Here is a 57,671-nt window from a genome sequence, read left to right on the forward strand (position 1 = left end):
AAATTTCAAAGGTAAAAAGAATAAATAATCAACCAATATAAAAATCAAAATTATGAAATTAATCAATTTAACAGTTAGCGAATTAACAATCGAGGAGAAAATGGAAATAGATGGGGGGAAATACAACATGGTTATGGGCATAATATTCTTTCCTGTTTATCAAATCGGTTATCTTTTGGGTAGTTGTTAGTCAAAAAATTAAAATAATTATAGATAAACTTTAAAACAAACATTATGGAAACCTATAACGAAAACAAACTAAGAACAATAGATCAGCAAGATGCACGAAATATCAACGGTGGCGATTTCGGAATCAGCATTTTAATTGTTGTGTGCGGATTTGCACTTATGGCAGGATATCGCGACGCCAGATAAAAGGCTATTGTCAAATTTAAAGAGAGATAATAAATTTCAAAGGTAAAAGAATAAATAATCAACCAATATAAAAATCAAAATTATGAAATTAATCAATTTAACAGTTAGCGAATTAACAATCGAGGAGAAAATGGAAATAGATGGGGGGAAATACAATCATGTTATGGGCATAATATTCTTTCCTGTTTATCAAATCGGTTATCTTTTGGGTAGTTGTTAGTCAAAAAATTAAAATAATTATAGATAAACTTTAAAACAAATATTATGGAAACCTATAACGAAAACAAACTAAGAACAATAGACCAGCAAGATGCACGAAATATCAACGGTGGCGATTTCGGAATCAGCATTTTAATTGCTTTGTGCGGATTTGCTCTCATGGCAGGATATACCGATGCTCGAAGTTAATTGAAATTTTATATTATGAGTAAAAAAAATAAAAGAAACTTCGTTATGATGATTATGGCCGTAATTATTTTCTTAGGTCTATATCTAGGATACGTTGATGCTAGATGAAGTATTTGATTACAATTGCTCTAAGTTTAATAACTTTTAGAAGATGAGCATTGTATATGATATACACTTTGAAGTAATTAAAAACAGGGAATGGCGATAGTTATCTATTCCCAGTTTTACTGTGGTAGTGTCCAATAAACTGTGTAAATATAAAATAGGCGGGTTTTAAAACCCGCCTATTTTATATTTACACAGTTTTCTTATGGAAGATTTAAAGAAACAATTTTTGAACAGTTGACCTCCTCCCATATTTAGGTACTGGTCATAACTAGAAAATCCGGGCTATTTTCATTCTTTTCGATATACTCGTTGGGGGACATGTTCCCCAACGAGCTGTGCGGTCTAAATCCATTATAATCTTCCCTCCAAATATCGAACTTTTTCTGTGCATCTTCCAAAGAAAAGAACCAATTGGCATTCAAGCATTCGTCCCTGAACGAACCATTGAAGCTTTCGATAAATGGGTTATCGGTAGGTTTTCCAGGTCTTGAGAAGTCAAGTCCTACATTGTTTATAGTTTCATAATAAATTCTATTAATTGAATCATTAGTAGCTTTATTTTTTTTGTGAATGCGAAAGTACTTCAGATCACCCCATTTTTATAAATACGGGGTGATTTCATTTGTTCGATACTGAATGAATGTCTTTAATTTACCATAATAAAAAATGAATGAAAGGAAGTACCCACTAATTAATCACTAAAAAACTATTCTTATGATTTTAATTAAAAAGAGCATTAATTTAAATAATCAACAAATCGAGTTGAATGCATATTTGGAAAAAGACTTTTCTGTAACTGTTGTTAATCAGAAACGGAAAATACTTTTTTTGAAAGAAATAGCAAAGTCTTACGTAGTAGATGAGCAAGAAAGAAAACTGATTGCTATTCCTGATGCAATGGCAAAATTAAAGCCCTTAAAAGATGAACTGGGTGAGGTCTGGCTTGATAAAATATGTAAAGATTCTTCATTATTTAGAGAACAATCATATTATATAGCCAATAATTGTATTAATTCTTCTTTGGAATTAACAGGCGAAGTAGCAATTTGTGTTGATGATCGATTAAGGAGCACAGTAAATTATACGCAAAATTTGTCCGAGAGTAATGAACGACTTTTTGAATTAGAGTTGGCTGAAAATGAAACACTTTCCTATTGTAAAACTATTCTTAGAATTAATGGTCAAAAAGTGATTTCTGAAATGGAGGTTACTTCAATGGAAGATGCAATTATGCCCCAGCAATTCAGAGATTTCTTAAATTATACAGTTAGCGCCAAAGCGGCCTAAGACCAAGCTTAATTAAAACAAATAAACTATGCGTATTACATATGTAAGTACCCTGGCATTTTTAGTGCTGGTTTTTATCGCTAGCTTTTTTATCAAAGTTAACGTGACCACCCAGAGCCGTTCTGTAGTACGAAGTTCCGGTGAAAATACCCAATTGGTTTCAGTAGTTAGTGGTAGAATTACTTTTATAGATCTTGAGAATAATCAAGTGGTAAAAAGAGGTGATACCTTACTATTGGTAGAAAGCGATAACCTTAATCTTCAAAATCGTTTAAAAGAAGAGCTACTCGAAAATTATTTGTCTCAGCTATCCGATTTACAAAAATTGGCTACGGGTCAGGTAACAAAATTTAGCCAATTAGAAACTGGGATTTACCAAAAACAGTTTATTAGCTTTCAAGAACAATTACGAGAACTACGATTAAAGGTGGGCCAAGCTGAAACGGTATATCTACGGTATAAAGAACTTTTTGAAACTGGGGTGATTGCGGCAGTTGAGTTCGATAATTATAATAGTAGTTGGGTTAATGCCAAAGCTTCACTAAACAGTTTTAGAAATCAACAAATTAGCTCTTGGCAAGCAGAGAACCGAAGTCTGGAAGACCTAATAACCAATACGACTTCTGAAAAACAGCAAATCCTTGAAGAAAAAGAAAAGTATGCCATCATTGCACCTATAAATGGTACGGTGATGAATTATAGCGGTTTACGAGAACAGAGTTTCTTGTCGGCAGGGCAACAAATAACAGAAATATCTCCTGATGATAATCTTGTAATAGAATCTTATGTCTTGCCAAAAGATATTGGTTTTATAAAAGAAGACCAAGATGTGAAGCTACAGATGGATGCCTACAACTATAACCAATGGGGTTTAGCTACAGGAAAGGTCATTCAGATTGACCGGAACATTACCATTAGCGATCAAATGTCCTATTTCAGGGTTTTAAGTAGTATAAATCAAAGCTATCTTGAGCTAAAGAACGGTTATAAAGGAGAAATCAAAAAAGGAATGACCCTTACCGCAAGGTTTAAGCTTACTGAAAGAACCATATTTCAATTATTGTACGATGGCGTAGACGATTGGATGAACCCGAAACGAAATTAATAACCCTCTAAGATCAAAAGAATGAGCATAAAAGTAAAACAGCACGATATTAGAGATTGTGGGGCGGCTTGTCTGGCATCTATATCTTCATACTATAATTTAAAAATACCTATTGCCCGCATACGGCAAATGGCACATACCGATAAGAGAGGAACAAATGTCTTGGGTCTTATTAAAGGGGCAGAAACCTTAGGTTTTGATGCAAAGGGGGTAAGAGGAGCCTTAGATGCTCTGCCTAATATACCATTACCAGCAATAGCCCATATTATCGTAAACGAAAATCTACATCATTTTGTAGTTATTTATAAAGTGACCGATAAATATGTAGAGGTAATGGATCCTGGCCGAGGTAAAATGGAGAAATATACCCTTGATGACTGGGAAAAAACATGGACAGGTGTTTTGGTACTTATGCAACCGAACAATAATTTTGAGGCTAGAGATGAGAAAGTGAGTATGTTGTCCCGTTTTTGGACATTGGTTAATCCTCATAAATCTATTCTTTTTGAGGCGTTGTTCGGAGCTGTTATTTATACTTTATTAGGGTTATCTACGTCTATTTACATTGAAAAAATTACGGATTATGTGTTGGTGGATGGTAATACCAATCTATTAAACCTTATGAGTATTATAATGATACTTTTATTGGTTTTCCAAATATTCATAGGGAGTGTACAGAAGATTTTTGTTCTTCGTACGGGTCAGAAAATAGATTCTCAGCTTATTCTGGGCTATTACAAGCATCTACTGAAGTTGCCGCAACGCTTTTTTGATACGATGAAGGTTGGTGAAATAACCTCAAGAATTGGCGATGCCGTTAAGATTAGGGCTTTTGTAAACGATGCTTCCATTACCCTATTTGTAAACATTTTTATTGTAATATTTTCTTTCGCATTAATGTATTCCTATTACTGGAAATTGGCGTTGATTATCACCATGATTATTCCACTTTATTTGGGAATATACTTTTTGATGGATCACCTCAACAAGAAGATTGAGCGTAAATTAATGGAAAATGCAGCCGATTTAGAGTCCCAGTTGGTAGAATCGCTTAATGCCGTAAAAACCATCAAGCAATTTGGAGTAGAAGATTTTGCAAACTTTAAGACGGAGACTAGGTTTACCAAGTTGTTGAAGTCTATATATTCATCTGGATTGAATTCTATTTTTAGTGGAAATTCTACTGAGTTTTTATCAAGGTTATTTACTATAGTCTTATTATGGTCTGGGTCTTATTTTGTTATAGAACAAGAAATTACGCCAGGAGAACTTCTCTCCTTTTATGCCTTGATAGGTTATTTTACGGGGCCTTTCACTTCTATTGTAGATATGAACAAGACCATACAGAATGCTATGATTGCTTCTGATCGTCTCTTTGAAATCATGGACCTAGAAAGGGAAGCGGTGGAGAATAAAATGGATATTACCGCAGAAGATATTGGGGATATAGCATTACGTAATATTGATTTTAGTTACGGTACACGTGTAGATGTATTTGAAGACTTTAGTATGACGTTTAAAAAAGGAAAGGTATCAGCAATTGTAGGTGAGAGTGGTTCAGGTAAAACAACCTTAATTTCTTTGCTTCAAAATCTATACCCTATTAAAGGAGGAAAGATTACCATGGGTGACTATGATATTGCTCAAATCACCCCTAAAAGTTTACGTGACTTAGTTGCAGTGGTTCCCCAAAAAGTTGACCTTTTCTCTGGTAACGTAATCGATAATATTGCACTAGGTGACTATGAGCCGGACATCAAAAAAGTAATTAGTATAAGCCAGAAATTGGGCATAACAGAATTCATTCAAACCTTACCTAATGGTTTTGAAACGCATTTAGGTGAAAACGGGGCAATGTTATCAGGTGGCCAGAGACAACGTATTGCAATTGCCAGAGCACTTTATAAGGAGCCCGAGGTTTTGGTATTAGATGAAGCAACAGCTTCTTTGGATACTATTTCAGAACAAATGGTACAAGGAACTCTGAGAGCACTAAAAAACCAAGGAAAAACATTAATCATTATTGCGCATAGGTTAAGCACAGTAGCTTTTGCCGATGAGATTTTTGTACTTGAGAAAGGAAAATTAATAGAGCAAGGCTCACATAATGAGTTGCTTAAAAATAAAGATGGGAAATATGCCGATCTATGGAACAAGCAAACTTTAGTAATTGAATAATATAAAATGAGTTAAATAACCTTAAAAACCCAGAATCATGAAAAATGAAACCGAATTTGACAACGCGTACTTATTGCCAGGAGAGGAAGGCAACCCAATATGGGACGATCTTCATGAATTTTTTCAAGACCACGATGATGAATTCTTAGAGCTGTAGTTTAAAACCTTCTAATTGTTAATTCTAAAAAATAGAATCATGAAAAAATTTGATTGTCCTAGTTCTCCTCCAATGCCAAATAGTAAATTGTTAGGGGTGTTCAACGAAGAAACCAACCGAATGGAAATTTTACCGGAACCTGTTCCAATAGACGAAGATATACGTAAGGAATTAGAGAGGTTTGGAGATAAAAAAATGAAGACCGTTAGGTTAACCAATACCTGTGCTACTAAAGCATGCGGTCAATGGAATGGTCATAAGTGCACATTAATTGGTGGTATCCTTGAAAAAATAGAGGAAAAGAAAAGAGAAAAAGGGCTGCAGGATTGCAGTATTAGGCCTACTTGCAGATGGTATGCACAAGAGAAGGAAGAAGCTTGTAAGGTATGTACTTTGGTGCAATACGATCAGGCTAGTTAATTGGGCTAACGCATAGATGAAAACAACTATGCGTTAACTTAAAACTTATCTATAACTCTTCCTTTTATAGTATTGGTAAAGAAAGTCATAGACAATTGCTTCTTGTTCACGTTGCTTGGTTATAAACAAACGATTACATAACATGTGAATGTGGCTTCCCACAATTTGATGATTTATCCCTTTATTCGTTTTAATATATTCAATAATGCGCGGAAGCACTTTTTCATTTTGTGCCGACCGTTCTTTGACCAACTCAACTAATGGGTAGAACCGGTGGTTTTTGTTAGAAAGCTCTAGTATTTCGCAAATATCTTTTTCATTTTCTTTATAAACGGCGTTGACTTTTTTGTTTACAAATTTGTCTTTCTTGAATTCACTACCAAAGCCATCTTTTAGGCTTTTCATAATAGCTAATTTTTGAGCGTCATTAAGTTGAAAATCATCAAGATAATTGTCTATTGATAAAAGAGAGAAAACCCAACGTATTTTTTCTCCTTCATCACCTTCTATCATATTCAAAAAGGCTAAAGTACAATCGCTGTCATTCTGAAATACAGTTTCCGTCTCTGACATTATTTCAAGACCGTAGCGCTCGAATTCTGGATGATAAGATTCTGTTTGAACTTTCCACACTGTCTTTGAATCTGTGAAAACCTTTATTTGTTTCTGTACTAGACTAAAAACTTTATGAATTTCTTTGTTTTTTGGAATTTTGAACCGAAGTCTTAAATGGTGGCCTTCTGTATCATTATAGCGTATAAAGAACCATTTTTCGCAAACCTTATCTTTTTTTAATTTTTCTACTAACGGAATTATAGCATCTTTTAAAACCTGCTCTGCCACAGATGGACCACAGTAGAATTTAAAGTAAAGCCAATCAGATTTTGGAGGAAATTCTTTTGCCGGGGTAAAGTCTGTAGCAGCAACGGGAGAGCTTGATATTTCATCTTTACTGCCAAATGCAATGAATTCATTTGCATAGCCTTTTGTAGCAGATGTATCGGCCATTAAATATTCTTGTAGAATTACCCTCCTTTTATTTTTAATTAAAGAGAGAAATACAGAACAACTTAGTTTTATTTTAAAATTAATAACAACCTCGTTGTCTCCTTCAACAAAAACAACTAGGTTGGGTAGTTTTTTATTTCTGACAAAATTTCTCACATCATCTTCTGAAGGTCGTTTGTTGGATAGTAGAGCATCTATATCTTCCTTGCTTATATTCCACTGTGCTTTTGATAGAATACAGTTTTTATACTCTAACCTTGGCAAAAAAGGAAATGACGCCGCCATTTCTCCCCAATCGAAAGCAAAACCGGAGCTGTACTGATTTTGTATATCGCAAAGGAAATTATATATGGGTAACGCCATAAAAGAATAATTATGGGCATTTCCTAATCTTGGAATCACCTCTTTCTTATGCTTTTTAGAGTATAGTATAACCTTGTCATGTTTTATTGTTATATACAAATCAGTTAAATAGATTTGGTTTTCTTCAGGTAATGAAGATTTTGCCAGATATGGAATTTCATACTCACGTTGAAACTTTCGATGAAGAATATTTCCTGTTCTGGCCTCAGGTAAGTGAATGATTTCTGCAATTAATTTATTGGGATGATTTCTTTGTTCAAGTTCACAAATTTCTTTTGAGATACTTAAAATGTCATCATGTAAATAACCAAAACGGCCAATTAGATTGTTAGCAGACGGACCTGAAACTGATTTTAGCTCAATTTTTTCTTGTTCAGCTTCTCTAAAAAGACTAAAAAGAACTGAAAAACTATCAGGATATATCTGACTATCCTCTTCAAAAGAATTAAGTTCTTTTGGTTTTATTTCAATTGAGGTGGAGTTAGTTTGGTAAGAGTCGAAAATTTTTTTTAGTAAAAAATCTTCGCGTTCACCATAGTTTATGACTTTGTTCTTTGCAGTATTTTTTGTTAAATGAATTGTGTTTAATAGGGGAGTTTTTGCTCCTGAAATATTCATGTAATTTATACCTGCATCTGGGTCTAATGTGCCAGAAAGAGGCATCATTTCGTGGCCGTAACGGCGTATATATTCGGATTTAAAGTTTTTTAATTTTGCATTTTCATGATGGCTACTTAGCTTATTTAGAGCATGTATGCCATTTTGAAGTGTTTTTAATGTATTGTTATTTAAAGTGTTGCCTGATAAAGGTTTGTAAGTATCAATTTGAAATAATCTGTTCAGCTCAAGAGTATCTACACTTACTAGTGTTTTTATTTTTTGGAATAACTCTAAGTAATTGGGGATAGTTGTTGATGACTTCTGAAGATTTTTTAACCCTTGCTTTAAAAATGTAAGATTACTTCTAACAGATTTACCTTTTGGAAAATTAAAACGAGGTTCTCCAAAAATTTCAATTAAAGAATCTAGATAGTCGTTACCGGTAAGAGTTACATCTAGCTCACTAACCAAAAATTGCGCATCTATGATACTTAAAACAAAATCTTCGGCTTCTTCAAATGAGATAGAGTCATCGGTTAATTGTTTGCACAATTCATTAACTGTTATTCCATTTTTGGCAGCTATTAATATTTTATCTAAATACTCGTTAAATGCTACTTCTGCTAATCTGTGAAACCTTTTATTGTTGGCATAATAGAATTCAACATATCTAAAATTATCTAATATTTGGTACAAGGAGTTGTTAGGGTAGTAGCGTAACTTATTCCTTATGTCTGCTTCAGAATTGATTTGGTCATTTATCAATCCCAAAAAAAGCATATCATATCTAATATTTTTCTCAAGAGTAGTTTTGTTTAATTCCAAATTGGTATTATCAGAAATGTCAACAAGGCCAACTGAGGCAAATAATCCAAAAGGGGTACATCTATTGCTGAATCTTGAGTAATATTTGTAAAGAGTTATCAATTGTTTCTCTGTAAGCTCGTCATTAAGTAAGCTTTGGAAATTTGGGGAAGCAATAAAAAGTGCTTCCTGTATTTTTGGGTCTACTAATTTCTTCCGAATTTTAACTTCAGTGATTTGATTTTCAGTAGATTCTAGTGGTGTTCTGAGTAAAACTTTTTTAAGAAAAGAAATATTTTGCATATGTGTGTTCGATATGAGGGCTGTTAAAGTAATTTATATGTGTTTAAAACGCAACAGAATTTTTAACACTTCTGTATTATTAGAAAGAGTTTGAAAGGGTAAAAGTGAAATTGGAATACAACATGAAGTCGATGAAGTATTAAGAAGTTTCAAATTTAACTACCTTTGCCAAAATTCATAGCAATTTATGATTCAGTCCATGACCGGTTTCGGCAAGTACGTTATACAGCTTCCGACAAAAAAGATTACCGTAGAGCTCAAATCCCTAAACAGTAAAAGTCTAGATTTAAACGCACGTATGCCTTCCGCATATCGTGAAAAAGAATTGGAACTTCGTAAGACTATCGCTAGTTCTTTAATGCGTGGTAAGGTTGATTTTGGTTTATATTTAGAATTGACCAGCGGTGAAACTTCTACAGAGGTAAACGAGTCAGCGGTGAAGAACTACATGAAGCAATTAAAGAATATTGCTGATGGCGATGATATTAAGTTGCTAGATATGGCTCTTAGAATGCCGGATTCTTTAAAAACGGCACGAGAAGACATTGATGAGACCGAGTATGAGTCTATAAAGCTTGCACTTACAGAGGCTTTGAAAGAGATTAATACGTTTCGTTCAGAAGAAGGTGAAGTACTTGAAAGAGACTTTATTGACCGCATTCAGAATTTACAGAGCTTGTTGGAGCAAGTGAAAACAATGGATCCCGACCGTCAGTCAGACGTTCGCGAACGATTGAACAAAGCCGTTAGCGACCTTAAGGCAGATGTTGATGCCAATCGTTTTGAACAAGAACTTATCTACTACCTAGAGAAGTATGATATTACTGAAGAAAAAGTTCGTTTGGCTAACCACCTCGGTTATTTTACTAGTACGTTAGAATCCGATGATTCCAATGGTAAAAAACTTGCTTTTATTGCCCAGGAAATTGGCCGTGAGATCAATACAATAGGATCTAAAGCCAATTATGCGCCAATGCAGCAATTGGTTGTACAGATGAAAGACGAACTTGAAAAAATAAAAGAGCAAATGCTTAATGTGCTCTAACGTATTCAACCAAACTAAACGAACTCATGAAAGGCGGCAAACTAATTATATTTTCGGCACCCTCTGGAAGTGGTAAGACAACTATAGTACGTCATCTCCTAAAGCAAGAGGAGCTAAACCTTGCATTCTCTGTGTCTGCTACTTCAAGACCTAGAAGAGCTAAAGAAAAACAGGGAGAGCATTATTATTTCATGTCTATTTCCGCGTTCAAAAATCACATTAAACAAGATGATTTTCTAGAATGGGAAGAGGTATACCGCGATAATTTTTACGGTACTTTAAAAACTGAAATAGAACGACTTTGGTCTGAAGGTAAAAACGTGATTTTTGATATTGATGTAGCGGGTGGTCTGCGTATTAAACGAAAGTTCCCGGATAAGACCTTGGCTGTTTTTGTAAAGCCTCCAAGTGTTGATGAGTTGAAAATACGACTTAAGAAACGTAGTACCGAAAGCGAAGATAAAATCAATATGCGTATTGCAAAAGCATCCGTAGAGTTAGCAACAGCGCCTCAATTTGATAAGGTGATAAAAAACTATGATCTTGATACTGCTTTGGATGAAGCCCATACTTTAGTAGCGGAATTCGTTGGTGCTAAAAGGAAAGAATAGTCCGCAGGGATAATCACATTTGTTTTAACGCATGAAAAAGGTAGGTCTCTATTTTGGTACGTTCAACCCTATACATATAGGGCATTTGGTCATCGCGAACCATATGGTAGAATTCTCCAATCTAGATGAGGTTTGGTTTGTAGTCACGCCTCAAAGTCCATTTAAAACTAAAAAGACCTTACTGGCCGACAATCATAGATATCAGATGGTGTATGAGGCTACTAAATACTATCCTAAACTTAAACCCAGCAAAATAGAATTTGGCTTACCGCAGCCAAACTATACGGTAAATACATTAATTCACTTGCGTGAAAAATATGGTAACGCACATGATTTTGCGCTAATCATGGGTGAGGATAATCTTAAGGGTTTCCATAAGTGGAAGAACTACGAGGTCATTTTAAGCGATTACAATCTTTATGTATACCCAAGAATTTCAGTAGGTGAAATTGAGCACCAGTTTAAGGGGCATGCTAAGATTCATAAGGTAGATGCTCCCATAATGGAAATCTCTTCCACCTTCATCCGTAAAAATCACAAGGAAGGTAAAAATATTAGACCGTTGCTTCCTGATTCGGTTTGGCAGTATATGGATGAAATGAATTTTTATAGATAGACTATCGTTCTAATAATCTTCTGCCATTCTCGTGGTATATCTTTTTCAAAGTCTCATCGCCTAAATCCAGTCCATTAAGAGGCCAATGGTATGAGAAATAATTCCAAGCATAGAAATGTTCGTCTGCACTTTCAAGGATTCTGAAAGTAGTTTGGTACATATCGGCTTCCATACCCATATCGGTTCCATATACCAACCGGTCTTTATATTTGTTAAAGAAAGCCTTGGTGCGTCTAGGGACCGGTGCAACCTCTGCGTAACGAGCAGATATATCAGCATATAAATTAGGGTGTTCATCCAGTAGTTTGCCTAAAATAGCTAGGTCGTGACTGGTATTCGCTAAGTGGCATGCTATAAAGGTGGTCTCCTTATTATTTCTGACTGCGTTTGATAAGGTGGTAAGCAATTCTTCATGGGTAAGAACACCTTCTTTTGATGTGTCTAATTTCCAAGTATAGGCATTCATAAGTCCATCGTTCTTTTCATCCATGGGCAAGTACATCCAATAAGGGTCAGCAAGGTGGACGCTTATAGGCATGCCTAATTCGCCACACTTTTCTAAAAGTGGTTGTAAACGAGGGTCGTCCAAATGAAGACCAGGCGCTATAGATGGTTTTGAGTAGAAAAGTCCTAAACCTTTATCTCCTAATTCACCTACACCTCTTGCGCCTTTGGCAAAACATCTTTCAAGTTCTTTTACTGCTTTTTTTGACCAACCTTTTTCATTGTATTCTGTGTAATCAAAACCACACCAAACCTCAATTTGGTCACCGTATTTGGAATACATATCATAAATACTATCAAATTGTTGGCCTGTTGAGTACGTGAGGATTATCGATTTCTCAATATTGTTCTCTTTCATAGTGGCAACCCATTCTTCCAATTCTTGTTCGGACTTGGCATCTGGGTGTGAGTGAAAGTCTATTACTGGATATTTAGCTCTTTTAACCAGGGTTTTTGGGGTGTTGTAAATGCTTTGAGGTCTATAATCTTTTAGAAGTAGGTTCTCTTGCGCAAATAAACAAGTGGTAAGCAATAGGAGGAGTAGAAGAGGTGGTAATTGTTTTCTCATGTCCGGAAGTTTTAAAAGATATATTTGTGCATATTTCACGTGCAGAAAGGGCATAAAAAGCTACGGTCTTTCAGAAGCGAAATTAACCAATTAGTTTAATTGGGGGAAGATTCAATGTTTAAGTAGGAGTTATTTGAGGCGCTAGATTTGGAGGCAAGCACTGTAGGGTATAAAAAATAAGGAACGAAAAGGCTATTTATCTAACTGTTGTATGTTTTGTGTGGCCCATTCAAAAGCTTCATCTAGCTCATGAAATACACCGATTGGTTTTTTTATAAACATTTTTTCTAGTGTTGCTATCATACGCCTATATTTATTTTCAGAAACAATGGCCATGCCCATAAGGTTAGGGAACATATCTACTATTTCCTTATAACCCATTGGGTCCATTGAGTAAGAATTTTTTCTATTTGAAATATATATAAAAGGTATGGTTGCCCCATATACGCGCTTGATAGACGTAATAGGTCCAATAGAATCCTCTTTGCTTACATCAGCACCGTCGGCAAATTCACCAACTAAGAAGTTAGGATAAAACCAAAATTTAGCAAATCCAAAATCTTCCTCTGTCAGTAATTTAGACGTTGTGGGTAACGGTGTTTCCATAGCATATCTTAGTGGTTAAGATACAATTTAAACTTATGAAAACCAGCAGATTGTTATAAAAGCAACAAAAAGAATTATTTATATATAGACTGATGAATAGCTATCCTTATCCTATTTGGTTGGGTCAAAAAGAGTTACGTTGTATTGAAATTGCTGAGGTTCTGAATTAACAAGAACATTATCTATGGAGATAGTATATGAGGTATCCTCGGTTAAGCTATTTGAATTTATTTCAGGTTGCCACACAATAGTGTTGTCTCCGTAGATAGCTGTAAGTTCCTCTATTTGTAAAGAAACGGAATTTCCATTCTCAGTTTTCATTGAAATTTTAGTTTCGGAGAAATCTGCGTTAGCGATGGAGAAAGACCATCTTGGGTAGGCTAGTCTTGCAGGTAGATATCCTGCTGGCGGCCATGCAACAAATTCCGGTGCATCTGCCGGTGCACTCCCAGGATTTCCTAGTACCCAAAGGGCATTATACTGACTGGTATTGCCTATACCAATTTCTTGAAGTCTAGGCCATAATAACCACCTTCTATGACCTACGGGATAGTTTTCACTACCCTGGTCACGCATATACGAATCTATAGAGGCCGAATTTTTTGTTGATGTTAATAATGAATTAGCTGCGGCTTCTTTTCCTTCATTTGTAAAGCATTTCCATGTGTCGGGAGGAAAATGGTTCAAGGTTCCATTTGCATGCATCATAAGTGCTGCCTGCTGTGATTTGGCGCTTTTTGTAGCTTCTTCTTCAATAGTATTGTTTAAGCCTACCGCTTTACGGAAATACTGCAATCGCATCAAAATTTTATTTCTAATGAGTTCGGGAACAGTACCAGGTTCACAGGTCTGTTCATTACCGGACCAAGCTACATCAGAGTTTGTGTTACTAGATGCTAAATAATAATCTTCATATAGCTGTTTGGCTGCATCTCTTGCACCAAGATCTAGATTGGTAGTTAGCTCTTCCTCTTCTTCCTGAAGGGATGAGCTACTCTCTTTACTGCATGATAAGAATAAGGCAAAACAGCACACTGCGGGTGCTACGTAGTTTATAAAGCGCATTAGATAAAGATTTGGGTATCTTTTACTAACGCCTAAATCTTTAGAAAGGTATTTTTTTTCGATGAAGTGCCAGTAGCACTAAAGCGACATGTTATTATGAAATACAGTAAATGCCAAATCTATATGTTGGAATTTGTGAGCTAGTCGTAAATATCACGAAGAAAAAAAATGTCATGCATAAAAAAAGTACCTCATCATAGTTGACTTTACTATGATGAGGTACTTATAATTATTACTTAAAAGAAATTGATTATTCTGCGTCAGGCGAATCTATTGTCGCTGGAGCAACAGAATCATCATGCTCATTATAATACTGCTCTAATAAGTTCATTATTGCTGTTGTCAAATCTTTGGTTTCTAACAATAATGAGAAGTACAAGGTGGTATTTTTAGGGCTTGATTCTTCAGTACGGGTTCTAGCTACTTGCGTCTGTATTTTTTCTTGAACCATATCAAATAACTCCTGTTTTTTACTTAAAACAAGACCAATTTGCTCAAATGATCTTTCGTCAAAAGCTGTTTGCGTAAGATTCAAAACTTCATCTAGTTTTTGGTCTATTTGCTTAAGCTCTTTTATTTGATTGTACTTTAATTTCTTATGATTGTTGTTTACGTGCTTATGGCTAACCTTGCCAATATATTCTAAAGACTGCGCAATGTCTGTCAAATGTCCTAGAATTGTAATGTAGAAATTACTTGCACCTACACTGTTTTCATCAAGATTCTTTATGAAATAGAAAATATTATCTCGTAAATCATCAATTTCGTCAGAAAGCTTCGCGCCTTGTTTTTTGTTCTTTTTCAATAGACTTGAATCTTGAACTGCAAGACCATTAATTGAATTGGTATATATCTTGTTAGTTCTTTTAAGAACATTGGCAATGTTACTTGCACTTTCTTCAATAACACCTTGAATTGAACTGCTTTCGGCTTTATTTAAAGTGTCTTCGGCTTTGGTCTCTTTAGCTTTCTTTTTGTGCGAGATATAGTTTCTTGACAAAAGTAAAACTGCAACAAATAATAGAATTGCAATTGCAGCACCTTGACCAAAACTAATTATCGCTAAAATAGTACCTGCCGCTATAAAGGCAATAATTGCAGTACCAAACCAGCCACCAATAACATTTAGTACACCAGCTACTCTGTATACAGCACTTTCTGCTCCCCACGCTCTATCTGCCAATGAAGTACCCATTGCCACCATAAAAGTTACATATGTTGTAGATAAGGGAAGTTTGTATGAAGTAGCAATCGATATTAAAATACCGGCAACCATTAAGTTTACTGCAGCTCGAACCATATCAAAAGCAGGAAGCTCATGTACTTTGTTTTTTGTTAAAGCGATGGTCGGTTTTTCAAATTGCTTCTCAATACTGCTTTGCATTGATTTAGGAATCAAAGCCATAGTTACTTCTGAAATAGCAATTGCAGACCTTACCAAACCACGAGATAGAAAGTTAGGTTGAAAACGCTCTTTAGTAGCTTCTTGACTTGATAGATCTAGTGATGTTTTTACTACTGCTTTTGCCTTGCTAGAAAACCATAAGGTCACAATCATAACAATACCGGCAAAAAATAAAAGTAGTGTAGGCGTAGGTACTTTTGCGGCCAAAATGCCCATACTGAATTCTGTTGCAGGAATACCTGATGCTACCCAAGCTTCATAAGATTGCCATGCGGCAATCGGAACCCCAACGAAATTCACTAAATCGTTACCTGCAAAGGCTAGAGCCAAGGCAAACGTTCCCATACCAATAATTAACTTATAAATGTTAACTTTTGCAAAAGTCATTAAGATATAAGAAAGAAAGGACCAAATCACAAAATTTGCTGCTGCAATACCAACCCACTGGGTTTCAAGAAAGTCTTTAATAGTACCATTGCCAATAAGCTCAAAATCTTCACCAGCGAATGCCGTTCCTTTAATACCTTTCATCAAAATGAAATAAGTGATAGCAGAAAGTGCTACACCTCCAAAAAGGGCTCCTACCCAATTCGCTTTTCTTTCAAAATGATATGATAATAACAATCGGGAGACCCATTGGACTAATGCTCCTATGGAAAATGCCACGACGACCGACAGGAGAATACCGAATATTATTTCAGTAGCTTTTGATGTATTGATATAATTAACAACATCGCTAAAATTTCCATTATCAGCACCAATTTTTATTAAGGCCATTGCTACTGCAGCACCCAAAAGTTCGAAAACTATGGAAACTGTGGTTGAGGTGGGCATACCTAGGGTATTAAAGAAATCAAGTAGAAGTATATCGGTAATCATTACCGCCATAAAAATGAACATGATTTCATTAAAGTAAAATTCACTTGGGTTAAAAATACCCTTTCGAGCAACCTCCATCATACCACTAGAAAAAATGGCACCAAAACCAATACCTAAACTTGCCACAATCATAATGGTTCGAAAAGAAATTGCTTTTGAACCTATGGCTGAGTTCAGGAAGTTTACTGCATCATTACTGACCCCAACAACCAAATCCGCAATTGCTAAAACAGCAAGAGCGATTATCATTATAAAGTAAATGTTATCCATAATTTATGATATAAATAAGTTTGCAAATATCTATTGTAATTAGAGCTATAATGTTATCTAAAGGTTATGTTTTACTTAGAAATGAATGTCCACTTGTAGACGGCCCATTAATCGGTTTGTTCCTCCATCTAGGTTAAGGTAACTCAAATCTGATTGAACCTTTAACTTATGACCGGCTAAATATTTTGAAACGCCCAAGGTATATTGAGTCTCAAGGCTCTTTCCTGTTATATCTTTATCTAAATCAATGGTGGTGAACCGTCCTGAAACCTCCCAGTTGGTAGAAAACAAATACCCTGTTTGAAGGTTTAATCCATTCCCTACCTGTACTTCGTCACCAGTTAATGATCCATCAGAGTTTTTGGCAAGTGGATCTCCTGCGGTTCTGTTGGCGTATTCGGCCATAAAGGAGAATCCATTATATTTAAACATGGCATCAACATAAATAGTTTTAATGTCTGTTTCGTGAAAGCCAATGTCATTAACCATATATGAGCCTTGGTTACTTCTATTCTTAACCGCGTTGTTATTAAAGTCAAATGTAGCTGCTAACATTAATTTTGGTATTTCTACTCTTTTTAGGTCAGCTCCGCTGTACGCAGAAAAATCTCCAAATGGGAAAAGTTCCAAGCGAGCAGTGTGTTGTAGACCACCAAGATTTCCTGTTGTAATGTTTCTGCCTTCTCCTTGAGAAATGGCTAGTTTTTCTTTAATTAAAAATTTGTCTGTTAAGTTGAATTTATGTCTTAGTTGAACACCTTGGTCCCTATCTATAGTGAATCTGCTATTTAGGAGAGAACGATCTACTTGTTGCAGATTTCCAGAAGAAATTACTCGTTCAATATTTCCGGGTAATTTGGTTTGTCCCATCCAAAACTCAAAGTTTTTATAGAAATTCCACATTATAACGCCATCCAGAATATATCTGGGGGCGTTACTTGTGAATTCAGAAGCTCCTGAAAGATCACGGTTTGAAAGACCAAATTCAAATTTGTATTTCAATTTTGGAGAAAACGCAAAACCGTTAAATTTTAAACGGGCACGTCTAATAGAAAAATTTTGCCGAGGGTCTACAAGTCCTCCGTCTTCGCCTTCACCCCATGATGCAATTGTTAGAAATTGCATACGAGTGCCAATTTTCATGCTCCAAGTACTATCTTTCCCTACTAGGTTAAAAAGTCCTTTCCCAAAGGCTGGTGCGTTTGTTTCTTGAGCATAGGAGATACACGAAAAACTCAAAAGTAGCCCGAGGGCTAAACATTTTAATTTCATTTAGGTATTAGTTTTTGTCGGTAGTAAATAACCAACACCAATGTTAAGTTAATGTTTTGTTAACGTTATTTCTAAAAGAAGAAATTGCTATTTATCAATAAGATGAGTCGCGTGTAAAAATCTGATTTACAGATATTCACTTGGATTAGTTAGCCAAAAATAATGCTCCTAAAAACTTTAATTAAAACATAAAAAAAGCTACCTTGAAGAAGGTAGCTTTTGGGATTTCAAAAAAACTAGTCGACAAAAACTAATAAGTATAATGAAATCAAATTTGTCTTTTAGACAACCGCTAAGGTCGATCACGGATGTCATCTTATGGTAATGTAAATATTAATTTATCTTTAATTTTTTGAATAATGGTTATTTGTAACATGTTGATAATTAGAGTTTAATATTTTCAATGTAAATTTAATGTTAAGTACAGATGTTTTTAACGTAAATTAATGTATCTTTGATAACAGTAAATAGGTACAGAGTTATTTTAAAATCAACAACATGAAGAATTCAATCATACTTTTCGCCCTTGCATTAACAATGACAGTAGGGTATGCTCAAAAAGAAAAGGAAGTAAAATTAAATAAAGAAACAAATTTAGTAGAAGCTACTTATTTTCATGATAATGGAGAGGTAAGTCAAACAGGAACTTTTGATTTAGCAGGGAAATTACATGGCGAGTGGATTAGCTTTGATGAAGTCGGGGAAAAAGTATCAAAAGGAAATTACAATAAAGGTGTTAGAACTGGAAAATGGTTTTTCTACAATGATGGTACTGTAAAGGAAGTAGAGTTTGATAACAATGTTATTGCAAATGTTATTGAGAAGCAGAAGAAATCAGCAGTCGTTTCTAAGAACTAACAATTTTATTGAATAGAAAAAGGGAGTTTTCACATTGTGGAAACTCCCTTTTTGTTTTATGAATATTTAGGAAACGATTATCGTTCAATGCTGGTAATTGCACTTTCAGAATTTTGTAATGTGTTTTCATCTGCAAAAGACATATCTGACAGGCTTAGTGTCTTAGCCTTTAACCCCTGCGTAATTTCTAAAGTATTAGAAGCTACAATCTCTACAGGAACCTCAAAGGATTCATAACCTAAAAAAGTAACCTTAAGTATGTAGTCTCCTGGTTCAACATTTGAGATTTCAAAATTTCCACGAAAGTTGGTCTGTGTCTTAAATTTTGTATCCTTGATCTGCACCTCTGCAAAAAGCAAAGGCTCATTGTTCATCTCCATGTCAAAAATAGTACCTCTAATAGCTCCTTGTTCTTGAGCAAAAAGATTTAATGTACATATAAAAGCAAGAAAGAATAATGTCTTTTTCATTGTTTATTATTTAATGCAAAGAAAAAGCTAGTGTGTTAAATTATAGTTATCTGAAGTTTAAGTGTGGATTTTCTTAAGGTTAAATAACGGTGCGTTCTTTTAGTTTGAAAAGTAGATTGAAATTGAAAAAATGTACCTTGCAGGTCTTAAAAAACTCTTATGAACTGGGAAAATTTATTGTCTCTTAAGCGCCAAGGCGATACGCACAAAAGACTACGAAAGGAACAAGATGAAACAAGGCTAGGTTTTGAAGTAGATTATGATCGTATCATTTTTTCTAGTGCTTTTAGAAGTTTACAAGATAAGACCCAGGTTATACCGCTGTCAAAAACAGATTTTGTTCATACTCGTTTAACACATAGTTTGGAAGTTTCCGTAGTAGGAAGGAGTCTTGGGCGTATTGCAGGAAAGAAAATTCTTGAGAAACACCCTTTTTTAAGTGAAATATACGGTTACAAATTTAATGATTTTGGTGCTATTGTTGCCGCAGCTGCTTTAGCACATGACATAGGTAACCCGCCTTTTGGTCATAGTGGAGAAAAGGCTATTGGCGAATACTTCATTACCGGTAATGGTAAGAAATACCAGTCCGTTTTGACTGGAAAGGAATTTCAGGATATTGTAGATTTTGAAGGGAACGCTAATGGGTTTCGATTGTTATCTCAATCGCGAGAAGGAGTTACGGGTGGCTTGCGCTTAAGCTACGCTACACTGGGTGCCTTTATGAAATATCCAAAAGAGTCCTTACCTAAAAAAGCAACAAAGCATATAGCTGATAAGAAATTTGGTTTTTTTCAACCAGATAAAGAAGCTTTTAAAAATGTGGCAGCAGATTTGGGTCTTTTGCAAACCAGAGATGGAGAAGACATTTCTTTTGCAAGACATCCTCTAACATTTCTAGTAGAGGCTGCAGATGATATTTGTTATACTATAATAGATTTTGAAGATGGTATTAACCTTGGTCTTATCTCTGAAGATTACGCTCTGGAATACCTTATAAAATTAGTTAAGGACAGCATAAATACCAAAAAGTATAATTCCTTAAAATATAAGGAAGATAGGCTTAGTTATTTACGAGCTCTTGCCATTAATACTTTGATAAGCGATGCAATTTCTGTCTTTATTGAAAATGAAGATAAAATACTGAATGGTACTTTTCAAACCAGTTTGCTGGACCAAAGTGCATTTAAAGCTCAGATTGAAGATATCATTTCTTTAAGTGTTGAAAAGATATACCGCTCTCAAGAAGTTATCGAAAAAGAGATTGCGGGCTATAAAATAATTTCGGATATATTAGACGTATATACGAATGCCCTTATCCGTAAAAAAGAAAATAGAGCCTCTAATTATGATGCTTTAATGCTAAAAACACTTCCTGAGTTCTATAGAGATACGGATGATTCTGTATATCATATTTTATTGAATACCTGTTGCTATGTTGCAAGCCTTTCAGATAGTGCTGCAGTGCATATTCATAATAAAATCATGGGTAAGCAGCTTTAAAATACATAGGATACGCCAACACCTAGTAGCTGTTTAAATTGTATACGTGGCCTACCAGCATCTAGCACAATGCCATTAGCATCTGTTTGTTCGTCAAATAGAATGTCATCATCATAAATAATATGAGTGCCAATGGTTGTTACCACGTATTTGTTGACTTTTAAATCAAAATTAAGTTCCCAGTCAACATCAATGTTTCCAAACTTTTGAAGGTAATCTGTGTAAAGGCTTAAACGATGCTTTAGGAGCATATTTTTGTAAACCTCTTTCTCATACTGATTCGTTACTAAAAACCCAAATTCTAGAAAAATTTGTTCACCTTTTTCGAGCACATTTCCATCTGCATCCAAAACGGCTTTTTTAACACCAAAAGAACCTTTATTGGCTAACTCTTCATCTAGAACAAAGGTTGCTTTTTGAGTAATGGGTGAAATATATAGATTGAATTTTTGGTCTTTGGTAATATAAGATGTTCCAGCTCCCAAAAATGAATACCCTGGAGCCATAAAACGTGAAATGGGCGATGACCTATCAGGATATTTATAACCATTGGAAAACTGAGTATTGAAGTTGGCTTTCGCCGAATAATACCAGTTGCTAATAGTGTCTCGTTGAAGGCCAAAAGTGGAACTAAAACGGATAGCATCATCTGTTTTTCTTAATTTCTGCTCGTCCTGTACGTTAAGGCCGTAACGCATCTCCATATAGTTATCCCATTGTATGTATCGGAATTTATAATTTCTTTCAAATCGAGCGTTCCCAAGAGCTGATATGGAGTTGTTACCACCCGCGTTCCAGTTTACGAAAGCTACTTCACTAAAGTTTGCGCCAAGTTTATTTACCGTTGTCCAAAAGGAAGGAATCTTGAATCGGTTAGGTTTCTCGTCTAAAGCATTGGTACGATTAAATGAAATAACAGGATTCATTAAATCTACACTACGGGGAACAAATTTTATTTTCTCCTGTGTTTTTCTAATTACTACAGTTTCTACTATGGTAGTATCTACCACCATGGTATCAATTTCCATTTCTCTTCCAGGTGGTAATGAATCTTGGTTTTGGCCAAAAACAGAAGATAGGCAGAAGCTAAAAAATAGAATAAATAGACATGATGTTATTGGGGAGTTATTCATTTAATAGCATTTTTATATGTTCTTTTATACTTAAGTGGTCAATTTTGGCTTGTTCGTGTAATTGTTCTACGGTACCATGTTCTAAAAAAATATCGTCAATACCTAAAACATGTATTTTTTGAGTACGCCCTAGTTCATTGGCTAATTCTAGGATTGTAGACCCAAAACCACCCATTTTGCTACCATCTTCAACAGTAATTATGTGTTTATAGCATTTAAATATATCTATAAGTAGATTTTTATCCAACGGTTTTACAAACTGCATATCATAATGGCCAATTTTCTCTTTTTCTGTAATTTCTTCTATAACATTTGAAACGGTATTCCCAATATGGCCAATAGTCAATATAGCAATTTCAGAACCTTTTTTCAATTCTCTGCCTTTTCCAATTTCGATTTTTTCAAAAGGAGTCTGCCATTTTTCTTGAACGCCCCTACCTCGCGGATATCTTATGGCTATGGGATGATTTAAGCCCAACTGCGCAGTATACATCATGTTACGAAGTCCCGTTTCATTCATAGGTGCAAAAATATATAGGTTGGGTACGCACCTCAAAAAGGCAATATCATAAACACCATGATGGGTTGCCCCATCTTGACCAACAATACCAGCTCTATCTAAACAAAAAATGACGGGTAAGTTCTGGATAGCCACATCATGTATAACCTGGTCATAGGCACGCTGCAGAAAAGTGGAGTAAATAGTACAAAATGGTACCAGACCTTCGGTTGCCATACCTGCAGCTAAAGTTACGGCATGCTGCTCCGCAATGCCAACATCAAAAGCCCTATCGGGTATTTGCTCCATCATGTACTTTAAAGAGCTTCCAGTGGGCATAGCCGGGGTTATGCCAACAATATTTTTGTTTTTTTCAGCCAGTTCTACCAACGTATGCCCAAATACATCTTGGTACTTTTGAGGTTCGTTAGCTACAACCGGTTTCTTTTGAAGTTCACCCGTGAGTTTATCAAATTTACCTGGCGCGTGGTATGTCACTTGGTTTTCTTCGGCTTTTTTCAAGCCTTTCCCCTTGGTAGTAATAACATGCAGTAATTTTGGTCCGGCTACCAGCTTTAAATGGTCTAGTTCATTTACAAGTGCATTAAGATCATGCCCCTCTATAGGACCGGTATAATGAAAGTTAAGGCACTCAAATATGTTCTCATCTTTTGCGATACCTTTTTTTACATTGGTCAAGTATTTTTTCAAAGCTCCTACACTTGGGTCTATGCCAATGGCATTGTCGTTTAGGATGACTAACACATTAGAATTGGTAGAACCAAGGTGATTAAGGGCTTCAAAAGCCATACCGCTGGCTATAGAGGCATCACCAATTACGGCAATGTGTTGCCGGTTGTTTTTACCGTTTAATTGAGCGGCCATAGCCATACCTAAAATTGCAGAAATAGAAGTAGAACTATGTCCCGTTCCAAAAGCATCGTAACTGCTCTCACTTCGTTTTGGAAATCCACTAATACCTCCTAATTGGCGATTAGTATCAAAAATTTCTTTTCTCCCCGTTAATATTTTATGCCCGTAGGCTTGATGGCCAACATCCCATATAAGTTTATCATCGGGCGTATTAAATACATAATGTAAGGCAATGGTGAGTTCAACAACTCCAAGGCTAGCGCCTAAATGCCCCTCTTTGGTCGCAACAATATCAATTATAAATTCCCTTAATTCTTTCGCAAGTTGCGGAAGTTGGTCCACTGACAGCTTGCGTAAATCTTCTGGGTAAGTGATATAATTTAAAAGTGATTCCAAATTAGAGGTGTAAGTTGCAAAAATACGTGTTTAGCAGTGCTGAGACAATTTTTTTTAGCTCAGCCTTGGGTTTGAGGGAAGCTAATTATAGTGGGTTTTTAAGTTGCTGATTCTTAATGATCACAAGTTATGCGGATCTTTCGAAAAGTATGGCATAAATTTGTGTTAAACCCTTGTTATGATACAACCTTTTGATGATACCTATTACATGAAAAAAGCACTTCAAGAAGCAGAAGCTGCTTATGAAAAGCAAGAGGTGCCAATTGGAGCTATTATAGTTATACAAGACCGGATTATTGCTCGTGCCCACAACCTTACGGAACAATTGAATGATGTTACGGCCCATGCAGAGATGCAAGCTATTACAGCTGCGGCCAATTTTTTGGGAGGTAAATATTTACAGAACTGTACTCTTTATGTAACTCTAGAACCTTGCCAGATGTGTGCTGGCGCACTGTATTGGAGTCAGATATCAAAAATAGTCTATGCTGCAAAAGACCCGCAAAGAGGTTGCGGAGTTATGGGAACAAAATTACACCCGAAGACGGAAATAGTAGGTGGTCTTCTAGAAACCGAAGCAAGTGATTTGCTAAAGCGATTTTTTGCTGAAAGAAGAAACCGGAACTAACACTACACTAGTTTAGCGTATAAAGTTCTAACGGTTAATACTTGAACTACTGTGTATGAAATTTTACTGACTATCCTTTTTTTTAGGTTCTTCTCCTCTCATTTTCCTAACGTTTTCATCAGTTAACATATAGTCTTTCATTTTCTTTCCTTTACTATAGGTGAAAAGAAATAAGGGCATTGCAACAAGGAAAAGCCCTAATGTGCCAGAACCTATAAATTTGTGACTTAGAGGTAGATTTTCTTCCTGAATATTAAAGCCGTAGATAATTGAAGCAAAACAGACTAGGGTTATTATGGATACGAGATATTTCATAGTTCTTGTAAAATTACAAAACCTTTTACACCTTATTTTGTAAAATTAATAAGCTTTCTTCTGTATGCGGTTAATAGTTTTGATTTAGATATAAAGCCAACATACTTTCCGTTTTTAATAACGGGTAGGTTCCATGCACCACTGTCTTGAAATTTCTGCATAATCTCAGTCATTTTATCTTTATCAAGCTCAATAATTTCCGGAGGCGTATGCATGATATCGTTTGCAAATACTTCGTTATATAATTTTCGATCAAACATTATTGATCTAATATCATCTAGTAGGATAATGCCTAATAATGTTTTGTCCTCAGCGTCTATTACTGGGAATATATTTCTTTTGGAAACGACTACCGCCTTGTTAACAATGTCACCTAAGGACATTGTTGGATACACAATTGCAAACTTATCTTCAATCACTTTATTGATATCCATAAGTGTTAAAACTGCGTGGTCTTTGTCGTGGGTAATTAAATCCCCTCTTCTGCCTAACTCCATGTTATATACAGAATGCGGATTAGCATATTTGGTAATTGAGTACGAAATAGCCGCAGTAATCATTAACGGTATAAATAGGTCATACCCGCCAGTTACTTCTGCAATTAAGAAAATGGCAGTTAAAGGAGCGTGAAGTACACCTGCCATTAAACCGGCCATGCCTACTAGAGTAAAATTACTTTCAGATACTTTAAACTGAAAAAATCCTACGTTGTTTATTATTTTGGCAACGCAATTTCCCATGATACTACCCATAAAAAGGGCAGGAGCAAAAATTCCGCCAACACCACCCGCTCCGAAAGTAAGTGCGCTTGCAATTATTTTAAATAACACCAATCCAATCAACAATATAATGACCATCCAAACATTGGTCAGGTCAAGTTCAAAGATGTTATTTTCCAATACTTTTTCAGGGTTACCTTGAACCAGACTGTTGATTACATCAAAACCTTCACCATAAAGTGGAGGGATAAAGTAGACTAAAATGCCCAGGCCTACCCCTCCGATGAGTAGGCGTTTAATGGGGGATTTAATGGGGTGAAAGAATTTATGTACTCTATCGTATACTTCTGTAAAATAAATAGAGGTTAACCCTGCTACAACACCTAGAATGGCAAAAAAGGGAATATCTCCTAGCTTGAATGAATCTTCAATTTTGAAAGGAAGTAGAACATCGTCACCAAAGAAGAAATAAGAAGTTATTATAGCAGAAATAGATGCCAATAATAGGGGTAGCATTGATGCAATGGTTAGATCTAAGCTAAATACTTCAATAGCGAAAATTATTGCGGCAATAGGTGCTTTAAATATGGATGATAATGCCCCAGCAGCTGCACACCCAATTAGGAGGTTGCGGTTAGACTGGTTCATGTGGAATACTCTGGCAATATTAGAACTTATTGCAGCTCCCGTAGCTACCGTTGGTCCCTCTAGACCTACTGACCCTCCAAAACCAACAGTAAGTGGCGCAGCAAGCAATGACCCAAACATTTGGTACTTACGGATGATACCTTTATGTTGTGATATGGCAAAAAGCGTAGATGGAATACCATGATTAACTTTATGTCTTACCACATACTTAATGACTAAATAAACTAGTATTAAGCCTATAATCGGGAAAACAAAATAAAAGGCCTGATGGTAATATTGGACAAGTTTTCCCTCTAACAAATGTTGGAAAAAGTGAGTTAAGTTTTTAAGTATAACTGCTCCAACACCTGAGGTAAAACCAACCAAAATACTTAGAAAGTAAATAAATTGGCGTTCAGAAATATGCTTGACCCGCCAAACTAAAATTTTAGTGAACCAGGTCTTTTTATGTATCCCCATTATTCAAAGAACCTCGAAATAACTCAAGGTTATAGTTTACTCTTTTAAATCCAACTTTAGGCTTAGTTCACGAAGTTGCTCTTGGTCAATAGCTGCAGGAGCATCAATCATAACATCACGTCCGCTGTTGTTCTTTGGAAAAGCGATGAAATCTCTGATAGTTTCTTGACCTCCAAGAATAGATACCAATCGGTCTAGACCAAATGCAATACCTCCATGTGGTGGAGCTCCGTACTGAAAAGCATCCATTAGAAAACCAAATTGTGCTTCTGCTTCTTCCGGAGTGAAACCTAAGTGTTTGAACATTGTGCTCTGTACACCTCTATCGTGAATACGAATAGAACCGCCACCTATTTCATTACCGTTTAAGACTAAATCATATGCATTAGCACGTACTGCGCTAGGGTCGGTTTCTAGTAATTCTAACTGACCAGGTTTTGGTGACGTAAATGGGTGGTGCATGGCGTGATAGTTTCCTGTCTCTTCATCAAGTTCCAATAACGGAAAATCTATAACCCATAGCGGAGCAAATTCGGCAGGATTTCTCAAACCTAACCTTTCAGCAAGTTCCATTCTAAGGGCGCTTAGTTGAGCCCTGGTTTTGTTGGCATCCCCAGAAAGAACGCAAATAAGGTCTCCTGGTTTTGCTTGTGTAGCTTCGGCCCATTTGGCCAAATCTTCTTGGTCGTAAAATTTATCTACGGTAGATTTAAAGCTTCCGTCTTCATTATATTTTGCGTAAACCATTCCCATGGCACCAACTTGCGGGCGTTTCACCCAATTCACCAAGGCATCTAGTTCTTTACGTGTATAGCTCGCAGCACCAGGTACAGCAATACCAACTACCAGTTCTGCAGAGTTGAATACACCAAATTCTTTATGTTGAGCTACGTCGTTCAATTCGCCAAACTCCATCCCAAAGCGAATATCTGGCTTGTCGTTACCATAAATGCGCATAGCATCATCATAAGTAATTCTTGGAAAGGCAGATATTTCTACTCCTTTAATTTCTTTTAGTAAATGCTTAGTGAGACCTTCAAAGGAATCAAGAATATCTTCTTGCTCAACAAAAGCCATTTCACAGTCAATTTGCGTAAACTCCGGTTGTCTATCTGCTCTAAGGTCTTCATCGCGAAAGCACTTCACAATCTGAAAATACTTATCCATACCACCTACCATAAGCAATTGCTTAAAAGTTTGAGGGGATTGTGGCAAAGCGTAGAACTGTCCTTCGTTCATACGGCTAGGTACAACGAAATCACGAGCTCCTTCTGGAGTTGATTTTATTAAATATGGTGTTTCTACCTCTATAAAATCTTGGTCACTAAGGTACTTTCGTACCTCCATAGAAACCTTGCTTCTAAAAATAAGATTGTTTTTGACAGGATTTCTGCGGATATCTAAATAACGATATTTCATCCGTAGGTCTTCACCACCATCGGTTTCGTTTTCTATGGTGAAAGGAGGTGTTTTTGATTCGTTAAGAATAATAACCTCGTCTACTAAGACCTCTATATTTCCTGTAGGAAGCTTAGGGTTTTTAGAAGATCTTTCGATTACCTCACCCGTTACTTGCACTACGAATTCACGGCCCAAAGACCTTGCTTGTTCTAATAATTTTGAAGATGTACGATCTTCATCAAAAACCAACTGCGTGATACCATAACGATCACGAAGGTCTACCCAGACCACAAAACCTTTATCCCGGGTTTTTTGTACCCATCCGGATAGGGTTACCTTAGTTTCAATATGCGATTCTCGTAATTCTCCGCAAGTGTGGCTTCTGTACATTATTAAATAGGTTTAAAGAACAAATGTAAGAAGATATGATGGTATCGTCTAAAAAATTCTACCAATCGTTTTTGTTGAGTATTCCGCAGGAAGTTCATCCTGTAAATGCTAAAATTTAACAGATATTTTAGATTTATCGTAATCTTCATTAACTTGGCTATTAAAATAACTAATTCAAAACTTTGAAAATGAAACAAACTTTACTTAGAAAGTTGTATTTCCTAGCGTTTTTGACACTACCAATTACGGTATTTGCTCAAGGAACGATTACGGGGAATATTACGGATGCTACTGATTTGCCACTTCCGGGGGCGAGTATTGTAGTCAAAGGAACAACAAACGGAACAACATCTGATTTTGATGGTAACTATGAAATCTCTGTAAATGAGTTTCCGGCTACACTTGTCTTTTCTTCATTGGGCTATGCCTCAAAAGAAAAAAAAGTAACAAGTACCTCTCCGCTAAATATGGTGCTAGAAGAATCAGCAATGGGATTAGATGAAGTTGTTGTCTCTGGTTTGGCAACAACTGTAAAAAGAAAAAACTTGGCTAATGCGGTAGCAACGGTTTCTGCAGCTGAGCTTGCAGGAGTTACGCCACCCAAAACATTGGATGGTGCTTTAGCAGGTAAGTTTACGGGTGCGGTGGTTAGCTCCAATTCTGGTGCGCCGGGCGGTGGTATGTCTATAAAGTTTAGAGGTATTACTTCCATCAACGGAAACTCACAACCACTGTATATTGTAGATGGTGTTTATGTGGATAACAGCAGTATTGCATCTGGTGGATTGAACGATGTTTCTGGCGCTGCTGCTGGTGGTAGTTCTTCTAGTCAAGATAACGCTACGAATAGAATTGCGGATTTAAATCCTGATGATATTGCGAATATAGAAATCCTTAAAGGGGCTTCTGCTTCTGCAATATACGGTTCTAGAGGTGCTGCCGGTGTGGTTATTATTACCACTAAAAAAGGAAAAGCTGGTAAGACTAAAGTGAGTTTTTCTCAAGGCTTCGGATTTAATAAGGTAATAAGACTACAAGGTCAACGTAATTGGACGGAAGCATTGGCGGAAGAACAATACGGAGAAGGCGCGCTTTATGCCGCTGCTGCCGCTGCTGGTACACTTAGAGATTATGAAAAGGAAATCTATGGTGAAGAAGGTCTTATTTCTAATACCAATGTTAGTGTTTCAGGTGGTGGAGATAAAACAACTTTTTACGCAGGTATTTCAAATAATGATGAGGATGGTATCGTAAAAAATACTGGCTATAAAAAGAGCTCGTTTAGATTGAATATGGAACATAAGTTTAATGAAAATATTAAACTAGGAATTAATACCAATTATATTAGTTCTTCTGCAGATAGAGGTTTCTTTAACAATGATAATACAGGTACAACTATAGGTGTGGCCTTAACAAGTACACGCCCTTGGGATTTTCTTGAGCCTGATGCAAACGGGAACTATCCTGATCATCCTAATAACTCTTCAAATCCATTACAAACAAGAGATTTGTTTACAAACAACGAGAGTGTAAATAGATTTATTTTAGGAGGAAATTTGGATGTAAATATTTATAGAAAAGACAATTCCAACTTAAAGTTTATAGCACGTGTAGGTGTTGATACTTACAATATGGAATCTAAGGTTATTTTTCCTAAAGAGCTTCAGTTTCAACGTCTTGATCAGGGTGGTGTAAATGGTGTGTCTGGTATTACTAATACCAATAATAAGAATGCCAACTATTCAGGGTTTTTGGTACATAATTATTTTACGGATAATAATTTGTCTTTTAACACGCAAGCGGGTGTTACTAACGAGCAGTTTTCAAGAAATACAGTAACTGTTGTTGCAACAGACCTAATCGCTTCTGAAACTAATCTTGATCAAAGTGCTAACCAAAAAGTAAACCATAGTAGGTTAGAACAGGAAGATTTTGGATTTTTTGTTCAGGAAACTATTAATTACCAAGACAAATTTATTGGTGCCATAGGTGTACGTGGAGATAAATCCACTAATAATTCTGATATAAATGAATTGTTTTTCTACCCTAAAGCATCGTTAGCGATTAACTTAAATAATTTTGGTTTCTGGAGTGAAGATGCTTTGGTAAATCGTTTTAAGTTAAGAGCAGCTTATGGTGAGGCTGGTACTTTTGCTAGATTCGGATCACTTTATACGGTATATGAGAGTACTTTAATAGATGGTAACGTTGGTATTATTGTGCCACCTACACAGGGTAACCCAAATATTTTGCCGGAAAGACAAAAGGAACTTGAACTAGGTATTGACTTAGGGATGTTCAAAAACCGTTTAGGTTTGGAATTAACGTATTATAAAAAGAATGTTGATGATCTTTTGTTATTGGCCAACACAGAACCGTCTAGTGGATTTTCTACTAAATGGGAAAATGCGGGCGAGTTAGAGAATAACGGTTTTGAAGTAGCGTTAAACGCTGCAATTATTGATAAAGAAGATTTTACTTGGGATGCAACATTGAACTGGTGGACTAATGAATCCGAAATGATTCGTATGGACGTTCCTGCATATGACACCGGAGGTTTTGGTACTGGTTTAGGTACATTTAGAATTGAAGAAGGAAAGAGTGTAACTCAAATAGTAGGTACGAATTTAGATGGAGATGTTGTACAGCTTGGAGATGGTGCTCCTGATTTTCAAACTTCCCTTAATAACAGGTTCAAGTATAAAAACTTTTCTCTAGCGTTTTTATGGCACTGGAAAAAAGGAGGAGACAATATTAACCTTTCTAAGCTTTTATCGGATTTTGGTGGTACCAGTGCAGATTATGATGAAATTTCAATTGATCCAGATGGTGTTATTACAAACGGTGTGTATCGTGTAAACAACGGTATTTTTGCTGGTAATGCTACACCATTTGTTGAAGATGCTTCTTACTTAAGGTTAAGAGAGCTTGGTTTCTATTATACAGTGCCAGAAAAGAATATTCAAGATTGGTTTAATGGAGTTGTATCTAGTGTTAAAGTAGGACTTTCAGGAAATAACCTAATCAACGTTTTTGATTATAACAGTTATGACCCAGAAGTATCTAATTTTGGTGGTAATGGTCTTTCATCCGGTGTAGAGGTAACGCCTTTCCCTTCATCAAAAAGGTACATGATGCATATATCTGTGCAGTTTTAATTTAAAAAAATAGCAAAATGAAAATTATAAAACAACTAAAAATAGTTACCATAATAGCGGCTATTTTTCTAGTAACAGGATGTGAGCTAGATGGTGGTGAAAGTTTGAATGGTGCAAGTACTATCTCTATATCTGATGATTTATCTAGGGGAGAATTGCCACAAGCATTAACAGGTGTACTTTCGGACATGCGTGTAGGACTTTCTACAAATACGGACGTGCTTGGTATTGTGGGTAGGGAGTATTATTACTTTACATCTTCAGATCCTAGATATGAAGGAGATGTTGTAGTAGGAAACTTAAATAATAATACATTCTATGTTACAACACCTTGGGGAGCGAGATATGCGGCAATAAAGGATGCAAACTTAATATTGGAGGGTTTAGATAATACCACTTCGGATCTTTCTGCTGAGGAAATATCCGCTACAAGAGGAGCAATTAATACATTAAAAGCACACGAGTTACTTATGTTGAGTAACAATCAAGGTGATAATGGTATTCGTATAGATGTTTCTGACTCTGAAAACCTTGGCGAATTTGTTGATAGAGCTGGAGCTCTTTCTGCTGTTTCAGATTTACTGGCATCAGCTGCTACGGATTTGAATGCCGGAGGAGATGGATTTGCTTTTGCTGTACCAGCAGGTTTTAATAATTTAAGAAAGACCGATGCTGCTACTGGAGATATTTTAGCCGTGACACCAGCAGATATGTTAGAGTTCAATAGAGCTTTATTGGCTAGAGTAGAGGCTTACAGAGGAAATTATCCTGCGGTTTTGGCTGCTCTTGAAGATTCGTTTTTTGAACTTAATGGCGATTTGCGAAAAGGAATTTATCATACTTTTTCTTTAAGCGGTGCTGATCTTCCTAATCCGCTTTTTATAGCGTTGAATCAAGAAGCAAATGTTAGGGTAGCTCACGCAAGTTTTCTAACAGACGCAGAAGCTGGTGACGGTAGATTAAGTAAAGCTGTTCAAAGAGATGAAGATCGTGAAGCTTCCGGACTTGTTGGAACCCATGATGTGGCTATTTACTCAAGTCTTACGGATAATGTGCCTATAATCAGAAATGAAGAGCTCATTCTTTTGTATGCCGAAGCTAATATGGCTTCGAATCCTGCGGAGGCTGTTGTTGCTCTTGATATTTTAAGGACAGCTGCTGGGTTACCTGCGTATTCTGGAGCTACTACAGCTACGGCTTTAGAAGATGAATTGCTATACAACAGAAGGTATTCATTATTTGCTGAAGGTCATAGGTGGATTGATATGAGAAGGTTTGGTAGATTAGCTGAATTGCCAAACGATAGGGCTACGGACAATGTTCCTGCTGTTATTCCTGTACCGGCTAACGAGAATCAATAATTTAAAAATTCTTATTTCTACAAAAGTAAAAACCCGCCAATTGGCGGGTTTTTTTATGAAGTAAAGCTTAGCGTTTAAACTGATGCTTCCAAGCTTTTTTCTGTAGTTCCAGGCCTTTCCTTTTTTCTTCCCCAGACTGCAATCTTTATTCTGTAGGTAATATTGAATAATACGGGAACGATAATTAACGTTAAAAAGGTTGCTACGATTAATCCAAAAATAACCGTCCATGCTAATGGACCCCAGAAAACAACATTGTCACCTCCCATATAGATCTTAGGGTCAAAATCAGAGAACAATGAGAAGAAATCAATATTTAGACCTATTGCCAACGGAATAAGCCCTAAAACCGTAGTTATTGCCGTAAGGATTACTGGTCGTAACCTAGCTTTACCGCCTGTGGTAATAATTTCAGTTACTTCGTCCAAAGAAATAAGGTCTTTGTCATTAAGGCCCAATTCTACTTTCTTTCGGTCAATAAGTATTTGGGTGTAATCCAATAGTACCACCCCATTATTGACTACGATACCTGCAAGTGAGATAATACCCATCATGGTCATCATAATTACAAAAGACCATCCGGTAATCATCAATCCGCCAAAAACACCAATGAAACTCAAAAAGATAGCGATCATAATAATAAGTGGCTTGGAGATACCTCCAAATTGAAAAATCAATATCAACATGATCAATCCAAGTCCAGAGAAAAAGGCGCCTACCAAAAATTGCATTTGTGTATTCTGTTCTTCGATTTGACCTGTAAAGTCAATTTCTACATTCTCAGGAAGACCTTTAAAGTTGTCCATTTCTTTCTGAATCTCAGCTACAATAGCTCCTGCATCACTAAAACCAGGTTTTAGTTGAGAATATATAGTAACTACTCTTTCCTTGTCTTTATGTTTAATGGCGCTAAAGCCTGAGGAATTTTTCTGTTTGGCTACTGCCGCAACTGGAATTTCCTTGATCTGACCATTTGCTGGGTCTCTAAATATGATATTTTGATTAAACAGGGCATTTTTATCATACCTGATATCTTCATTAAAACGCACGTTAATGTCGTAATCATCACCATCAACTTTATATACCCCTGCTTTTTCACCAAAGAGAGAGCGTCTTAATTGCAGACCGACTTGACCTACAGATACACCAAGTTCACCTGCTTTTTCACGATCAACAACCACCTCCATGGAGGGTTTGCTTTTGTTTACATCGATTTTCAATTCTTCAATACCAGCAATATTTTTGGTGTTAATGAAGTTTCGAACATCTTCAGCGGCACTAATCAGTTCAGTATAATCTTTACCTTGTAGTTCTATGTTGATGGGGTAACCTGCTGGTGGTCCATTAGACTCTTTTTCTACCGAGATAGCTACACCAGGATAAATTCCGGTAAGCGCCTCTTGTATTTCCCCACGGAGTATTTCCGTATCACGACCTTCTCTATACTTATATTCACGCATAGATACGGTTACCTTTCCACGGTGTGGCATTTCTGCAGCAGAACCACCATCCGTTTGAGGGTTTCCAGCGCCTTCGCCTACTTGAGATACAGCAGACTCTACTAAATAGTTGAAATCACCATTTGTATATTTATCTTGATTGGCAACTGCAAATACCCTAGCTTCAATTTCTTTGGTTAGCTTATTGGTTTTTTCAATTCCAGTACCCTGCGGATATTCTATATAGGTATATATCTCGTTAGGTTTGTTGTCTGGAAAGAATTCTACTTTGGTACGTCCACTTCCTAACGAAGCGCCAAAAGCCACGAAAACAGCAATCAAAAGAAGGAATGTAATACCAAAGTACCAATACACATTCTTACCTCTAAGGGAATGTGCAATACGTCTTTCGTACCAGTTCTCAAAACTTACCATAGCTCCATTCTGAAAGCTGATGGCCCATTTTTTAAGGGCGTATTTGTATATCCAGAACATTACTGCGGTTACAATCATTACTGACCCTAAACCACTCATTGCTCCTCCAAAAATTAATATAAAAATCCCGAATCCGCATAATATGGCACTAATTCGGATTAAAGACTTTACGGTGAGTTCTTTTTCGCCAATTTCCATAAACTGAGAAACCAACATAGAGTTCATGAATATTGCCACGAAAAGTGATGAACCAAGTACTACGGATAAGGTGATTGGGAAATAAATCATGAATTGCCCAAAAATACCTGGCCATAAACCTAGTGGTACAAATGCCGCCACTGTGGTTAAGGTTGATATGATAATAGGGAATGCAATTTCACCAATACCCTTTTTAGCCGCCTCGGTACGGGACATGCCTTCGCTCATTAAGCGATACACGTTCTCAACTACAACGATACCGTTATCCACCATCATACCAAGGCCCATAATCATACCGAACAGTATCATCGTGTTCAAGGTGTATCCCAAATTATTCAATATCATAAAGGACATGAACATAGACATGGGAATAGCAAAGCCTACAAAGAGTGCATTTCTGAACCCTAAAAAGAACATAAGCACCGTAACAACCAAGATAATACCAAAGATGATATTGTTCACAAGGTCATCTACCTGGTTAAGCGTTCTTCCGGAAGAATCATTGGCAATGGTGATGTTCAAATCTGCAGGAAAATAATTTTCTTGCTCTTTTTTTACAATCTCTCGGACCTTAGTGGTCGCCTCAATCATATTTTTTCCTGAACGTTTTTTGATATCTAGCATAACTACACTAGTACCAAATTCACGAGCGTAAGTAGTTTTTTCCTCTTCGGAGAAACTTACCTCTGCAATGTCTTTTAGGTAAACGGCTCCGTTTTCTGATTTTACTACAAAATCGTTTAATTCTTTGGGATCTTTAACCTCACCGAGAATACGAATGGTTCGCCGTTGCCCACCGGATAAAATATTACCTGCAGACATGGTAGAATTACCGTTGCCAATAGCGCTTATGATATCTTGAAAACTGACTTTAGAGGCCATCATTTTATAGACATCTACCGCAATTTCTACTTCTTTTTCCTGTGCGCCACGTATATTTACTTCCTTAACTTCCGGAAGGTCTTCAATCTCATCTTGAAGATATTCAGCAAATTCTTTCAGTTTTTCCACGGGATAATCTCCGGTGAAATTCACGTTCATAATCGGGAATGATTCCGAAAGATTCAGGTCAAAGACATTGGGTTCTACTTTTGCGTTATTGAAGGTGGGCCAATCTTCACTGGCCTTTTCGCTATCTACCTCGTCTTTTACCTTCTGTTTGGCTTGCTCAACAGACAGCTCTTCATCAAACTCAACTGTAATAATAGAATAATCTTCTTGTGAGGTAGAAGTTACTTCTACTACGTTACTCACGTTTTTTAAACGGTCTTCAAGTGGGTCGGTAAGCAATCTTTCTACGTCTTCCGCTGTGTTTCCTGGGTAAATAGAGCTAATGTAAATCTTAGTCTCTACAATTTCAGGGAAATCTTCCCTAGGCATAGCGAAATAAGACTTTAATCCCAACCATAAAAAAATGGCGATCATTACATAAATGACCGAGGGATTGTCAATTGCCCAAGAAGATAGGCTAAACTCTTTGCTAGCATTTTTTTGCTGTTTACTGCTCATCGGTCTGGTCGTTTAGAATTTTAACCTTCTGGCCATCTTTAACGCTCCTTGCGCCTTCTTCAATAATATGGTCGCCATCCTTTATGCCTGACAATACTTCAATTTGGCTACCTTGGGTTTTACCGGTTTTAATAATGCTCTTTTTAAGTATAGCCTCATTCTCTCCGTCCGTTAATTCGGCAATGTATACGTATTGATCTCCTTCTGCATTTTCTGAGATAATGCCTTGGGGAATAACAATTGCATTTTCGCTTGTATAATCGTTAATGTTCACCTTTGCGGTAAGGTTAGGCTTAATATTTCCTTTCTTATTAGGAACTGGAATTTCTACCGTAAAGGCTCTGTTGCTAGGGTTGATAAAGTTACCAGTCTGTCTTACTTTAGTAATGACGGTATCTCCGAGTACGGGAAAATATACTTTAGCCTCTTTACCTACTTTAATACCACCTAAATAAGTTTCAGGAACATCTACTTCTATATACATGTCCGAAAGGTTCACGATACGAAATACTTCGGAACCTGGTCCCGGTGAAACTACGGTACCTTGGTCCTTAATCACATTATCAATAATACCTGAGAAAGGTGCTCTAATAGTTGATTTCCCTAATTGACTCTGAGCTTGTTTTATAGCAGATTCAGCAGCTTCGTAATTAGTCTTAGCTGATAAATACTCTATTTCGGAACCTATTTTTTGCTCCCAAAGGCGTTTTCTTCGTTCAAAAGTAGTTTTGCTAAGTTCTGCCTGTGTTTTAAGTTGAGATAGTTGACTGCTGCGTCCACCATCATCTATAGATGCTAATAGCTGACCAGCATTTACTCTTTGACCTTCTTTTACATAAACACGTTGTAAAGTACCGGACATTTCTGGGTAAACAAGAACGTTCTGTTTGGTCATAACGTTCCCTTGCAGTTCTAAGAAGTGATCAAACTTGGCAACCTTGGCAGTTACCGTAGTAACTAAAGGTAACTTTTCATCACTGTTCTTAGTTGCAATAACAGAATCAAGCTGGTTAAGCTCTGCTTCTATAGCTTTTTGTTTTTCTGAAAGCTCGCTCTTTTTTGCTCGGATACTTTCTAAATCACCCTGTGCAATAATATCGCTAACAGAGGCTTCCTTTCCGCCGCAAGCGGAAAAAAGTAAGGCGGCAGTTGCTAAGTATAGTATTTTTTTCATCGTAAAAAGTTTGTTGTGTTATTTATCTTAATTACTTAAGATTAGAATTGGGTTCGTTTATAATGACCTCTAACTCAGTTTTTCTGTTAATGACTTCTACCATAGATTGTAGGTAGCCTTGTTGAGCGTCGTAAAGTTGTGTTTGTGCCTGTCGTAAATCAAAACTGCTGGCAATACCTTCTTTATATTTAATCTGATTTTTGTTTTCTATACGTTCTGCTAAACCTAAGTTTTGCTTGGCTGTTTCATATTCTTCAATAGAAAGAATATAATCGCTTTTGGATTTTTCAAGTTGAAGACGTATTTGCTCTTCTGCTTCAGATAGCTGAGTTTTTGATTTTTCCATAGCAATTTTGGCTCTTGCTGTACTGGCTGAACGTTTACCAGAACTGAATAACGGTATATCAAGACTAACACCTAATATAGACGAGTCAAACCATTCTTGGTCACCTTTAAAGAAGCTAAAGTCATTAGAGTAAGCAGAGGAACCGTAGTTAATGAAAGTGCTCAGAGTTGGTAGCGCCTTACTTCTTGCTAATTTCCATTCGTAGTAGCGTTGCTCGGTTAGATTCATGGCTAATTTATAGTCCACGTTGTTAGCCAAATTAAAATCTGTTTCCATTAGGGTGAAGTCGATTTGAGTTGTGACAAGGTTGTCTAAATCTTCCTCTAGTTTGGTAGGCGCATCAATGGCAATACCCATAACAAGGTTTAACATTTGACGCGTTATATTTTCTAGTCGAATTGTATTTTTCAACTGACTTTCAACAGAAGATAAAGTAATTTGTAACTGCTCAACACTTTCTTCATCACCAAGTCCATTTTCATATAGCTTGTTGGTTTCAAAAAGATTTTTATCCAGAACAGCCTTATTCTTTTCTAGAATCGCAACACTTTCTTCTGCTAACAATACATTGCCATAGGCTTCAACAACAGATTTTCTAACCTCTTGGTCTGTTTTCTCTTCATTATTGGCACTATAACTTAAAAATGTCTTGGTAGCCTGCACACCTACAATATAAGAACCATCAAAAATCTTTTGGGTTAACGTGGCAGTTGCAGTTGCAGATTGGGCTTGGCTAAAAATTACATCTGCATATGTACCTGGCTCACCTCCAAAGAATTCTGCAGGTATTACTGTAACAGGCTGTTTAAGTTGGTTTTGATAGCTAACAGAACCGCTAATTTGAGGAAGCCCATCTGCAATGGTTTCCCATTTTTGCTTGCGTGCATCTAAAAGGTCACGATTAGCGTTAATGGCGCTATAGTTGTTTTCTAAGGCAAATGCAATAGCCTCTTCTAAGGTGAAACTATAGGTTTTTTCCGGTGGATCTTGAGAAATTCCGAGCACGGTTGTTAACAGCGCTAGCAAAGTCAAATATACATTCCTCATTTATTCATGGTTTGAGTTGATAATTTCATTTAATACTTTTCTTCCTTTTGGAGTAACAATACCCCGTATATGATATTCTAAATAATCATCCATTAGAGATAGGGTGGGGAACTTTTCTTCAGGAAAAAGACGAAAGTCTTTAATACTTGTTACACCTAAAAAATAAATCCTAGATATAAATTCTATGTTTAGATTTTCCCTATAAATTCCCTGTTCAATACCTCTTTTTATATTGCTTATTACACATTTTTGCATTAGCTCAAATTGGGATTTTTTTAGCTTTTCGTGGATTTTAGGGTAAAATTTTTGCAATTGATATTGTGGCGATGCCTTCTCATCCTTTAGATGAATCATCACAAACCTCTTTATGTCGTAAAGTTCTTCAATAGGATCTTTATGGAGTGTGCAAATTTGACTGATACCTTCAGATATTTCATAAGAAAGATTGGTTGTACATTTTTGGACCAGAGCAGTTTTATTAGCATAGTGGGTATAAATAGTCTTTTTTGAAATCCCCATTTCATTGGCAAGATCATCCATAGTAACACTCTTGAATCCTAAATTCAAGAACATATTAGTCGCTTTATGTAAAATTTCCTCTTTCATAGAAGCTGCAAAGATAAGTTCGGAAACTTTAAAAACATAAATAGTTTCCAAAGTTTTGTAATAATTTAACATATCATTAAGATTGTTACAAATTAGTTTTGAAGTGTTTATTGACTTTTTGAGCTGCTTTTAATCGGATAGACAGTAATTCTGCTCCATATCAACCTGTTTTTGGACCTTAATTTTTTACAAAGTCTATTAAAGGCCTGTTCTTTATTTAAATGGTCTTATTTTTGAAAAAATTTTCTTGAATGCAGTCTATAGAATTTTACCGTTCAGAGTTTATTTCATTTTTAGAACAACAGGCAACTAAGAAGGAGCCTAAGAATCTTTACGACCCTATAACCTATATTATGGGGCTAGGCGGTAAACGACTAAGACCAGTTCTTACACTACTATCTGCCGAAATATTTGAAACCGATTATAAGATAGCTTTGGATGCTGCTTTGGCGGTAGAGACCTTTCACAATTTCTCATTGGTTCATGATGATATTATGGATGATGCTCCTTTACGTAGGGGGAAAACAACAGTTCACGAAAAGTGGGATATTAATACAGGGATTCTTTCGGGAGATGCTATGCTTATTACCGCATATCAGTTATTTGAAAACTATGATGGGGAAACGTTCAAAAACTTGGCAAAGCTTTTTAGTAAGACCGCTTTGGAAGTTTGTGAAGGTCAGCAGTACGACATTGATTTTGAGGAAAGAGATGATGTTACTTTGCCGGAGTACCTTAAAATGATAGAATATAAAACGGCCGTACTTGTAGCCGCTGCTTTACAGATGGGAGCGATTATCGCCAAAGCATCAGAAAAAGAACAAAGAGATATCTATAATTTTGGGTTGAATTTAGGTTTAGCCTTTCAGTTGCAAGATGATTATTTAGATGCCTTTGGTGATCCAGAAACTTTTGGAAAGCAAGTTGGTGGGGATATTATTGAGAATAAAAAGACATATTTGTACCTGAATGCCTTAAAATTGAGCTCATCGGAGCAGAAAAAGGAATTATTGGATATGTATTCTATTCAGCCGAAAGACCCATCCGCAAAAATAGAAACGATAAAAGAAATTTTTATCAAAAGCGGTTCAGCGGAATATACCCAAAGAGCTATTGAAGATTATACTGAACGGGCATTTAAGCTTTTGGAAGCTTTAAATATCTCATCTGATAAAAAGCAAATTCTACAAGAGTTTGGAGAAGGGCTTATGCGCAGAAGGGTTTAGGTAAGTTTCTTTATTCTATTGAACAGTGCCTTTACAAAAGGTTTCGTTGGGCAGGCAGATATAAACTTGAAGTCTTCTAAGAGGGTAGTTTCCTCGTCTAGAAATTTAAATATTAACTGTGGAGGGCATTCTTTAAATAGCGATTCAAATATTTTGTGTCCTTGGTCATTGTGCTTAGCTAGTACGTCTAGAAATAACAAATCGTAGAACCCGTATCTGTTTCTAAAATTCAATTTGTTTAATGGTCTTCCTGTTTTCAGAAATTCAATTAATACTGGAACTTTCTTTGCAGTACTCATAAAGGTATAGCCGGTACTGGGTTTTGCCCATCCGCCAGCAGTTCCTATATAGCGTATGTTCTTTGTGTGGTGTTCTCTAAAATTGTAGGCGGTCATGGGTATGCTGCCCTGTTCGGTTTCGGTGATTTCGTAAGTTCCACATTTCAAATCATGTTCTAAATAGCGGACCAAAGCTTCTTCATATTCTTCTTTTGATAAACGGTTCTCAGAGAATAGTGTGTATTCTACTAAAGCTTCGGTTTTAGAAAATGGTAGGATATACATAAAACGGAGATTCCCTTTCTGTGGAATGGAAAAATCCATGTAAGTGGCCTGATCAGGTTTAAAAATAGGTTTTTCGGTCTTTATGGTCCATCCTACAAAATGCTGTTGTAACACAGGATATTTTTTTTGATGGGTTGCCATTTTGTAATTAAAGCTACTGGTAAAGACTTTTGAAGCGCAATAACTAGAACAGTCTGTGGTGATAGTTACCATAGAACCTTCATCTTTTACACTTGTGACTTGCTCTTGCCGGAAAGTAATATTTGGTTTGTCTTTTAGTTTATGAAAATAGGCCTTGTAGAAATCAGCTCCACGGACCATTTTGTACTGGTAGGGAGCAATGGCATAGTCTTGTGAGAATTCTGTACTTCCAAAGTAAATATGATTCCATGTTTTAGAAACGATGGATTTAAACTCTCCTTCGCCTTTTTCCCAAAAACACCAAGTTCTATCGTTAGCTATTTTAGCATCCTTATCTAATAACAGAATAGACTTATTTAAGAAAAAGTTATCTTTGACCATGGCACTGGCAAGCATTAAGCCAGCTGCGCCGGCGCCAATAATGATATAGTCAAAATTTGTTTCCTTTTCCAAGATGTATTTTAGAGTCGTTACTTTTCCAAAAATAGCGATTCTATTCAAGCGTATTCAATTTTTAATTAATGCGATAGCGTAAACCAAAGAAACCACGAATACCTTGGTTAGGTCCATATACGTAAGATGGGTCAAAAGTTAACGCATTTGGATTGTTGGGTGTGGCTACTACACTGCCATTAGAATCAAAGGTTACATTTTTGTCAAACGGGTCGTTCGCACGGGCAATGATAAAAGGGTTTCCGCGGTTGGGGGTCCAATCCAATAGATTTTTTACACCTGCATAAAATTCAAAATTTTCAAGTCCTTTCCAAGTGAATTGAATGTTTTGAATACTCCAAACAGGTGAAAAGTCTCTTCTAGGATCTGTGGGACCAAGGGTTGGCAATCGCATTGGTCCATAGATATTCCCCGTATAATCTACAGATAAATTTAGTTTTTTAAATTCGTATGAAGCGTTCCAAGTCCCTGTATAACTTTCAGTCAATATTTGGCGTTTGGTAACTCCATTTTCGGTTTGACTTACATCTTGATAAGTAGCGCCAATTAAAAATTTGAATCCGCCAGGAAATGAAAAGTCAACATTGGCACTAGCTCCTTTTGAAACCGATTTACCATTCAGGTTATCATAGATAATTTTGTTCGGGTCCGTATCGTAATCCGGTAAGATGGCGTTACTAAATTTTGTGTAAAACAGGGAAGCATCTAGACTAACAAAAGTGCCATTGTCCGCATATATTTTTTTGAGGTAATTTAAATTAGCGTTGAAAGATTTCTCTGGATTAAGCTCTTCTGTAACTACAACTTCTCGGGCGCCCGTTAGAGCGGCGTGTTCTTCCGTAAATAGATTAACGACCCTAAAACCTGTACCAGCATTAAGGCGTAGAATATCGTTATCCGTTACCTTGTATCTGTAGGCCATTCTTGGGGTGTAAATATTACCATGTCTTTTGTCATAATCGTAGCGCATGCCTAAAAGCAAAGAGTGCTTGTTGGCCAAAGCAATCTCATCTTGTATGAATAAACTAGGTATAACTACTTCGTCTGCATTAGTTGTGGCGGTGGTATTATCGTCATAATAGTTGTACCGTAACGCTGTTCCAACAAGAAGGTCATGATGCTCAAGAGTTTTGTCCCAAGTAAACTGCCCAAAACCAATACGCTGATCAGCAATGTAAGGGATGTCTCCATATACAGAATTTTGGCTGTGATCATTATATGAGAAGGAAAACAGTACTTTTTCTTCAATAGGTAATTCATATTTGCCTAAAACCTCCCATCTGCGGGTGTATATACTTTCTCCATAAACTTCATCGCCACCTCTAAATTCTGGCGTCCATTGCATTTCACCGCCCCAGCGATCTTCGTAGAAAAAACGTCCTGCCAATGAGAGTATGCGATTGTCCTCGCGCTGAAAATTCCATTTTTGAAATACAGAAATTCTATTTTGTAATGTTAAGTCTGTAAAGTTGTCTCCGTTATTGTCAATAGGTTTGTCGTAATTAAAGTAGTTGACCCCCAAAAGCATATCAGTCTTTTTTCCAAAGTTGATTTTTGTGCCAACGTCAATATTGTATTCTCCCCAACCCGTTACAAATGCATCAGCAAAGAAATCTGGGGCATCTAAAGTACTTTTGGTAATAATATTGATTAAACCACCCACTGCTTCACTACCGTAAAGAGAGGAGGCAGGGCCTTTTATAATTTCAATTTGTTCTATTAGGGAGTTTGGTATTCCAGAAAGACCGTATACTGTACCTAGACCACTAACAATGGGCATTCCGTCAATAAGTACTAATGTATAAGGGCCTTCAAGTCCGTTAATATGAATGTCACCGGTATTACAGACATTACAGTTAATTTGCGGTCGTACACCATTTACATTTTGTAATGCTTCAAAAATACTTGCGGTTGGATTCTTTTTAAGAAAAGTAGGACTGTAAACTTCTACGGGTACCGGGCTTTCAGATCGGCTCACTGCTTTTAGTGTTCCTGTAACAACCATTTCTTCCAATTGCTCAGAAGCGGGAATTATCTTTATGTCAATTGTTCTGTTTTCATTAGTTCTCAAAGTGATTTTTGTAGAGAAATCTTGATATCCTATTACAGAAACTTGCAATTTATAGGTTCCATTGGGTATGTCCTTTAAATTATACGTGCCATCTTCTGAGGTTGAAGTCCCCATTTTAGTGCCTTTTAAGTAAATGTTTGCGAATGGAACCGTTCCTTGATCATCGGTAATGGTTCCGTTAATACTGCTGTTTTGAGCATTTACTAATCCTGTAAGAAGAGTACATAATAAATATAGACTCGACTTTAAATATATTTTCATCAGTATAAATTAATATTTAGACAAATCTAAATATTTGTTTTTAGATATAAAAATGTATTTTTGTATGATTGAAATTTTATGACACTATCAGAAGAAGATTATATAAAAGCCATTTATCATTTAGGAAAGGGTGAGAACAATATTGTTTCAACCAATGAGGTTGCGGAGCAAATGAAGACGAAACCTTCTTCCGTTACTGATATGATGAAGAAACTTTCGGAAAAAGGCGTTGCTAATTACAGGAAATATAAGGGGGTCTGTCTCACGGAACATGGTCTAAAAGTGGCCTTAACCCTTGTTAGGAAGCATAGATTGTGGGAGGTTTTTTTAGTTGAAAAGTTGAACTTTGCTTGGGATGAGGTACATGAAGTTGCCGAGCAATTGGAGCACATTAAGAGTGAAAAATTAACGGATAGCTTAGATAAACTTCTTGGTTTTCCGCAAGTGGATCCTCATGGAGATCCTATTCCGTCCAAAAACGGGGAATTTAAAAAGGCCGTAAAAAAGCTTTTGAACGAAGTACCAGTAGGTACAAGTGGCACCTGTGTTGGTGTCAAAGATTCATCCGCTCCATTTCTTAAATTTCTGGATAAAAATAGAATTGCTTTAGGGGACACGATTTTAGTATTGGAAAAGGAAGAGTTTGATGGGTCGTTGCATATTCAGGTGAAGGGGAAGGATATTCGTATCTCTGATCAAATTGCAGCAAATTTATATCTTAAAATAACGGAATAACATGCAAGAGGTAATTGATTATTTTGAATCTATAGACCCAGTTTTAGCAGCATTTTACGCTACGCTATTTACTTGGGGTTTAACTGCTGCAGGCGCAGCTTTGGTTTTTTTATTTAAAGGTATGAACCGGGCACTTTTGGATGGTATGCTGGGTTTTACGGGTGGAGTTATGGTAGCGGCGAGTTTTTGGAGTCTTTTGGCACCAGGTATAGAAATGAGTCCTGGTGATGGATTCGTAAAAGTGATACCCGCCGCTGTTGGATTTCTTCTAGGATCACTTTTTATATTTGGTTTGGATAAAATACTACCGCATTTGCACATTAATTTTAAGGAAAGTGAAAAAGAGGGAATCAAAACCCCTTGGCACCGTACTACATTATTAACCTTAGCAATAACACTTCATAATATTCCTGAAGGTCTGGCCGTAGGTGTACTTTTTGGTGGTGTTGCTGCAGGTTTTGAAGGCGCAAGTATTGGTGGTGCCGTAGCTTTGGCTTTGGGTATTGGTTTACAGAATTTTCCAGAAGGTTTTGCTGTTGCTATGCCATTAAGAAGACAAGGGCTTAGTAGAACAAAAAGTTTTATGTACGGGCAAGCTTCTGCTTTGGTTGAGCCTATAGCTGCTGTTTTAGGTGCGTGGGCGGTAATGACTTTTCAACCAATACTACCTTATGCTTTATCTTTTGCTGCTGGAGCCATGATTTTTGTTGTGGTGGAGGAAGTAATACCAGAAACGCAACAAGACAAATACACAGATATTGCTACTATGGGCTTTATAGGTGGCTTCATTGTAATGATGACCTTAGATGTGGGTCTAGGATAGGTTTGACCTGACTCTGGTTGCAAAAATTGGTTTTCAGCTTATCTATGGTTTTGGTTAATTATGTTAAATGTAGGAATAAGTTTACGTTTATTTTTTAACTTTATCAGACACAAGATAACTGGAAGAATTCCGTTTTATATAAAGACTAGCTTTTTCCGATACAGCTCGTCAGTGAAAACTTATATTTATGATAGCCCCCAAGAACCACGAACATGAAGCAGAACGACTCGCACTCTTAGAATCGTATGCTATTTTGGATACTGAGTTAGAGGAGGATTATGATAATTTGGTCTTACTTGCTTCTGAGATTTGTGGTACACCTATTTCTGTAATAACACTTTTAGATAAAGACCGGCAATGGTTTAAAGCGCACCATGGCTTAGATGTTGCTGAGACGGAAAGACAATATTCTTTTTGTGGATATACAATTAATGAACCTGATAATTTACTTATCATTGAAGATGCTAGGGTTGATGAAAGGTTTAATGGTAACCCCGTGGTAGAAGATGCTAATGTTGTCTTTTATGCTGGTGTAACCCTTAATGGAGCTAACGGTTTACCTTTAGGAACGCTCTGTGTTCTTGATCATGAGCCCAAACAACTTAGCGAAAGTCAACTTAGTGCTTTAAGAATACTTTCTGATCAAGTAATGAACTTATTAGATCTTAGAAAGAAAAAAATGGAGCTGGAAAAGGCAAATGAAGATCTTAAACTTGCCAATCGCGAACTAGATAATTTTGCTGCTGTTGCTGCCCATGATTTAAAATCGCCTTTAAACAATATTATTACATTGTCTAATTGTTTGGAAGATTTTTATGCACCCAAAATGGATGATGAAGGAAAGCAAATTATTGAATTTATTAAGAGCTCTTCAGAAACTTTGAAAAAGCTTATCACTGGCTTACTTAATTATAGTAAATCTGGTCAGTTTAACATAGACGATAAAACTACCATACTTCTGACTGATTTACAGAAAACCATTAATGAACTTTTTGGTGGCCAGAAAGAGTGCACTATAAAAGTAAAAAGTAATTTAGAGTCTATTTATGCAAACAAGATTGCAGTTGAACAAATCTTAATTAACCTAATTGCCAACGCCGTTAAATACAATGATAAACCCAGCATTGAGATAGAACTAGAGATAAGAGAGCAGGATGCTTTTTATGAGTTTTTAGTAAAAGATAACGGACCAGGAATCCATGAAGATGATCAAGAAAAAATCTTCAAGATATTTGAGGTAATTTCTGAACAAGATCGTTACGGAGAAAAAGGAACAGGTATTGGTCTGGCCACAGTAAAAAAGGTAGTTGAAGGTCTAGGCGGAAATATTAGTGTTCTCTCCCAACTTGGTGAAGGCGCAACATTTACCTTCACCATTAAGAGCCCAATAGTTCTAACACCTACTATGGTGTAATTCCCACTTTTGCTAATCCAGTTTGTTATCCTAGACTTATCTATTGATTTCTTCAATAAGATTTGCAACCAAAGCTGTCCACCCAGTTTGGTGCGAAGCACCTACACCACGACCGTTATTTCCATCAAAATATTCGTAGAACAGAATTAAGTCTTTAAAATGCTCATCGGTATATTTCTCTTTATCTAACTCATTTACAGGACGGTTACCATTTTCATCTTTTTTGAAAATACCAATCAGTCTTTTACTAATTTCAAATCCTATTTCTTTTAGGTTCAGCGGATTATCACTTCCAGTTGGATAATCGAATTTTAAATCATCACCAAAATAGTTGTGATACTCTTTTAAAGAACTTATAAAAAGATAGTTCATTGGCATCCAAATTGGTCCACGCCAGTTGGAGTTTCCACCAAATAAATCTGTGGATGATTCCGCAGGCTCATAGTTTATACCATATATAGAACCGTTTATCTCTATTTGATATTTGGTTTCATGTGCTTTAGATAATGAACGGATACCGTAGTCGGCTAAAAATTCGGATTCATCTAATATGCTATGTATTAATATGTCCAATCGTTTCTTAGGAACCAAAGACAACAACACGTCTTTATTGGGATCATACTCTTCTACAACTTGATATTTCTGGGTTTCCACTCTGTACGTACGGTACCAATCCATACTAGCCTTAAAGCGCGGTAATTTTGCTAAACATTCTTTTCTAATATTCAATACTGCCGCCATAGATAATAAGCCAGATATTGACCGTACTTTAATTGGTATTTTTTTACCGTCTGGTAGGATTAAGGTGTCATAGAAAAATCCTTCTTTCTCATCCCAAGAACTCATAGATTCTTCGGTAATTTTATTCAAGGCCTCCGCTATGAATACAAAGTGCCCAAAATATTTAAGGGCCATATCTTCAAATGTATTGTCGTGCAATGAAATTTCAAGGGCAATTTCAAGCATATTCAAACAGTAAAGTGCCATCCAAGAAGTACCATCTACTTGTTCTAGAACACCTCCACCGGGTATGCCATTACTACGGTCAAATACTCCAATATTATCCAAGCCCAGAAATCCGCCTTCAAAAACGTTGTTGTTAAGGCTATCTTCTCTGTTCACCCACCAAGTGAAATTCAAGGCTAGTTTGTTAAACATGCGTTTTAAAAAGCTTAGATCTCCTTTGCCTGTTTTACGCTGTTCCATCTGGTAAATCTGGATGGCAGCCCATGCCTGAACTGGTGGATTTACATCACTGAAATTCCATTCATAGGCAGGAATTTGACCATTTGCGGCCATGTACCATTCTTTAGTGAAGAGCAGGAGTTGTTTTTTTGCAAACTCGTGGTCTAGCATAGAGAAGGTGACGCAATGAAAAGCAGAGTCCCAAGCTGCAAACCAAGGATATTCCCATGCATCGGGCATTGAGAGTATATCATGGTTTCTAAAGGTCTGCCATGTGCTGTTACGGCCATGTTTTCGTTCATGTGGCGGGTTAGTGCCAGGGTCTCCTTTAATCCATTGTTCTACTTCGTAATTGTAGTATTGTTTGGTCCAGAGTAGGCCTGCAAAAGCTTGTTTCTGTATTTCTCTTTCTTCTTCTGACGAGTTTTCAGTTATGGATTCTAAGAAAGAGCGTGATTCTTTAATTCTTTCTTCAAAAACAGCCTCAAAAGTATCATCAATAGGGGAGTCAATATCTTGGTTAGATAGTCTTAACTTGATAACCTTAGTTTCACCAGGAGCCAAGTTCAATTCGTACATAGGCGCACACTTGGTGCCTTCCTTATTTTTTTCGGCTAAAGAAAAATCATTTTCTATAACGGCATCATGAAATAAATCTTTTTTAAACGGATGCTCATTTTTCCCGTCAAAAACCCGTTCCGCATTGGTTTCGTTTTCAGTAAATAATACTCTAGAAGGCTCGTCAAAATACAGATTGTATTTGCCAACATAACTGTGGTCTACCGTAACATGTGGTGCCTTTTTACTGCCTTTTTTCTTAATTATGGGCTTCTCCTCCATTCCGGTGAAACTCCAAAAATTTCGAATCCATATGGTAGGTAAGACAACCGCCATTGCTTCTTTTGGGCCGCGGTTACTGACAGAGATTTTTACTAAAATATCCTCTCCTTCGGCTTTTGCGTATTCCGTATGAACATCAAAATACTCGTTGTTGTCAAATATGCCAGTATCTAGCAGTTCAAACTCCGTATCGTGTTTGCCTCTGTTGCGGTTTTCCTCTACCAATTGGTTATAAGGAAACTCATTTTGAGGATATTTATAAAGGTGCTTCATATAGGAATGCGAGGGCGTATTCTCTAAATAATAATAGAGTTCTTTAACGTCTTCACCATGATTTCCTTGCGGGCCGGTTAATCCAAATAAACGTTCCTTTAAAATAGGATCTTTGCCGTTCCAAAGTGCCACAGAAAAACAGATATTGCAATAGCGATCGGAAATACCTGCAATACCATCTTCTCCCCAGCGGTAGGTTCTACTTCTAGCATGGTCGTGCGGTAGGTAGTTCCATGCATCTCCGTTAGGACTGTAATCTTCCCGTACTGTTCCCCATTGTCGTTCGCTTAGGTATGGTCCCCACTTAAGCCAATCTTTTTCTTTACTATAATGGTCTTTTAGTCTTTTGTCTTCTTTGGTATTCTTGGTCATAAAATTGAAATATGAATGGGGGTTAATAGCTCAAAGATTTTTTTATAGGGACTGTCCTTAAACTGATACCTAAATTAGGTATATAATGAGGTCTTAGCAAGTTATAAATGATGTAGTCGATAAAATTTTAACTGCTATCGGAAATTTTCGCCACTTTTGTGCGTTCATAGAGTAATTGGTACTGGTGTAGAACGCTTGCCAATCTTCAAAATGAAAAATTACTATTGATATGCAGAAAAAGGGTCATGTATTGTGGAATGTTTTGGGCGTAATAACGGTAATTATTTGTCTATTTGCTTTTGTCCTTCATTTTAAGAACTGGACAAAAACAGATGCTACTGGATTTAGAGTCCTATCTGGTTTTTATCTACAGGAGGTTCCCTTTTCAGCTTTGGATAGTGTGAAATTAGTTCCTAAAATTCCCGGTATGGTACGTCTTAATGGTTTTTCTGCAATGGAAAAGGAAAAAGGAATTTTCAGGGAGTTTAAAGATTCACTTACCGAAAACAAAGTATATGTCTACATTGATAATTTAGAGAATCAAAAAATAAAAATTGTTCATCACGATTCACTAAAGCTCTTCATCAATCTTAAAGATTCTACAGAGACTCAAAAGTTGTTCGACTTACTATCGAGTAAATTAGTTGTAGAACCAAACTAAGAGAATAGGTCTTTTATTCTACAGCCATTTTCTTAATTCTACTATATTAATTTCATTTTAAATAGTTCACAGTTCTTTGTTAATCAGAGTAATGTGTTGTATTTTGTTGTGGTAATCATAAAACAAACAATCATGGAAACAGATGAAATTGCCTCTAAATTAGTGGCGTGGTGTAATGCGGGAGATTTTGAAAAGCCGTATCAGCAATTGTATAGTGATAAAATTGTAAGCATAGAAAATGATGGTAAGGCAGAAGGTGCTTATGTTGAAGGTTTTGAAGGCATCAAGAAAAAAGGAGAATGGTGGCAAGAGAATTTTGAGGTTCATAGCAGTAAGGCTTCAGACCCGGTGGTAGCAGATAATTGGTTTTCTGTAAAGTTCACCATGGACACGACTCATAAACCATCTGGGCAGCGCTCAAAAACCTCTGAGATAGCTGTATATGAGGTGCAGGACGGCAAAATTGTAAAAGAACAGTTTTTCTACAATGAAAAGGGATAATATTTAATAGAATTTTATATCAGAAGAGCCAATCGATAGTCGATTGGCTCTTTGTTTTGGAATCAGCAACGCCTATCTTCGCTTTAAAATTTATTCATGGTTCTTTTGGCTCAAATAGTAGGTGCGTTATATGGTTTGTTGGCAGTAATATTCGGTGCTTTTGGAGCTCACGCTTTAAAGAAGTTACTTTCCGAAGAGCAGCTTAAAAGTTTTGAAACTGGTGTTAAATACCAGATGTACCATGCTATTATATTGCTGCTTATAGGTTTTAATTTTAATATGGATGTTGCCTTTCAGCAGTATATGGTTTATTGTTTTGTAATTGGTACGTTCTTGTTCTCTTTCAGTATCTATGCATTGGTTATTAGTTCTGCAAAAGGAAAGAAATTACGATTTTTAGGACCTATAACACCACTTGGTGGATTGCTCTTGGTATGCGGTTGGGGACTATTGCTGTATAGCTTTATCCGGAACCTTGTTTAGTTTTCTGATTGTGTTACGGAAGTAAACTCTTTAATGGCTTGGTTGGGTTCTATAATGTCATGTCCCTTCCAAAAATTTGGGTCGTAATCTGGCATATAAGTAGGAAGAATACCGGTTTTTTCCTCAAACGCTTTAAATTGTCCTGAGTTAATGGGGTCTTCATCAAAAACAATAAGCTCATATTGGTTAATGTTACCAAAAGCAGCATCTACTTTTAAGGCCAGTTCATTTTGCTTACGTCTTCCTTTAACGTGTTTGTTTTTTTCTATAATAGTCAATGGTCTTTTGAATCCTCCACGAATGCCTTTTATAACATTGTAATACCGTAGATGGTATTTTTGATCGGCACCTTTGTCAAATAGAATGCTTCCCTTTGCTAAATATTCATTCACGGAAACGCCTAGGAGTTTAAAATCACGAAGGGACTCTGTATTCTCAAAGTCCATGCGTATTAATGCAAAATCATCTGAGTTTATATAGAGCATTCCCCCATATTCAGGAGAGCCATCGGGTATAAACCGTATAACATATACCGCTTGGTCACCTAAATAGGTGTGGTTTTCAAGAGTCAGTTCATAGCGGCCCGGCTTAAATATGACGTTATAGTCAGTATCATCAAAAATGGGTAGGTTTTCAAAAAGGTTACCCAGTGTTTTTCGTTTGTATTCAAGGAAAAATTCGCGTCTTTCTTCTTTCTTTTTCTTCTCTTGCTCAAGATGTGCATTTAAAGCTGCGGCATCTGTAGAATCTATCTCTTCTTTAAAGATGTCACTCATATCCTCGGCATCTACCTTGGTGCCGAACAGCCCAGACTTTACTTTAAAGTAAGAATCTGTTTTAATATTTTCTTTCGCAATTTTATTGAACTTTTCTTCTAAGATTTCAATATCGAGCTCTTTGCTTTTATCATAGAGTTCAGAGGCTTTTATGAGGTCTAATTTTTGCTCATCCGCATCGTCCGCTCCATAGAGGTCGCCCAGCATTTCAGTATAATAAATATTGTTTTTGGGAATAGTTTGAATTACACTATCCAAGAAATTTTTATTAAAAGCATCAATCGTAGATTTCTTTATTTCGTAATTGGTCTTGATAATGTTACTCTGGTAGGTTTCCCTTAAGAAAAGTCGTTTTTTAGAAAATTCGGTGATGTAATTTTTTTCCAGGTTTTCTTCAACAAGCTCAACAATTTCTTCTGGAGTGTAGTTTTTGTTGGAAACAATAACCTCTTGAAGCTCTATGGCTTTTGGTCTAAGGGTGATAAGGCTATCGGTAAACTCTAAAATAGGTCTTCCAATAGATTCGTACCCAATACAGGAAATGAAAAGAGAATCAGTAGCCTCTACTGCGTCAGATAATAGAAATTTAAATTTACCTTCTTCATTGGTAATCATACCCCTGTTATTCAGCTGCACGGTAGCGTAAGGCACGGGTTTTTTTGAAACGGAATCTACAATGATAGAACTTAAGCTCTGGGCATGTTGTGTTGTGGTGAAAAATAGGAAGAATGCGAATAGATAAGCGAAGGATTTTGGCATATTCATGGCTAATGGCTATTCAAAAAAAGCGATAGCATTTGAGGTAAGCACGGTTTTTTTGATTTATTTAATACCGATTTATCCTTTTATTAACGAATTAACCTACAAAATTAGCAGGACAGGTGTGCTGAACTTTAATATGTTGCTAAATTGAAGATGAACGGTTTATGCAGATGGACTATAAAATTAGTGACAACCACAACCATCTTTTCCGCAAGCTTTGACGTTCCCTTTCTTGTGGGCAAACAATGCTTTTGGCAAAAAGAATTTCTTCACTAAATAGCCTACAGAGATTGCTAAAACTATATAAACCAATATGGGTTGAAGTATGCTCATTTTATTTTAATGTTTGATATGCTACCAAAGCAACAATATACGCAAAAGCGCTCATAAAAACTAGTTGTGCGGCAGGCCATTTCCAAGTATTCGTTTCTCGTTTTACCACTGCCAAAGTACTCATACATTGCATAGCAAACGCATAAAATAGTAATAGGGAAACTCCGGATGCCAAATTAAACAGTGGCTTTTTTGTCTTGGGGTTTATTTCTGCTGCCATCCTGTTCTGGATAGTTTGCTCCTCATCGCTGCCCACACTATAAATTGTGGCCAAGGTGCCAACAAATACTTCACGTGCTGCAAATGATGTAAGAACCGCAATACCAATTTTCCAATCGTAACCCAGTGGGTGAACAATAGGCTCTATGGCCTTCCCCATATAGCCCATATAAGAGTTTTCTAACTTGTAACTAGAAATTTCTTGGTGTAAAGCTTTCTGTTCAAGAAATGTTTGTTTTTGAGCTAAAGAATCAGACAGGGCAGCCGTATCCATTTGGTACGCATTTGTACTGATACTATCTTTTATAGCCAATTCATAAGCAGATAATGCGCTTACAATACTTGTTTGGTTAAAGTCTGAAAATCCTTCGGTTTGAATGCGGTTAGCAACAATTTCATCAGCATTTTTAAAATCATCGGCATAACCATTAGAACCTAAAAACCATAGTACTACTGAAATGGCCAAGATGATTTTTCCTGCACCCAAAACAAAACTTTTGGTCTTTTCCCAGACCGTATATGCTACATTTTTAGGTAAAGGTAATTTGTAGTTTGGCATTTCGACCACAAAGAATGACCTGCCTTTAATTTTCAATATTTTGTTCAGTATTAAGGCCGAAAAAATTGCGGCTCCAAAACCAAGTAAATACAGTAACATTAAAGTAAGAGCCTTGTAACCTAGACCTAGAAAACTACCTTCTGGTATAACCAGAGCAATGATAATGATGTAAATAGGCAACCGTGCCGAACAGGTTGTAAAGGGAGTAACGAGTATAGTTATCAGTCTTTCTTTCCAGTTTTCAATAGTTCGGGTAGCCATTACAGCAGGTATGGCACAGGCCGTACCCGATATTAAAGGCACAACACTTTTACCACTTAGACCAAAGGGACGCATAAGGCGGTCCATTAAGAATACCACGCGGCTCATATAACCTGTTTCTTCTAAAAGAGAAATAAACAAGAACAAGAAAGCAATCTGCGGAATAAACATGGCAATACCACCAATACCTGTTAGAACACCTTCTGCAATAAGATTAGTAAACACGCCTGGCGGAAGGGTATCCTTTACCCATGAACTGGCTGAAGCAAAAAATGTTTCTATTAAATCTTGCGGGTAACCGCTCCACTCATAAATACCTTGAAATATGGTGAGGAGAATGACCATGAAAATTACATACCCAAAGATTTTATGTGTAAGAACTTTATCTAACGAAGCTCTAAAACCTTTGGCAATGGCTAAATCTACTTTGTAAGTACCTTTAAGAATGCCATTAATAAATTGATATCTAAGAATGGTTTCTTTCTGTTGTAGTCTCTTTAACTCTGATTTAGATTTGGTGGCAAATGAGGAAGCATCTTTGAACAGTTTTTTCTCAATGGGCATAAAATTGACGTCTTGCGTAATTACAAGCCACAATTTATATAGGTCTTCATTTGGAAAAGCCTCTTTTAATTTTTGGAAATATCCAGGATCAATTACCGTGATGTCTACGTTTTGAACTGTAGATAGATTTTTGTAATCGGAAATGAGCTCTTTTAGACGGTCTATTCCAACACCTTTCCGGGTACTGACCAACGCAATCTTGGTATTGAGCTTTTCTTCTAAAAGAGGAATATCTACCGTAATCCCTTTACGAGACATACGGTCTGCCATATTAATAACAAGAATGGCGGGTATTTTAAGATCTTTTATCTGTGTGAATAAAAGAAGATTTCGTTTTAGGTTTTCTACATCTGAAACAACAATAGCTAAATCTGGGTGATTTTTATCATTCTTATTTAACAGAAGTTCTACAGCAACACTCTCATCTAAAGAAGTGGTGTTTAGGCTATACGTACCTGGTAAATCTAATATGTGTGCTTTTATTCCTCGGGGGAGTTTGCAAATACCCTCTTTTTTTTCGACAGTAATACCCGGGTAATTACCCACCTTTTGATTTAGGCCGGTCAGTTGATTAAAAACGGAGGTTTTACCGGTATTGGGGTTTCCTATAAGTGCAACGTTAATTTGTTTACTCATAGAACAGGGGTGTCTTCTATAATTTCCAGCTCAATAAGCTGTGCGGTCTCACGTCTTATAGCAATATGCGAACCGTTTACATTTATATAAATAGGGTCTTTGAAAGGAGCAACCTGAACCAATTCTATCTCATTACCGGGCAAACAGCCTAATTCTAGCAATTTTATAGGCAGGGAGTCATCAGAGAACTCTTTGATAATTCCCTTTTGTCCTTTTTTTAGTTGTGCGACTGTAATTCCCAATGTTTATTTAGATTGATTACAAGTAAGGGCAAAAGTAGCATAAATTATCCTAAAAGAGACGGGTTGAATCCCAAAAAATCCTAAAAGAGGTGAAGTTTTTAGGTTGCTTAAAATTGACTTGAAGAATTAAGAGAGGTGTAGATTTAATTTAGAAAGATATATTTGGTAATTAGAATGCAAACTTGCTAGTTTATTACTCTTTATCTGAGGTCATTAGAATTTTTAAATCCCCCATTAATTTCTCTACTTCTTCTTCATTGGTGCCATCATAAAACCCACGGATGCGATTTTTCTTATCCACTAGAATGAAATTTTCGGTATGAATCATATCATAAGGGCCACCATCGCCATCATCTTTCACTGCTAGGTATGATTTTCGTGCCAGTTCATATATCTGCTTTTTGTCTCCTGTTACCAAGTTCCATTTAGCATCATCCACACCTTTTTCAACTGCATATTTCTTCAATTGCGCCACAGAATCAATTTCTGGAGTTACTGAATGTGATAAAAGCATCACATCATCAAAATCTTTAATGCGTTTCTGAATACTGACCATATTCTTGGTCATAATTGGGCAAATGGTAGGGCAGGTAGTAAAAAAGAAATCCGCTATATAAATTTTATCGGCATAATTGGCCTGAGTTATTGTCTCCCCATTTTGATTGGTCAAAGAAAAATCTGCAATGGTATGGTATTTTCTTTTGTATTGAACTGTACTGTCCACAAGTTCAGGGTTGACCATGGTAGGTTGGTAAACCGTTAGTATTTCAGGCGGTTGCAGCGCATTGTAGAACAGATACATGATTACGGCAGAGAGCCCTAATAGTACAAGACCAAAAAATTTATATTTTGAGAAAAAAGAGCGCATAATCTTTTTGGTAAAGATACGTTAGTCAGTACAAGCATTCAACCAATACTACCTTATAGTGCTGCTAAATGTTTCTTAAAATCAAATGGCTGTTATCAGTTCTTTTTTTTAAGCGACTGTAAAAGTGTACTTTTGTCGGCTGAATTCAAGATGAGTTCATTAATTATAGAAAACATAGATGAGTCCGTTTATTATTAAGACTATACAATTTCTTTTAAGCCTTTCATTGTTGATCGTACTTCACGAAATGGGGCATTTTATTCCTGCTAAATTATTTAAAACTCGTGTAGAGAAGTTCTACTTGTTCTTTGATGTTAAGTTCTCTCTTTTTAAAAAGAAGATAGGTGAAACCGTTTATGGTATTGGCTGGCTTCCGTTAGGTGGTTATGTAAAAATATCCGGTATGATTGACGAGAGCATGGATACCGAGGCAATGAGCGAAGAGCCTAAGGAATGGGAGTTTAGAAGCAAGCCGGCTTGGCAACGACTTATTATTATGTTGGGCGGGGTAACCGTAAACTTTATTCTTGCGTTGGTTATTTATATTGGTATGGCTTATGCTTATGGCGATACATTCATACCTGCAGATGGTTTAAAAGACGGTGTGTATGTTACTGAAGAGACCATTGGTGATGAAATTGGTATTCAAACCGGAGATAAAATCCTAGCGGTTGACGGTGAGAAAATCAAAGATTTCAATACTATCTTCATGGATATTATTAACGGAAACAACATTACAATAGACCGTAATGGGGAAATTATAGAAAAGGAGATTCCTGTTGATTTTATAAATACACTGCTTGACGATAAAGACCGTATCCGGTTTTTGAGTTTTCGTTTCCCATTTTTAATCGGGGAAGTTTCACCAGAATCATTAAATATTGATGCTGGCCTTGAGCCTAAGGATGAAATAGTGGAGATAGCTGG

The 57,671-nt window shown here is 36.4% G+C and carries 46 protein-coding genes and 1 pseudogene (1 of these 47 running past the window's edge); 22 read left to right on the forward strand and 25 right to left on the reverse strand.

All coding sequences use genetic code 11. The features are described 5' to 3' along the window. The first annotated feature begins 234 nt into the window (after positions 1-234). Both HW347_RS19530 and HW347_RS19535 read left to right on the forward strand, forming a co-directional pair. On the forward strand, positions 235-375 hold the full coding sequence (locus HW347_RS19530) for a hypothetical protein (RefSeq protein ID WP_214613414.1): 141 nt from the start codon (positions 235-237) through the stop codon (positions 373-375). A 264-nt stretch (positions 376-639) separates the two neighbouring features. Then, positions 640-783, forward strand: a complete 144-nt coding sequence (locus HW347_RS19535) for a hypothetical protein (RefSeq protein WP_214613415.1) — start codon at positions 640-642, stop codon at positions 781-783. Positions 784-1,142: 359 nt separating this feature from the next. Here HW347_RS19535 and HW347_RS19540 read toward each other — a convergent pair. Then, positions 1,143-1,403 (reverse strand): annotated as a pseudogene (locus tag HW347_RS19540) (integrase core domain-containing protein); the annotation flags it as partial. A 202-nt stretch (positions 1,404-1,605) separates the two neighbouring features. Between HW347_RS19540 and HW347_RS19545 the strand changes: the two are divergent. The 4 genes from HW347_RS19545 to HW347_RS19560 all read left to right on the forward strand — a co-directional run bounded on the left by HW347_RS19545 (position 1,606) and on the right by HW347_RS19560 (position 6,038). Beyond that, on the forward strand, positions 1,606-2,178 hold the full coding sequence (locus HW347_RS19545) for a hypothetical protein (protein ID WP_214613416.1): 573 nt from the start codon (positions 1,606-1,608) through the stop codon (positions 2,176-2,178). 28 nt (positions 2,179-2,206) lie between these two features. Continuing rightward, a complete protein-coding gene (locus HW347_RS19550; RefSeq protein ID WP_214613417.1) occupies positions 2,207-3,283 on the forward strand; it encodes an HlyD family secretion protein in 1,077 nt (358 codons plus the stop codon). Between the two features lie 21 nt (positions 3,284-3,304). After that, complete coding sequence (locus tag HW347_RS19555) at positions 3,305-5,461, forward strand: peptidase domain-containing ABC transporter (RefSeq protein ID WP_214613418.1); 2,157 nt, start codon at positions 3,305-3,307, stop codon at positions 5,459-5,461. Between the two features lie 196 nt (positions 5,462-5,657). Continuing rightward, positions 5,658-6,038: a hypothetical protein gene (locus tag HW347_RS19560; protein ID WP_214613419.1), complete on the forward strand. Its 381-nt coding sequence runs from the start codon at positions 5,658-5,660 to the stop codon at positions 6,036-6,038. Between the two features lie 45 nt (positions 6,039-6,083). Here HW347_RS19560 and HW347_RS19565 read toward each other — a convergent pair whose 3' ends face one another. Next, positions 6,084-9,116 carry a lantibiotic dehydratase gene (locus HW347_RS19565; RefSeq protein WP_214613420.1) on the reverse strand — a complete coding sequence of 1,011 codons (3,033 nt, stop codon included), beginning with the start codon at positions 9,114-9,116 and terminating at the stop codon, positions 6,084-6,086. 187 nt (positions 9,117-9,303) lie between these two features. Here HW347_RS19565 and HW347_RS19570 point away from each other — a divergent pair, with 187 nt between their 5' ends. From HW347_RS19570 to nadD, 3 genes are read left to right on the forward strand one after another with little or no spacing between them, the layout of a single operon-like run. Then, positions 9,304-10,161, forward strand: coding sequence for a YicC/YloC family endoribonuclease (locus tag HW347_RS19570; RefSeq protein WP_214613421.1), 858 nt, complete (start codon positions 9,304-9,306; stop codon positions 10,159-10,161). Between the two features lie 26 nt (positions 10,162-10,187). After that, positions 10,188-10,772 (forward strand): guanylate kinase, encoded by a 585-nt coding sequence (gene gmk / locus HW347_RS19575; RefSeq protein WP_155595144.1) that lies wholly within the window; start codon positions 10,188-10,190, stop codon positions 10,770-10,772. A gap of 31 nt (positions 10,773-10,803) precedes the next feature. After that, positions 10,804-11,388 (forward strand): nicotinate (nicotinamide) nucleotide adenylyltransferase, encoded by a 585-nt coding sequence (gene nadD, locus HW347_RS19580; protein WP_214613422.1) that lies wholly within the window; start codon positions 10,804-10,806, stop codon positions 11,386-11,388. A 1-nt stretch (position 11,389) separates the two neighbouring features. Here nadD and HW347_RS19585 read toward each other — a convergent pair whose 3' ends face one another. From HW347_RS19585 to HW347_RS19605, 5 genes are all read right to left on the reverse strand, one after another. After that, on the reverse strand, positions 11,390-12,460 hold the full coding sequence (locus tag HW347_RS19585; protein WP_214613423.1) for an amidohydrolase family protein: 1,071 nt from the start codon (positions 12,458-12,460) through the stop codon (positions 11,390-11,392). Between the two features lie 192 nt (positions 12,461-12,652). Beyond that, positions 12,653-13,066, reverse strand: coding sequence for a hypothetical protein (locus HW347_RS19590; protein ID WP_214613424.1), 414 nt, complete (start codon positions 13,064-13,066; stop codon positions 12,653-12,655). Between the two features lie 111 nt (positions 13,067-13,177). Continuing rightward, positions 13,178-14,131: a CAP domain-containing protein gene (locus tag HW347_RS19595; protein WP_214613425.1), complete on the reverse strand. Its 954-nt coding sequence runs from the start codon at positions 14,129-14,131 to the stop codon at positions 13,178-13,180. Positions 14,132-14,381: 250 nt separating this feature from the next. Then, positions 14,382-16,685 (reverse strand): inorganic phosphate transporter, encoded by a 2,304-nt coding sequence (locus HW347_RS19600; RefSeq protein ID WP_214613426.1) that lies wholly within the window; start codon positions 16,683-16,685, stop codon positions 14,382-14,384. Between the two features lie 75 nt (positions 16,686-16,760). Then, the gene (locus HW347_RS19605) at positions 16,761-17,957 is read right to left on the reverse strand and encodes a porin (protein ID WP_214613427.1); all 1,197 of its coding nucleotides are present in this window, start codon (positions 17,955-17,957) and stop codon (positions 16,761-16,763) included. Between the two features lie 498 nt (positions 17,958-18,455). Here HW347_RS19605 and HW347_RS19610 point away from each other — a divergent pair, with 498 nt between their 5' ends. Then, positions 18,456-18,815 carry a toxin-antitoxin system YwqK family antitoxin gene (locus HW347_RS19610; RefSeq protein WP_214613428.1) on the forward strand — a complete coding sequence of 120 codons (360 nt, stop codon included), beginning with the start codon at positions 18,456-18,458 and terminating at the stop codon, positions 18,813-18,815. A 77-nt stretch (positions 18,816-18,892) separates the two neighbouring features. Here HW347_RS19610 and HW347_RS19615 read toward each other — a convergent pair whose 3' ends face one another. Next, positions 18,893-19,285: a carboxypeptidase-like regulatory domain-containing protein gene (locus HW347_RS19615; protein WP_214613429.1), complete on the reverse strand. Its 393-nt coding sequence runs from the start codon at positions 19,283-19,285 to the stop codon at positions 18,893-18,895. A 159-nt stretch (positions 19,286-19,444) separates the two neighbouring features. Between HW347_RS19615 and dgt the strand changes: the two genes are divergently transcribed. Continuing rightward, a complete protein-coding gene (gene dgt / locus HW347_RS19620) occupies positions 19,445-20,788 on the forward strand; it encodes a dGTP triphosphohydrolase (RefSeq protein ID WP_214613430.1) in 1,344 nt (447 codons plus the stop codon). Here dgt and HW347_RS19625 read toward each other — a convergent pair. Together HW347_RS19625 and HW347_RS19630 are read right to left on the reverse strand one after the other, a co-directional pair. Next, positions 20,785-21,921: a DUF3078 domain-containing protein gene (locus HW347_RS19625; protein ID WP_317195332.1), complete on the reverse strand. Its 1,137-nt coding sequence runs from the start codon at positions 21,919-21,921 to the stop codon at positions 20,785-20,787. The two genes, dgt and HW347_RS19625, sit on opposite strands and share 4 nt — an antisense overlap. Next, on the reverse strand, positions 21,914-23,689 hold the full coding sequence (locus tag HW347_RS19630; RefSeq protein WP_214613431.1) for a 1-deoxy-D-xylulose-5-phosphate synthase: 1,776 nt from the start codon (positions 23,687-23,689) through the stop codon (positions 21,914-21,916). Before HW347_RS19630 ends, HW347_RS19625 begins: the two co-directional genes overlap by 8 nt. Before the next feature lie 178 nt (positions 23,690-23,867). Between HW347_RS19630 and HW347_RS19635 the strand changes: the two genes are divergently transcribed. Next, positions 23,868-24,317, forward strand: coding sequence for a nucleoside deaminase (locus HW347_RS19635; protein WP_214613432.1), 450 nt, complete (start codon positions 23,868-23,870; stop codon positions 24,315-24,317). A gap of 63 nt (positions 24,318-24,380) precedes the next feature. Here the strand turns inward: HW347_RS19635 and HW347_RS19640 are convergent, their stop codons facing one another. The 3 genes from HW347_RS19640 to aspS are packed head-to-tail and all read right to left on the reverse strand — an operon-like array spanning position 24,381 to position 28,249. Then, positions 24,381-24,632, reverse strand: a complete 252-nt coding sequence (locus HW347_RS19640) for a hypothetical protein (RefSeq protein WP_155595132.1) — start codon at positions 24,630-24,632, stop codon at positions 24,381-24,383. Positions 24,633-24,664: 32 nt separating this feature from the next. After that, positions 24,665-26,458, reverse strand: coding sequence for a chloride channel protein (locus tag HW347_RS19645; RefSeq protein WP_214613433.1), 1,794 nt, complete (start codon positions 26,456-26,458; stop codon positions 24,665-24,667). Positions 26,459-26,494: 36 nt separating this feature from the next. After that, on the reverse strand, positions 26,495-28,249 hold the full coding sequence (gene aspS / locus HW347_RS19650; RefSeq protein WP_214613434.1) for an aspartate--tRNA ligase: 1,755 nt from the start codon (positions 28,247-28,249) through the stop codon (positions 26,495-26,497). 188 nt (positions 28,250-28,437) lie between these two features. Here aspS and HW347_RS19655 point away from each other — a divergent pair, with 188 nt between their 5' ends. Both HW347_RS19655 and HW347_RS19660 read left to right on the forward strand, forming a co-directional pair. Continuing rightward, complete coding sequence (locus HW347_RS19655; protein WP_214613435.1) at positions 28,438-31,407, forward strand: SusC/RagA family TonB-linked outer membrane protein; 2,970 nt, start codon at positions 28,438-28,440, stop codon at positions 31,405-31,407. Positions 31,408-31,424: 17 nt separating this feature from the next. Beyond that, entirely contained in the window at positions 31,425-32,768 is a 1,344-nt protein-coding gene (locus HW347_RS19660) for a RagB/SusD family nutrient uptake outer membrane protein (protein WP_214613436.1), read from the forward strand. 74 nt (positions 32,769-32,842) lie between these two features. Here HW347_RS19660 and HW347_RS19665 read toward each other — a convergent pair whose 3' ends face one another. From HW347_RS19665 to HW347_RS19680, 4 genes are read right to left on the reverse strand one after another with little or no spacing between them, the layout of a single operon-like run. Next, a complete protein-coding gene (locus HW347_RS19665; RefSeq protein ID WP_214613437.1) occupies positions 32,843-36,349 on the reverse strand; it encodes an efflux RND transporter permease subunit in 3,507 nt (1,168 codons plus the stop codon). Beyond that, entirely contained in the window at positions 36,339-37,523 is a 1,185-nt protein-coding gene (locus HW347_RS19670; protein WP_214613438.1) for an efflux RND transporter periplasmic adaptor subunit, read from the reverse strand. The genes HW347_RS19665 and HW347_RS19670 overlap by 11 nt, the downstream gene beginning before the upstream one ends. 31 nt (positions 37,524-37,554) lie before the next feature. Beyond that, entirely contained in the window at positions 37,555-38,916 is a 1,362-nt protein-coding gene (locus HW347_RS19675) for a TolC family protein (protein ID WP_214613439.1), read from the reverse strand. After that, on the reverse strand, positions 38,917-39,522 hold the full coding sequence (locus HW347_RS19680) for a TetR/AcrR family transcriptional regulator (protein ID WP_214613487.1): 606 nt from the start codon (positions 39,520-39,522) through the stop codon (positions 38,917-38,919). A gap of 251 nt (positions 39,523-39,773) precedes the next feature. Between HW347_RS19680 and HW347_RS19685 the strand changes: the two genes are divergently transcribed. Continuing rightward, positions 39,774-40,748 carry a polyprenyl synthetase family protein gene (locus HW347_RS19685; protein WP_214613440.1) on the forward strand — a complete coding sequence of 325 codons (975 nt, stop codon included), beginning with the start codon at positions 39,774-39,776 and terminating at the stop codon, positions 40,746-40,748. Here HW347_RS19685 and HW347_RS19690 read toward each other — a convergent pair. Then, positions 40,745-41,953 (reverse strand): lycopene cyclase family protein, encoded by a 1,209-nt coding sequence (locus tag HW347_RS19690; RefSeq protein ID WP_225901999.1) that lies wholly within the window; start codon positions 41,951-41,953, stop codon positions 40,745-40,747. The genes HW347_RS19685 and HW347_RS19690 overlap by 4 nt on opposite strands. A gap of 13 nt (positions 41,954-41,966) precedes the next feature. Further along, entirely contained in the window at positions 41,967-44,237 is a 2,271-nt protein-coding gene (locus HW347_RS19695) for a TonB-dependent receptor (protein ID WP_214613441.1), read from the reverse strand. Positions 44,238-44,315: 78 nt separating this feature from the next. Here HW347_RS19695 and HW347_RS19700 point away from each other — a divergent pair, with 78 nt between their 5' ends. The 3 genes from HW347_RS19700 to HW347_RS19710 all read left to right on the forward strand — a co-directional run bounded on the left by HW347_RS19700 (position 44,316) and on the right by HW347_RS19710 (position 47,209). Further along, positions 44,316-44,972: a metal-dependent transcriptional regulator gene (locus tag HW347_RS19700; RefSeq protein WP_194532942.1), complete on the forward strand. Its 657-nt coding sequence runs from the start codon at positions 44,316-44,318 to the stop codon at positions 44,970-44,972. A 1-nt stretch (position 44,973) separates the two neighbouring features. Continuing rightward, a complete protein-coding gene (locus HW347_RS19705; RefSeq protein ID WP_155595116.1) occupies positions 44,974-45,795 on the forward strand; it encodes a ZIP family metal transporter in 822 nt (273 codons plus the stop codon). 187 nt (positions 45,796-45,982) lie between these two features. Beyond that, on the forward strand, positions 45,983-47,209 hold the full coding sequence (locus HW347_RS19710; RefSeq protein ID WP_214613442.1) for a sensor histidine kinase: 1,227 nt from the start codon (positions 45,983-45,985) through the stop codon (positions 47,207-47,209). A 36-nt stretch (positions 47,210-47,245) separates the two neighbouring features. Here HW347_RS19710 and HW347_RS19715 read toward each other — a convergent pair whose 3' ends face one another. Further along, positions 47,246-49,879 (reverse strand): MGH1-like glycoside hydrolase domain-containing protein, encoded by a 2,634-nt coding sequence (locus tag HW347_RS19715; protein ID WP_214613443.1) that lies wholly within the window; start codon positions 49,877-49,879, stop codon positions 47,246-47,248. A gap of 229 nt (positions 49,880-50,108) precedes the next feature. Here HW347_RS19715 and HW347_RS19720 point away from each other — a divergent pair, with 229 nt between their 5' ends. The 3 genes from HW347_RS19720 to HW347_RS19730 all read left to right on the forward strand — a co-directional run bounded on the left by HW347_RS19720 (position 50,109) and on the right by HW347_RS19730 (position 51,524). Next, a complete protein-coding gene (locus tag HW347_RS19720; protein WP_214613444.1) occupies positions 50,109-50,540 on the forward strand; it encodes a hypothetical protein in 432 nt (143 codons plus the stop codon). Positions 50,541-50,672: 132 nt separating this feature from the next. Beyond that, positions 50,673-51,041, forward strand: a complete 369-nt coding sequence (locus HW347_RS19725; protein ID WP_155595112.1) for a nuclear transport factor 2 family protein — start codon at positions 50,673-50,675, stop codon at positions 51,039-51,041. A gap of 96 nt (positions 51,042-51,137) precedes the next feature. Further along, the gene (locus HW347_RS19730; protein ID WP_155595111.1) at positions 51,138-51,524 is read left to right on the forward strand and encodes a DUF423 domain-containing protein; all 387 of its coding nucleotides are present in this window, start codon (positions 51,138-51,140) and stop codon (positions 51,522-51,524) included. Here the strand turns inward: HW347_RS19730 and HW347_RS19735 are convergent. From HW347_RS19735 to HW347_RS19755, 5 genes are all read right to left on the reverse strand, one after another. Continuing rightward, positions 51,521-53,059 carry a carboxypeptidase-like regulatory domain-containing protein gene (locus tag HW347_RS19735; protein ID WP_225902000.1) on the reverse strand — a complete coding sequence of 513 codons (1,539 nt, stop codon included), beginning with the start codon at positions 53,057-53,059 and terminating at the stop codon, positions 51,521-51,523. The genes HW347_RS19730 and HW347_RS19735 overlap by 4 nt on opposite strands. A gap of 186 nt (positions 53,060-53,245) precedes the next feature. After that, the gene (locus tag HW347_RS19740) at positions 53,246-53,395 is read right to left on the reverse strand and encodes a hypothetical protein (RefSeq protein WP_162857222.1); all 150 of its coding nucleotides are present in this window, start codon (positions 53,393-53,395) and stop codon (positions 53,246-53,248) included. Position 53,396: 1 nt separating this feature from the next. Then, the gene (feoB, locus tag HW347_RS19745; RefSeq protein WP_214613446.1) at positions 53,397-55,634 is read right to left on the reverse strand and encodes a ferrous iron transport protein B; all 2,238 of its coding nucleotides are present in this window, start codon (positions 55,632-55,634) and stop codon (positions 53,397-53,399) included. Beyond that, entirely contained in the window at positions 55,631-55,876 is a 246-nt protein-coding gene (locus tag HW347_RS19750) for a FeoA family protein (RefSeq protein WP_214613447.1), read from the reverse strand. Before HW347_RS19750 ends, feoB begins: the two co-directional genes overlap by 4 nt. Positions 55,877-56,069: 193 nt before the next feature. Beyond that, positions 56,070-56,744, reverse strand: a complete 675-nt coding sequence (locus tag HW347_RS19755; RefSeq protein WP_214613448.1) for an SCO family protein — start codon at positions 56,742-56,744, stop codon at positions 56,070-56,072. Positions 56,745-56,922: 178 nt separating this feature from the next. Here HW347_RS19755 and rseP point away from each other — a divergent pair, with 178 nt between their 5' ends. Next, positions 56,923-57,671 carry the 5' portion of an RIP metalloprotease RseP gene (rseP, locus tag HW347_RS19760; RefSeq protein ID WP_214613449.1) on the forward strand. 610 nt of this gene lie beyond the right edge of the window, so the window shows 749 of its 1,359 coding nt (coding positions 1-749); it begins with the start codon at positions 56,923-56,925; its stop codon lies beyond the right edge, outside the window.

It is taken from the genome of Zobellia barbeyronii (genome assembly GCF_018603515.1).
Lineage (GTDB): Bacteria > Bacteroidota > Bacteroidia > Flavobacteriales > Flavobacteriaceae > Zobellia > Zobellia barbeyronii.

Coding starts and splice junctions, on each gene's coding strand:
- HW347_RS19625 (WP_317195332.1), bottom strand. CDS start 21,921: ATGAATAACTCCCCAATAACATCATGTCTATTTATTCTATTTTTTAGC.
- HW347_RS19670 (WP_214613438.1), bottom strand. CDS start 37,523: ATGAAAAAAATACTATACTTAGCAACTGCCGCCTTACTTTTTTCCGCT.
- HW347_RS19710 (WP_214613442.1), top strand. CDS start 45,983: ATGATAGCCCCCAAGAACCACGAACATGAAGCAGAACGACTCGCACTC.
- HW347_RS19705 (WP_155595116.1), top strand. CDS start 44,974: ATGCAAGAGGTAATTGATTATTTTGAATCTATAGACCCAGTTTTAGCA.
- HW347_RS19610 (WP_214613428.1), top strand. CDS start 18,456: ATGAAGAATTCAATCATACTTTTCGCCCTTGCATTAACAATGACAGTA.
- HW347_RS19740 (WP_162857222.1), bottom strand. CDS start 53,395: ATGAGCATACTTCAACCCATATTGGTTTATATAGTTTTAGCAATCTCT.
- HW347_RS19655 (WP_214613435.1), top strand. CDS start 28,438: ATGAAACAAACTTTACTTAGAAAGTTGTATTTCCTAGCGTTTTTGACA.
- HW347_RS19545 (WP_214613416.1), top strand. CDS start 1,606: ATGATTTTAATTAAAAAGAGCATTAATTTAAATAATCAACAAATCGAG.
- HW347_RS19530 (WP_214613414.1), top strand. CDS start 235: ATGGAAACCTATAACGAAAACAAACTAAGAACAATAGATCAGCAAGAT.
- HW347_RS19680 (WP_214613487.1), bottom strand. CDS start 39,522: ATGAAAGAGGAAATTTTACATAAAGCGACTAATATGTTCTTGAATTTA.
- HW347_RS19550 (WP_214613417.1), top strand. CDS start 2,207: ATGCGTATTACATATGTAAGTACCCTGGCATTTTTAGTGCTGGTTTTT.
- HW347_RS19755 (WP_214613448.1), bottom strand. CDS start 56,744: ATGCGCTCTTTTTTCTCAAAATATAAATTTTTTGGTCTTGTACTATTA.
- HW347_RS19640 (WP_155595132.1), bottom strand. CDS start 24,632: ATGAAATATCTCGTATCCATAATAACCCTAGTCTGTTTTGCTTCAATT.
- HW347_RS19565 (WP_214613420.1), bottom strand. CDS start 9,116: ATGCAAAATATTTCTTTTCTTAAAAAAGTTTTACTCAGAACACCACTA.
- feoB (WP_214613446.1), bottom strand. CDS start 55,634: ATGAGTAAACAAATTAACGTTGCACTTATAGGAAACCCCAATACCGGT.
- HW347_RS19555 (WP_214613418.1), top strand. CDS start 3,305: ATGAGCATAAAAGTAAAACAGCACGATATTAGAGATTGTGGGGCGGCT.
- HW347_RS19585 (WP_214613423.1), bottom strand. CDS start 12,460: ATGAGAAAACAATTACCACCTCTTCTACTCCTCCTATTGCTTACCACT.
- nadD (WP_214613422.1), top strand. CDS start 10,804: ATGAAAAAGGTAGGTCTCTATTTTGGTACGTTCAACCCTATACATATA.
- HW347_RS19675 (WP_214613439.1), bottom strand. CDS start 38,916: ATGAGGAATGTATATTTGACTTTGCTAGCGCTGTTAACAACCGTGCTC.
- HW347_RS19570 (WP_214613421.1), top strand. CDS start 9,304: ATGATTCAGTCCATGACCGGTTTCGGCAAGTACGTTATACAGCTTCCG.
- dgt (WP_214613430.1), top strand. CDS start 19,445: ATGAACTGGGAAAATTTATTGTCTCTTAAGCGCCAAGGCGATACGCAC.
- HW347_RS19645 (WP_214613433.1), bottom strand. CDS start 26,458: ATGGGGATACATAAAAAGACCTGGTTCACTAAAATTTTAGTTTGGCGG.
- HW347_RS19615 (WP_214613429.1), bottom strand. CDS start 19,285: ATGAAAAAGACATTATTCTTTCTTGCTTTTATATGTACATTAAATCTT.
- HW347_RS19590 (WP_214613424.1), bottom strand. CDS start 13,066: ATGGAAACACCGTTACCCACAACGTCTAAATTACTGACAGAGGAAGAT.
- HW347_RS19665 (WP_214613437.1), bottom strand. CDS start 36,349: ATGAGCAGTAAACAGCAAAAAAATGCTAGCAAAGAGTTTAGCCTATCT.
- HW347_RS19695 (WP_214613441.1), bottom strand. CDS start 44,237: ATGAAAATATATTTAAAGTCGAGTCTATATTTATTATGTACTCTTCTT.
- HW347_RS19735 (WP_225902000.1), bottom strand. CDS start 53,059: ATGCCAAAATCCTTCGCTTATCTATTCGCATTCTTCCTATTTTTCACC.
- HW347_RS19700 (WP_194532942.1), top strand. CDS start 44,316: ATGACACTATCAGAAGAAGATTATATAAAAGCCATTTATCATTTAGGA.
- HW347_RS19730 (WP_155595111.1), top strand. CDS start 51,138: ATGGTTCTTTTGGCTCAAATAGTAGGTGCGTTATATGGTTTGTTGGCA.
- HW347_RS19725 (WP_155595112.1), top strand. CDS start 50,673: ATGGAAACAGATGAAATTGCCTCTAAATTAGTGGCGTGGTGTAATGCG.
- HW347_RS19535 (WP_214613415.1), top strand. CDS start 640: ATGGAAACCTATAACGAAAACAAACTAAGAACAATAGACCAGCAAGAT.
- HW347_RS19685 (WP_214613440.1), top strand. CDS start 39,774: ATGCAGTCTATAGAATTTTACCGTTCAGAGTTTATTTCATTTTTAGAA.
- HW347_RS19715 (WP_214613443.1), bottom strand. CDS start 49,879: ATGACCAAGAATACCAAAGAAGACAAAAGACTAAAAGACCATTATAGT.
- HW347_RS19595 (WP_214613425.1), bottom strand. CDS start 14,131: ATGCGCTTTATAAACTACGTAGCACCCGCAGTGTGCTGTTTTGCCTTA.
- HW347_RS19720 (WP_214613444.1), top strand. CDS start 50,109: ATGCAGAAAAAGGGTCATGTATTGTGGAATGTTTTGGGCGTAATAACG.
- HW347_RS19605 (WP_214613427.1), bottom strand. CDS start 17,957: ATGAAATTAAAATGTTTAGCCCTCGGGCTACTTTTGAGTTTTTCGTGT.
- HW347_RS19635 (WP_214613432.1), top strand. CDS start 23,868: ATGATACAACCTTTTGATGATACCTATTACATGAAAAAAGCACTTCAA.
- HW347_RS19600 (WP_214613426.1), bottom strand. CDS start 16,685: ATGGATAACATTTACTTTATAATGATAATCGCTCTTGCTGTTTTAGCA.
- gmk (WP_155595144.1), top strand. CDS start 10,188: ATGAAAGGCGGCAAACTAATTATATTTTCGGCACCCTCTGGAAGTGGT.
- HW347_RS19660 (WP_214613436.1), top strand. CDS start 31,425: ATGAAAATTATAAAACAACTAAAAATAGTTACCATAATAGCGGCTATT.
- HW347_RS19560 (WP_214613419.1), top strand. CDS start 5,658: ATGAAAAAATTTGATTGTCCTAGTTCTCCTCCAATGCCAAATAGTAAA.
- aspS (WP_214613434.1), bottom strand. CDS start 28,249: ATGTACAGAAGCCACACTTGCGGAGAATTACGAGAATCGCATATTGAA.